Genomic DNA, 55,235 nt, shown 5'->3' with positions numbered 1-55,235 from the left:
CGGAATCGGCCCCATGTCGCCGCCGCCGCCCTGCACGTTGTTCTGGCCCCGGAACGGCGACAGCCCGGAGCGCGGCTTGCCGAGGTGGCCACAGAGCAGCGCCAGGTTGGCGATGGCGAGCGCGTTGCGCGTTCCGTGTGCGTGCTGGGTCAGCCCCATCGCCCAGCCGTAGACGCAGGTGTCCGCCTTCGCGATGGTCTCGGCCGCGTCCTTCAGTTCCGACGGCGGAACGTCCGTCGCCTCCTCGACGACCTCGGGCGTGTACCGCTCGACGGACTCCTTCAGTTCGTCGAAGTGCCTGGTGCGTTCGTCGACGAACTCCTCGTCGTGGAGGCCCTCCTCGATGATGTGGCGCATCATCCCGTTGAGCCAGGCGATGTCCGCGCCGGGCTTCGTCCGACTGTACTGGTCGGCGTGCTCCGCGATGGTCGTCTCCCGCGGGTCGAACACGAACAGGTCAGCGCCGTCGCGGACGTTCTGGACGATGCGGGTCGCCAGCACGGGGTGGCTCTCGGTCGTGTTCGACCCGGTGATGAGATAGCAGTCGGTCTCGCCGACGTCCTCGTTGATGCGGTTCGTCATCGCGCCGTAGCCCACGGTCTCCTTCAGCGCGGCGACGGTCGAGGAGTGACAGAGCCGCGTGCAGTTGTCCACGTGCGGCGTCCCCAGCACCTGCCGGGCGAACTTCTGGGCGAGGAAGTTCTCCTCGTTGGTCGCCTTGGAGGAGGACGTGACCGCCAGCGAATCCTCGCCGTGCTCGTCGCGGATTTCGGTCAGTCGGTCGGCGACGCGGTCCAGCGCCTCGTCCCACGACGCCTCGCGGAACTCTCCGTCCTCCCTGACGAGCGGCGTCGTCAGTCGCTCGTCTGAGTCGACGAAGTCGTAGCCGAACTTCCCTTTCACGCAGGTCGAGAAGTCGTTCGCGGGCGTCTCCTCGGGGTCGGCCGGCCGGACCCCCAGCACCTCCTCGCCCTTCCCGTACAGCTTGAACCGGCAGCCGACGCCGCAGTAGGTGCAGGTCGTGTCGGCCACCTTCAGGTCGCGCTTTCGACCCCTGCTGACGACCTCCGCTGCGTCGAACATCTGCCCGACGGTGAGCGACTCCTCGGCGAGCCCCTCCGCGGTGTGCTCGACGGTTTCGAGCGTCTTGCCGGTGGCCTCCTTCGACAGCTCCGACGCCCGACGCTTGGCCTTCTGCATGAACGCCGCGACGCCGGACTTCTCCTCCGCGTCGGCCCGGACCGAACCGCTCTCGCTTTTCATCTTCGGCACGTTGCGGTTCGGCGCCTCGGCCGTGTCGGCCGTCTCGACGGGCTCGCTCTCCCGTACCGTCCCGATGGAGTTCTTCTGGGTGAAGCCGGGGAGCGGGATGGTCGTCGCGTCCGTGAGCCCCTCCTCGACGAGCGACCCCGTCGGACAGACGGTGACGCAGTGGCCGCACGAGATGCAGGTCGACTCCTCCATCGTCTCGGCCTCGGGCTTCTGGAAGTCGATGTGGACGTCGTCGCCCTTCCCCGACATCCGGAGGACGCCCGCGTTCTGGACGTCGTTGCACGCCTCGACGCAGCGATTGCAGAGGATGCACTTGTTGCGGTCGATCTGGATGACCGACGTGTCGTCGAGGGGCGCGTACGCGTCGCGGTCGTCGAACACGCCGTACCGCGGCTCGTTCACGCCGTGCTCGATGGCGGTGTCCTGAAGCTCACAGCGGCCGTTCTGTCCGCAGGTCGTACACCGCAGGTTGTGGTTCGCGAGGACGAGGTCGAGGTTGACGTCCCGCGCCTCCTCCGCGTCGGTCGCGTCGGTCTTCACGTCGAGGCCGTCCTCGGCCGGGAAGCTGCAGGCCGGGACGACGCCGTACTCGTCGGTCTCGACCATGCAGGTCCGACACGTGCCGCGCGGTCCGACGTTCTCGGCCTGCTCGGTGTCGCGCTCGTAGTAACACAGCGCCGGGACGTCGGACTCGGTGTCCAGCGTCTCGATGGCGTCGATGAGCGTCGACCCCGGTGCGACGGCGACGGGTTCGTCGTCGACCGTCACCGTCGTCATGCCGTCGTCGTCGGCAGACCCGACGTCGGGGTCGTTGGCCGTTCCCGTGCGGAAGTCCTCGGTCAGCGGCGTGCTCGACCGGGGGTCGTCTACGTTCGGGACGCCGGGCGTCGCTTCTGTGGGACTGTGCTCGGTCGGTCCGGGGGAATCCTCCTTGCTCATTGCTGGGTCACCTCGCAGACGCCGCTGGGACAACGGCCGTCGGCGTGCGCCTCGAACTCGGTCTCGAACCGGTCGAGCGCCGTCCCGACGGTTCGAGCGGCCGACTGCCCGAAGTAGCAGAGGCTCGAACTCCCCATCGAGCGGGTCAGTTCGCGTATCATGTCGTCCTCGTACCTGCCGTCGTAGACGTCGCGCAGGAGGTCGAGGAGCTGTTTCGACCCCTCGCGGCAGGGGAAACAGCGGCCACAGTTCTCCTCGCTGGCGAACCGCACGCGCTTGCCGGTGGTCGCTACCGGACAGCGGCTATCGTCGAACAGTTCGACCACGCCCTCGGTGCCGAGGTCCGCGTTCGTCAGGGCGAGCGAACTCGCCCCGTGGTCGAGCGACCGGGTGAGGCCGCCGAACTGGCCGCCCACGCACGCCATCTTGACCCGCCCCTCCGCGTCGACGGCGTCGCGGACGTCGGCCAGCGAGCCGCCGGTCGGCAGTTCGACGGTCGCCGCCGTCTCGACGTCGCCGGTCACGGTGAACACCCGCGTTCCGGGGTCGGCGTCGCTGGCGTCGAACGCGTCCGGGTCGAGCAGCGCCCGCCGAATCTGGGCGAACGTCCTGGGCGTGTGCACGACCGTCGGTCGACCGTACAGTCCGTGCCGGGCGGGGCCGGGCGGGCGCAGGCGCGCTTCCAGCCGGTCGTTCCCCTCCAGCGCTTCGAGCGCCATGGTGTGCTCTCCGGCGATGTACTCGTCGGGCCCGGCGACGACCTGCGGGGCGTCCGTGTCGCCGTCGCCCGTCTCGTCGTCGAGCGCGTCGACGACGGCGCGGGCCGTACCGCGCGTTCGGCTCCGTGCAAGGTCGTCGGCCTCGTTCGTGTACACGACGACGTCGCCCGGGTCGGCGCCGACGATGGCGGCGACGGCCAGCGCTCCGTCGAGCACCGTCGCCGGCGCTCCGCCGAGCAGCGTGCGGTCGGTCTCGTTGCGGCGGTCGCTCTCGTTGGCGTTCACGACCACGACCGGGTCGCCCGGCGTCTCGCGCACGGTCTCTATGTCGTCGGCCACGGCGGTGTCCTGGCTCGCGTCGGCCCGGCCGCGCCCGCGGACCCCGACGTCGTCGAGTCGCCCGAGCGCCGCGTCCGGGTCGCCGCGCGCGAGCGCCGCGGCCTCCGCGGTGGCGTCGCCGCCCTCCGGGTCGGTCCACCCACAGCCGCCGAGAACGCGTCGGGTGCCGACCGCGAGCGGTCCGTCCGGCGGCGTCGGCAGCGTCTCGGCGTCGGGGTCGTGCTCGACGACCCACGCGGCGTCGTCCGCCCCGACGTCTCCCGATTCGGCACCCTCGACGAGCGCCCGCGTCCGCTCGGGCGACGGACGAGGGTGGTACGCCGTCCGTCCCTCGTCGGTAACGAGAACGAGCGGTTCGAGCGCGCGAGCGCCGGTCGAACCCACTTCGAGCACGGCCGCCGACGAGGCGGCGGACCGCGCGGCTTCGAAAATCCGTCGCCCCCGCTCCACGGCGGGCGTCTCTCCGTCAGCGGCCTCGTCGCTCGGAGATTCGCCGCGGCCGACCGTGACGCGGACGACGGGCGAATCGCTCGTGGAACCGTCCGTCCTGACCATTGACCTTCTAATTACTGAGAGCGCCGGAAAGCGTTGTGGCCTCTTCGAGCCTCGGTGACGTGTTCGAGGGACGGCGGGGCGCGTCCGTCGTGGGTGGTTCTCAGACCGGGTCCGTGCCGGGTTCGCGCTCGGGGTTCGGGCCGCCGTCGCGTTCTTCGTCCGAGCGCTGCTCCGCGCGTCGATACGACCGTGCCAGGGGTGCCCGTTCGCGCCACGCCCGGAACGCCGCTCCGCCGATTGCCACGACCAGGAGGGTCGCCACGGCGAGGGTTCTGACGCGGGTCGACCGCGTGCGTTCTTCGCTCACACGCGCCCTTGTCCTCGATAGCGGATATGGATTCGGGCCGGAACGTCCGCCCGTGCACTCTTGTCGGAACCGTCCGTAGGGGACGAACGTGACCCAGACTCGCGACCACGTACTCCGGGTCGACCTCTCGACCGGAACCGTCCGCCGCGAACGGGTACCGGAGCGGTGGCGGCGACGGTTTCTCGGGGGCAAGGGTCTCGGTGCCCGCTATCTGTACGAGGAACTCGACGCGGGAACCGACCCGCTGGGACCGAACAACGTGCTCGGGTTCGTGCTCGGTCCGCTCTCGGGGTATCTCCCCGGAGAGACACGGTACGCCGCGGTCACGAAATCGCCGCTGACCGGCGGCTTCCTCGACTCCTACGCCGGCGGGAGCTTCCCCGCCCGCCTCGCTGGCGCCCTCCCGAACTGTCTCGGACTGCTCGTCACGGGGCGCGCCGACGCGCCCGTCGCGATTCGAGTGCGTGACGGCGACGCCACGGTCGTCTCCGCCGCCGACCTCGCCGGCGGTGACGCCGAGGAGGTGGCGGCGGCGTTTCCCGACCACGCGGTCGCGTGCGTCGGTCCGGCGGGCGAAGCGACGGTCAGGTACGCGACCATCGCGTCCGACGGCGGCGACCACCACGCCGGTCGGGGCGGCGCGGGAGCCGTGATGGGTGCCAAGAACCTGAAGGCGGTCGCGGTGCGCGGCGCCCCGATAGAACCGACCGGGGACCTCGCGCGGCTCCGCGAGGAGTACGCCGAGACGTACCGTGAACACGACACCGGCCGGTGGCTGGCCGCAGGGGCGACCATCGAGAGCCTCGACTTCGCCGACGAGACCGGTCTGCTCGCGGCGCGGGGGTGGCAGACCACGGAGTTCGACGGGAGCGAGGCAATCGGCATCGAGGCCGCCAAGGAGGCGGCCGTCGAGCGAGAGTACGCCGACGGCGACCGTCCCGGCGGGTTCCGCGTCGAGACCGACGACGGGGAGACCGTTCCGCGCGGCGCGACCGCGATGACGCTGGGCGCCGGCCTCGGTATCGACGACTTCGACGACGTCGCGTCGCTGGGTGCCCGCTGCGACCGCCTCGGAATGGACGTCATCAGCGCCGGCAACGCCGTCGCCTGGGCGATTCGCGCCGCCGACGCCGGGCACGTCGACCTCGACGTGTCGTTCGGCGATGCCGACGCGGCGACGGCACTGCTGGAACGCATCGCCACCCGCGAGGATCCGGTCGCGGACGCGCTAGCCGACGGCGTCGCCGTCGCCGCCGACCGGTACGGCGGCGACGAGTTCCTGCCCACCGTGAAGTCGATGGCCGTGCCGTCCTACGACCCGCGGCGCGCCGGCAGCATGGCGCTGGCCTACGCGACCAGCGACCGCGGCGGCTGTCACCGCCGCGCGCGACCGTTCGAGGAGGAGGTCTTCGAGGGCGAGTGGTCGCTCGAAAAGCAGGTCGGGGCGGTCACGACCGCACAGGACGTCCGGTCGGTGCTCTGGAGCCTCCCGGCGGACGACTTCCTCGGCGAGACGTTCGACGACCTGGGCGCCGAGTGGCTGACCGCCCTCGGCCGGGAGTACGACCCCGACGACCTGTATCGACTCGGCGAGCGGGTCTGGACGCTCGTCCGACTGTTCAACGTCCGGGAGGGGTTCGACAGGACGGACGACGACCTTCCGGTCACCTTCCGAGAGCCGCTCCCCACCGGCGAGGGTGGCCGCATCGACCCCGACGACTTCGAGCGGGCGCTCGACCGGTACTACGCCGCCAGGGGGTGGGGACCGAACGGCCGCCCGCTCGCCGAGACGCTCGCCCGACTCGACCTGGACGACGTCGTCGACGACCGGACTCCCCTCGACGACCCCGGCACGTCACCGGTTCGGTGAGTCGCGGGCGCGACGAGCGGCTCGCCACGAACCGAGTCGGTTCACCGAAGCTGCATCTGCTCGGCGCGCTCGGCGGCGAGTTCGGTAATCTCCTCGACGGTGCTGTCGGAGCGGTCCGCGAGCACCCGGAGCATCATCCCCAACTGGACGGTGGCCGTCTCCCGTAGCTCCTCGTCCTCGACGTCGTTCCCGAAGTAGTACTCGTGCTGACCGTCCTCGCGAACGAGTCCGGCGTACACCGAGACGAGTTCGTCCCCGGTGACCGCTTCGGCAGCCCGTTCCTGAAGCTCCTCGAACTGGGGGTCTTCCATCGTCCCGGAGAACGGAACGGCGCTCCCTCAACCCTTCGATGGCCGCCGTCGGCGCGCAGTCTCGTCGCGCGAGGTCGTCGCGTTCCCCGCTCGCTGGTGCGGACCGCGACGCGGAAGTATTAGTTGCTGGACCTCGCACGGTCGACCGATGACGCGAATCCGGTCGATTGCGTTCCTCGTCGCCGTTCTCGTCGTCGCGCTCGTACTGGGACGGTACGTGCGGCGGGACGCGCCGGCCCTCGAACCGCCGTTCTGAGACGGCGACTCCTCGAGTCCCGTCGCCACGGACGGTCGATTCGCATCGGGGACGGGTCGACGGCCGCGATCGGCATCGACGAGGGGATTCTACGGAACCGGCGGCGGTCGCTCCTGCTCACCTCACCGCTCGCGCTTCGCTTCCCGCCCCAGTTCGCGTTCGACGGCGTCCACCTTCTCGCGGGCGCGTTCGTCGGTCGTCCGCTTGTCGTCTATCTTCAGGAAGGTGCTCACCCGGTCCGCGTCGACGGCCTTGTGGGCGGCGGCGACGGCGTCGAGCAGCGTGTCGACGTCGTCGGCTTCGACGACGGTCCCCATGGGGTTCGTCTCGTAGGAGACGTCGAACTCGTCGAGGGCGGCCACGGCCTCCGCGACCTCCTCGGCCATGCTGTCTTCGACGACCGGCGCGACGCTCAGCAGTGCGATGACTGTCATGGTCCGACCTCGTGTCTCCGACGGCCTAACTCTACGGGCTCCGAAACCCGAACGGTTTTTCCGTCGCGCTTCGACCTCCGGACATGGACGCGTTCGGAGAGGCCGCAGTGGCGGCCTGCGAGGCGGCGGGCGAGTATCTCGTCGCCGAGTTCGAGCGAGCCGAGACGACCGCCGACTACGGCCCCAGGGACGTGAAAGCCGAGGCGGACCGCGGGGCCGAACGCCGGGCGCTCGACGTTCTCACGACCGCGTATCCCGACCACGCGGTCTACGCCGAGGAGTCCGGCGAACGGGACGGCGACGCTCCGTACCGCTGGATAGTCGACCCGCTGGACGGGACGAACAACTTCTGTGCGGGCATCCCCTACTTCGGCACCGCGGTCGCGCTCCTCCACGAGGGCGACCCCGTGCTCGGCGTGGTCCACGACCCGCTTCACGACGACACCTACGTCGCGCGCCGCGGCGAGGGCGCGACCTACGACGGCGGCCCGGCCCGCGCCGACAGCGACGTGCCGCTCGACGGCGCGACGGTGGCGTTCGTCGTCGGCCTCGACGCGGTCGAGGACGCGGACCTGCGAGCCCGCAGCGAGGAGCTGAAGGGCGCGCTCGCCGGCCGGTGCAAGCGAGTGTGGGAGAGCTGGGCGCCCGCGCTCGACTGGGGACTGCTCGCCCGGGGCGACATCGAGGCGGTCGTCGCCTTCCACCCCGACGCCATCGAGCAACACGCCGGCTGGCTGCTGGCGGCGGAGAGCGGCGCGCACTGCCACCGCGAGGGCGACCTGTTCGTCGCCGCCGGGAGCGAGGCGTCGCTCGACGGCCTGTGTGACGCGCTGACGTGAGTACGTCGACACTGGTTCGGTCGGGGCGGGAGCGACCGCCGCGAGCGGCCGGTAGCGGGTCGGACGACGAGCGTCGCGCGGCGACCAACTATGCTAGGGACGGGGATTAAGCGCGAGTGTCGTCCTGTGATACCATATGTCATCCCAACAGGGGCGCGACGAAAACAGCCTCGCACGGGAGATGGGACTGTTCGGCGCGATGAGTACTGTCGTCGCGGGGACGCTCGGGGCCGGACTGTTCGTCACGCTCGGGACGGCCAGCAGCACGACCGGCCCGAGCGTCATCCTCGTGGTCGTGCTGTCGGGCATCCTCGCGATGAGCATCGCGGTGAACTACAGCTGGATGGCGACCATCTTCCCGGCCGCCGCGGGGTCGTACGCCTACGTCTCCCGGACGTTCGACAGTCGGCTGCCGGGCTTCCTCGTGACGTGGTCGAAGTGGCTCGGGTACATGGCCGCCGACGCGGTGCTCGCGCTCGGCTTCGGTAGCTATCTCCAGGTGTTCTATCCGGCCGTCGACCCGAAGATAGCCGGATTCGCGCTGTTGACCGTCCTCTTTCTCGTCAACATCGTCGGCACGAAGGAGTACAGCGTCAGCCAGAACGCCATCTTCGCCGTGCTGATGCTGGCCATCCTCGTGCTCGTCATCCCCGGGTCGTTCAGCGTCGACCCGGCGAACTACCAGCCGTTCTTCACGGGCGGGTTCGACGGGTTCGTCGCCGCCGCCGTCCCGCTGTTCTACGCGTACATCGGCATCGCCGTCGCGGGCCAGATGGGGGCGGAGGTGAAAAACCCCTCCCGGAACCTCCCGCTGGCGATGGTCGGCGGGACGTTCGTGCTCATCGTCCTCTACATCTGGACCGCCGCCGTCATCTACGGCGTCGTCGGCGACTACACCGTGCTGGCGAACTCCGACCGGCCGCTGGCGACCGCGGCGGAGGCGTTCCTCGGCGACAGCGCCACCGCCGTCGTCGCGTTCGGCGGACTGCTCGCCACCGCCTCCAGCGTCCACGCCGTGATGGCCGCCGGCATCAAGATGCCGTACTCGTGGTCCTGGGACGAGGTGTTCCCGAAGCAGTTCTCGGCCACCAACGACCGGTTCGGCACGCCGCACTGGTCGCTGCTGACGCTGTACGTCGTCGCCGCGGGACTGACGTTCTGGAGCACGGGACTGAGCCAGGCGCTGGCCATCGCCACGTTCAGCTACCTCATCGCCTACTGTGCGGTGTCGGTGACACTGCTGTACGTGCGCTGGAACCGCTCGGACCTCGTCGAACAGGCCGGCTTCGACTACGGCTGGCTCACCCCCGTGACGGGCGTCGTCGGCGGCCTCGGCGCCGCGGGACTCCTGACCGAGGCGTACAAGGGGTCGCTGAGCATCTACGTCCCGTGGCTCGCCGTCGGCGTCGTCGTCTTCTCCGTCTACTGGTATCTCGGCCAGCAGCGCGGGACCGACGTCGGTGCCATCCTCGACACGCTGCCGGGCGTCGCGAGCGACGAGCGCGAGGACCCGACCGTCCGGGGAGGTCCCTCGGATGACTGACGGGGCCGCGACGGACGAGGGATCCGCGGTCGGGGGCGGGGCAGGAGCGGTCGCGGACGCCGTCGACGCCGACGAGACTATCGACCTCCTGCAGGAGATGGTCCGCATCCCCTCGCCGTACTTCGAGGAGCACGACCTCGCGGAGTTCGTCTACGAGTGGCTCGACGCCCGCGACCTCGACCCGGAGTACCACCACGTCAGCGAGCCGGACATCACGGAGTACGAGGGCGACAACGTCGTCGCGCGACTGGAGGGGAGCGACCCCGACGCGGCGACCGTGCTCCTCAACGCCCACATGGACACCGTGAAACTCGTCGAGGACTGGGAGGAAGACCCCTGCTCGGGTCGCATCGAGGACGGCAAACTGTACGGCCAGGGGGCCTGCGACATGAAGGGCGGCCTCGCGGCGGTCATGGTCGCGTTCGACGCGCTGGCCGACGCCGACCTCGCGGGCGACGTGGTGCTGACCGCCGTGGTGGACGAGGAGGGGCCGTACGGCCTCGGCACCGACCGGCTCATCCGGGACGGCCGCGTCGAGGACTGCGACGCCGCCGTCGTCACCGAACCGGGACCCATCCTCGCCCAGGAGGACGTCGACAACCCCGCGCTTCTGCTCGGGGCCCGGGGCCGATTCCTCTACGACGTCGAGGTCCGCGGTCGCGCCGCGCACGGCTCACAGCCAAACGAGGGCGTCAACGCGGTCGTGGACGCCGGGCGCGTCGCGGAGGCGCTCTCGGAGATGGACGTCGGCTCGCATCCGAAACTCGGCGACGGCTCCGTCTGCCCACTCATGCTGGAGGGCGGTAGCCAGACGCTCTCGGTGCCCGAGCGCGCCCGCCTGATGGTCGACCGTCACGTCGTCCCCGGCGAGGACGAGGACCTGGTGCGCGAGCAGGCCGAGGCCGCGATAGCGTCCCTCGACGTCGAGAGCGAGGTCGAGGTCGGCTTCAGGGAGGCTCCCGACCCCGGTATCGTCTACGGACCCTACGTCACCGACCCGGACCACGCGCTCGTCGGCGCGCTCGCGGACGCGACGCGCTCGGTCGCGGGCGCCGACCCCGAGTACGGCTACTTCGCCAGCGTCGGCGACTTCAACTACCTCGGTCACCGCGCCGAGTTGCCGACCGTCATCGTCGGCCCGGACGGCGAGAACATCCACGGCGCGGGCGAGTTCGTCTACACCGACGAGGTGGTCGAGACCGCCCGCATCGTCGCCGAGGGGGCCCGGCGGTTCGTGGGCTGAGCGGGACCGACCCGTCTCGGCCTCACGCCTTTACTTCTCCGCGCGAGTACACGCGTCCATGAGCGACGAGACGGACCACTCAGACCACGACTGGCCGGTTCTCGAATCGCGGGTCGAGTACGAGACGGGCTGGTACACCGGCGGCTACGACCTCGTCGAACAGCCGGACGGCTCGACGAAGAAGTACTACTGGGCGGAACTGCCGCCCGCGGTCGTCGTCCTCGCGCACGCCGCCGACGAGGTGGTGTTCGTCGAGCAGTACCGCCCCACCGTCCGGGAGACCTGCCTGGAGTGCCCCGCCGGCATCGTCGAGGACGGGGAGTCCTACACGGAGGCGGCCCGGCGCGAACTCCGGGAGGAGACGGGGTTCGACGCGGACGGTCTCGCGCTGCTGGAGCGCTTCGACGTGGCGACCGGCGTGTTGCGCCACGAGCGCGGCATCGTCTACGCCGAGGGGCTGACGCCCGTCGAGCGCGACCTGGACGACAACGAGTTCCTCTCGGTCCGCACGCTACCGGTCGACGAGGCGCTTTCGGCCGCGCGCGAGCCCCCGACGAACGACGCCACCATCGAGGCGCTGTTGCTCGCCCGCGAGGAGGGGCTGCTGTGAACCGGGAGGAACCGCCCGGCGGCCGGACGTTCGCGCCGACACTGCCGGCGTCCGGGGAACGCGACCGCGAGAGGCCGGAACCGACTTGGGCCACGCGCGGACGGGAGTCGGCATGACCGACGACCAGCGGGAGGCGGAGTGGCCGGTCCACGACTCGACGGTCACCTGGGAGACCGAGTACTTCGACGCGGGCTACGACCGCGTCGAGCGACCGGGCGGCGAGCGCGCGAACTACTACTGGCTCTCGCCCGACGACTCCGTCTCCATCGTCGCGGTCCACGAGGGCGCGGTGGTGATGGTCGAACAGTACCGGCCGCGCCAGCGCGAGCGGTTCCGGTCCTGTCCGGTCGGTGCCGTCGACCCGGGCGAGTCCTTCGAGGAAGCGGGCCGGCGCGAACTCCGGGAGGAGACGGGCTACCGCGCTGCCGACGTCGAACTGCTCCAGCGCTACTACTCGGAGGGCTGGCTCCGCAAGGAGCGCGGCGTCGTCTTCGCCGATGGACTGACGCCGGGCGAGCAGGACACCGACGAGGGCGAGTTCGTCGACGTCGTCACGGTGCCGGTAGACGAGGCCATCGAGACGGCCCGCGGGGAACCGGCGAACGGGTGGACGCTCACGCCGCTGCTGCTCGCCCGCGAGGAGGACCTGCTCTAGCGCCTGCCCTTACAGACCGCCCGGAGCATCGGCGCGCGGCGACCGGCCGTCTCGTCGTCGCGCTCCTCCCGCTCCTCGTCGCCCGGGAACGCCATGTGGGTTGGTACCTTGCTACCCATATCGAGTACGGAGATACGGGCGCGAGCCACTAAAACGTTCTCCGGGCTCCGCCGACTCACCCGAGGCTGGCGAGGCGGTCGAGCGCGTAGACGGCCCGGAGCACGTCGCCGGCCTTGCCCCGGTCGAAGATGAGTTCGTCCGTCCGGATGACGTGGTCGAGCACGTCGCGGGAGGCGTGTTCCGGCGCGGCCGCGATGCCGGCGTCGTGCTCCGCCACCCACTCCATGACCCGGAGGTCGCTCTTGCTGTCGCCCATCACGAGCGCGAAGGGGTCGTCGACGCCCAGCACCTCCAGCGCGGCCTCCACGCCGACCACCTTGTTCAGTTCCAGACTACCGATCTCTGCGGCGTCGCCCTCGTAGTACGCCACGTCGACGCGCTCGAAGGTGGATCGGACGTCCTCGGGCACGTCCGCCGGGTCGCAGTCCGCGGTGTCGCCCCGGCTCTCCAGGACGCCCCGTATCTCGGGGTCCTCGGCGGCGTAGTGGGCGCGCGCCCAGTCGGGGCCGGCCGTCGCTTCCTCGCCGGCGACCGTCTCGCCGAGCAAGTTGAGCATGTGGACGAGCGCGTCGTCGATGACCGCCACCGCGTCCGGACTGCCGGTCTCGAAGTTCGGCTTCATGGTCACGTTGAACTCGTTGCCCTGGAGGTGGGTACACCGGCGCAACTCGTCCGGGGCGTCGGAGAGCACGCGCGACCGTATCTCGTCGAAGGTGTCGCGAATCTCCTCGTCCAGGTCCTCGTACAGCAGACGCTTCGTGTCCGCGCCGTGACCGGGCGTGAAGACGCCCGTCCCGGCCTCGTAGACGATGCTCACGTCGCCGGAGTGGACCAGCTCGTTGCCCAGTCCCTGGATGGCGAAGCCCTTGACGTTCTCCAGGGTCTGGCCGGTGCAGACGACGATGGGGACGCCGCGCTCGTGGAACTCCGTGAGCAGGTGCAGCGTCTCCCGTGGTATCTCGTTGTCCGTCCCGCCGGCGGAGCGCAGCGTCTCGTCCACGTCGAGCACCAGCGCGTTCACCGGGCGCTCGTGGGAGTTGTACAGGTCGAGCGCCGTGAACGCCTGGTCGCGGGTCGCGTGCGCGGCCACGTCGGCGTACGTCTCGCCCGCGTCGAAGGCGTCCCGGATGGCGTCTTTCCGTTCCTCCATGTCGTCGCTGGCCGACTGCCAGTGGTCGAGCGCGACCCGCGAGTCGACGGGCGGGAACAGGTCCACGAAGTCCTTGTAGGCTCGCAGCGTGTCCGTGTCGAACTCGTCGTAGAGGCGGAAGAGCGCGTCGTACCGTTCCATGGCGGTAGTGGGTCGCTCTCGGGGATAAAGCTCGGGGGCCGTCACAGTTTCCGCCCCCGCCATCACAATCGTCTTCTTCGCGGGTGGCGTGCTTCAAACCGAGATGTCGTCGTTGCTGGAGACGGACCGGCGAGTGCTCGCGCTGGCGCTGGCCCGGATGGCCGACGTGGTCGGCAACTCCTTCCTCATCGTCGTCCTCCCGGTGTCCATCGCCGAGGGAGCCGTCTCGGGGTCGGCGTTCGGCCTCACGCAGACGATGGTCACCGGCGTCGTCCTCTCGCTGTTCGGCTTCCTCAACAGCTTCACGCAGCCGTTCGCGTGCCGGCTCTCAGACCGGACGGGCAAGCGCAAGGCGTTCATCCTCTTCGGCCTCGCCGTTCTCGTCGTGACGAACGTCGCCTACGCGTTCGCGGGGACGTACCTCTCGCTCACCGTCGTTCGCGCCCTCCAGGGCGTCGGCGTCGCGTTCACCATCCCCTGCACCATCGCGCTGGTGAACGAACTCGCGACGACAGACACCAGGGCGGCAACATGGGCGTCTTCGACACGTTTCGCCTGCTCGGCTTCGGCACGGGGCCCATCGCCGCCGGGTCTGTGGTGGAACTCGGGCCGTACTCGCTCGGCGGCTTCGCCGTCAGCGGGTTCGAAGCCGCGTTCTACGTGGCGGCGGTCGGCGCGCTCGTCAGCTACCTGCTCGTACACCCTCCTCGTCAGCGACCCCGAGCGCACGGAGGCGAGCGCGGGCGAGGACCTCTCCGTCTCGCTGCGACGGTCGACGGACGGTCCGTCGCTCACCGCCCGGTTCAGACCGCGACTTCGAGAACCGGGGTGTCGCACGCCCGGCAGGTGAGCGTGACGACCTCGGCAGTTCGACAACACGACTCCACCGTCTCCTCCGCTAACGCGAGTTCGCCGTCGCAGTTCGGACATCGTTCCAGGAACACCCGCACCGCGTGGAGGAGTTGCCCCCGGTCACCGAGGTCCCACGCGTCCCACCGAGGGAGTCGCTCGCGGAGCAACGGGCCAGCAGCCACGTCGGCGACCAGCGCTGCCTCCGAGGGCCAGACGGCGACCGGCGTCCCGTCCCGAAGCACCGTGGCCGCGGGTTCGTCGATTCGAACGTCGAGTGCATCGGGGTCGACGTCCTCGGCTGTGCCGAGCAGCCGAGCGAGGGAGGGGTCGTACTCGCTTTCGCGGACGGCGGTAACGCGTTCGCGCCATTCGTTCCGGAACTCGTCGGTGAGTCGGAGATCCGTGCCGTCGGGTGTGAATTCGAGTACGTCCGCGTCGCGGAGTATCGGTTCGGAGTCGATCGCTGCCCCTTCGTCCGGCGCTCCGATGAGCGTGACGTCGGTCCGGTTCGGGGCCTTGTCGAACCACCGGAGGACGCGATCCGGGAAGAAGCGTTCGGTCAACTCCGGCGTCCCCGGCACGAGGTAGCCCCGCAGGTAGATGGCGGCGAGGCAGAGGCCGAGTGCAACCGGGGCCAGCAGCGGTGCGAAGAGTGCGACGACGGTGCTGATACCGAGTGCGATAGCCACGTTCACGACGGTACACGGCGTACAACGGTTCTCGCCGGTGTACTCGGGCCGGCGAAGGTCGGACAGGACGGATCGAGCGCCCGTTCTCATGGGAGCCTCCACGGTCAGTTCACGTTTTGTTATTGGCCGTGCTACCGGTGGTCAACGGACGGTAGTTCGAGAGCAATCGGCCGGAAAACGACCGGGCAGGCTCCGGGTTCCGTTTCAATCGCTCTTTCCCCGTCCTACGGCGTCCATCCAGAGGTTCCGTGTGGTCGATAGGAAGTCAAATCTTGTGGAACTCGAAGTTCGGATTCCACGGGTGCTTGTAGTTACGTCTGGCGCCGAGTAACCCTCGATACCGGGGCGGTAACTCGATTCGGTTTCGAATCACCGTCCGTAATCGACGCTACTCGAAGCCAACTAATCGCTTCCTCGCCAACGAAGGCGGGAAACGAACGTTCGACGCAGCTCACCGTCTCACGTACGGGACAAGAGGCGATTTACCGCTCTCGCTCCAGCGCGGCCCTCTGGTATCCTCAATTACTAATACTGCGTCAGTTAGTCCGGAATTAATAACAAAGTAGGGTGCCAGTGTTTGCTGCCCTGAGACGCGTTAGCTGAGAGCTAACCGTCTCGTCGAGAGAGGTGTGAAAGACATGACCGAAGACGAGACCACGATATCACGGCGTTCCGTCTTACAAGCCAGCGCCGCTGTCGCCGCGACTGGCGGCATAGCGGGAACGGCTGCCGCTGGCGGTAAAGGCGGCAAAGGCGGCAAAGGCGGTAAAGGTGGAAAAGGCCCGAAAAAGAAAGTGGCGCTCTGCCACTGCCCGCCGGGCAGAAAAGGGTACAACTGCAAGACGCTCTACTTGCCCAAGAAGGCGGCAAAGAAGCACAGGAAGAAGCATCCGTACGACCACTTCGGTAAGTGTTCGAAGAAGGAGAAGAAGAAAAAGAAGAAAAAGAAAAAGAAGAAGAAAAAGAAGGGTAAGAAGAAGAAAAAGAAGCATTACTAAGCGATCCTCTCGTTTTGCTTTTATGCGACGATGGTCGAGTCCAGCCGGCGATAGTTAGAGCGTCCGCGACGAGGCACGACGGAATCCCGAGAAGATGTCCGAACTGGACGAACGTGCATCGAACCGGAGAACCTTCTGTCCGAACTGGCGAGAGGGTCCTCGTCCGGGAACCTACGGACTCGGACGGGGGTGTCGCTGGTGAAGTCAGGTCCGTCTCTACCGACGGTTGCGGGGACGGGTCCGAACGAAGGGACTGTACTGCTAACTACCGTTACGTCCGGGGGCGACCGAACCGGTCGCTCGCCCACGGCACCGACGGCGTCAGTTCTCTCAGCCCGGTTCCCAGGACGTAGCCGACGGTCCCGAGGACGCCCCCGTAGAGGAGGGCCATCTCCAGGGGGAACGTGACCGCGTAGTGCGGCGCGACCGCCGACGCCCAGTGGTTGGTCGCCCAGCCGACCACCGGACCGCTGGCGAGGAGGATAGAGGGGACGAGTCCGGCGTCGACGGCCGCACCGAGCGCCGCCACGGCGACGATGGCCACGGCGGCGACCAGGAAGAGTTCGCTGACGCCACCCGCGTACGTCGGTAACGACCGTTCGATGCGAAGGTAGCTGTTGCGTGCGGCCACTTGCTGTGCGACGACCCCCGCGAGACCCACTGCGGCCACGGAGGCGCCGGCGGCGCGTTCGCCCCTCCCCACGAGGTTGGACCGCGCCGCCGACGCCACCCCCCGCAGACTCGATGCGTCGTCCTCCGCTTCCTGGAGGTCGTCCAGCACCTGCTCCGCGACGACGTCCGCGCCGTTCTCGTAGGCGGGCGCGTCCGGCGGCGACGAAACCGCGTCGAGAACGTCGAGCGGTTCGTCGGCCACGGCGAACCCGGCGGTGTCCGACCGGTCCAACATCTCGGCGACGGCCTCCTGTTCGCCCGTCGCCGGAACGACGACGCAGGGCGTCCCCGCGACCGCGGCGTCCATGACGGTCGAGTACCCCGAGCAGACTACGGCGTCCGCACCGCGGATGTAGGGGAGCAGCGACGGGACCGGCTCCCAGTCGTCGTCGCTCACGTCGAGAACGTCGTAGCCCCGGCGTTCGAGGAGGTCGGCGACGCGGTCTAGCTCCGAAAAGTAGCTCGGAACGAGCACGACGTCCGGGGCGTCGACCGCTTCCCCGTCGCCGCCGAGCGCGACCGGCGGGACGCGCGTCGCGTTCGCGGGGTCGATGTCGGAGGGGGACCAGACGGCCGGGTAGAAGAACTCCCGTGCCGTCGCGAGCTGGAACTTCGTGTGGAACGCGGCCCCGGTTCGTTCGAGGCGGTCCCGGTAGAGGCCGGGCGCGTCGTGTTTGACCACGTACAGCGGCGTGCCCGTGCGCTGGGCGGCCATCGCCGCGAACATGTCGTCGGTGACGAGGGCGTCCGGGTCGGTCTCGCGCAGCCACCCGACGTAGTCGGTCACCCGGTCGGCGCTCGCGGGGACGCTCTCCGAGACGACGCGGCCCAGCGACCCCTCCTGGTAGGTGTCGACGTAATCGACGACGGCGGGTTCGAACTCGTCGTAGCCGTTCAGCGCGACGAACTCCGTGCCCGCTCCACCGCCGGCCATCAGTACCTCGGCTCCGGACGCTTCGAGCGCGTTCGCGATGGCGACCATCCGCGTCGCGTGACCCGCGCCTTCCGGATAGTGAGCGACTGCGACTGTGGAGGGCATAGCGTTGGAATCTCCTTCGGATAGGCGTGCCCAGCGGAGCTAAATTAAATTTGTGCTACAGTTCTCGGGCGGATGCCGAGGAGACGGACTACTCGAACTCCGGTTCCCGGTCCTCGACGAACGCCGCCATCCCTTCGCGCTGGTCGTGCGTGCCGAACAGCGAACTCCAGAGCCGCCGCTCGTAGCGCAGTCCCGCCGTCTGGTCGCTCTCGTGGACCTGGTTCAGCGCCTCCTTCGCCGCCTCCAGCGCGAACGCGGGCTTCGCCGCGAGGTCGTCCGCCATCTCCGCGACGTAGTCGTCCAGCTGGTCGTGGGCGACGACGTCGCCGACCAGCCCCATCTCGTGGGCGTCCTGGGCGTCGACGCGCTCGCCGAAGAAGACCAGCCGGCGTGCGAGTTCGTCGCCGACCAGCCGCGAGAGGCGCTGGGTCCCGCCCCACCCGGGGACGATGCCGAGGTCGATTTCGGTCTGGCCGAGCACGGCGTCCTCGCTGGCGACCCGGAGGTCGCAGGCGAGCGCGAGTTCACAGCCCCCACCGAAGGCGTAGCCGTTGATGGCCGCGATGACGGGCGCGGGGAACGTCTCGATGGCGTCCGCCACCTCGTGGCCGAGTTCCGCGTACGCCTGGGCCTCCGCCGTCGAGAGGTCCTGCATGTAGCCGATGTCCGCACCGGCGACGAACGCGTCCTCGCCCGCGCCAGTCAGTACGAGCACGCGGGCGTCCGCCGCCTCGGCCTCCGCGAGCGCCTCCTTCAGCGACGTCAGCGTCTCGACGTTCATCGCGTTCAGTCGGTCCGGCCGGTCGACGGTGAGCGTGGCGACGCCGTCCTCGACGTCCAGTCGAATCGTGTCCGACTCTGGCATGGAGGGAGCGTCGTCCGGCGGCGAGGTAAGCGTTCTGGAGGTCGAGCGTCGACCGACGGACTCGCCGCTCACGGTTACTGCGAGAACGGAGAGAGAAGCGTAGACCGCGGGACGTCGGGGTGCCGCGTCAGCTGATGAACTTGTTGTCGCGCCAGTCGACGCCGCCGCCCGAGGAGTTCTCGTTGCTCGGGCCTTCGACGACCTCGATGGACGACGGGCGGTCCTCACCGTCGACGATGCGGGTCGCCTCCAGTTCGCCGTTGCGCTCGGCGATGGCGGTCAGCGTCCCCTTCTCGGCCTGTCGGGCGAGATTGCAGAGCACCTCGAACATGGGGTACTGGAGCGCGCTGTTCTGGAGCACCGTCTCGCGGTCGCCCTTGAACGCGGCCATCTCGACGAGTTCGCCCAGCGGCTCTTCCTCCTCCTCGACTTCGTCGCCCCACTGGGGCTTGTTGCGTCGCTCTTCTTCCTCTTCGGTGAACACTCGCGTCTCGTTCACGCTCGCCTTCAGCTGCGCCGTCGGCGTGTACTTGCTGATGCTCTCGTCGGTCGAGACGGCGCTGATGATGAGCGTGTTGTTCCGTCGCGTGATGTCGACGCTGTCTATCTCGCCGGGTAGCTTCGGGTCCTCCTCGAAGTAGTCGTAGACAGTTTCCAGCGGCAGTTCGAGCGTCGAGTGCAGTCGGTATACCTGACTCATTTGTTGTCGTGTGGTCCGTCTCCCATCGGCTGTTCACGGTACTGTACGCGTTCCGAACTTATAGGGTCTGTCCTTCCGGTCGCGCGCGCGGCGACCGGCCGTCCGACCCCCTCACGTTCGGAGCGTCTCGGCGAGGTCGCCGCGTTCGTCCATCTCCGCCAGCACGTCGCTCCCGCCGACGAACTCGCCGTTCACGAACGTCTGTGGAATCGTCTCCCAGCCGCTGTGGCGCTCCAGCGCCTCGCGGTACGCTTCGAGGTTGTCGAGCACGTCCACCGTCTCGAACTCCTCCTCGCGGTGCTTGCCGAGTAACTCGACCGCACGCCGCGAGTAGCCACACTGGGGCATCATCCGCGTCCCCTTCATGAAGAGGACCACGTCCTCGTCTTCGAGCAGCGTGTCGACGCGTTCGCGGACTTCCTCCGCGCTCAGTTGCTCGCCGGGCGTGAACGTCATACGGTTACGTTCGTCCCCCGTACGCAAAGAAGTTGCGACTCGTCAACCGCTGTCGACCGCGCTCGACGGCGCGTGAGACGGTGGTTCGGACGGCGGTGAGCCTCCTTCGAGACGGGCGACGCCGTCGACTACTCCTCGCTGCCGACGCCGATGACCTGGACGAGCGAGTAGACGGGGACGCCCTCGATGTCGTCGATGCCCTGCTTGTCCGCGAGCACGACGCAGGCGACCGGGTTACCGCCCTGCTCCTCGATGGCCTCGATGGTCTCGGTCATCGTCGTCCCGCTGGTGATGGTGTCGTCGACGACGTAGCAGTCGCGGTCGCGGATCTGGGCGAAGTTGCGCGAGAAGCTGCCGCCGTACTCGCCGTACTCCTCGATGTCGCCCTCCTCCCACTGGTGTTTCCGGGGGGCGTACGTCCCGAGGTCGGTGTCGAGCTCGCGCGCCACCGTCGTCGCCAGTGGCGCGCCGGCTTTCTCGATGCCGATGGTGAGGTCGACGTCCTCGCCGTGTTTCGACAGCAGGTCGGCCATCGCCGCGCCGACGTGCCCGAGGCGAGCGCTGTCCCGACCGACCGCGCTCCAGTCGACGTGGATGTCGTGCGGACCGCCCGACGGTTCGGGGGTCGTGGCCGCCGTCCCGCTGCGTTCGACCAGCCAGCTCGCCGTCTCGCGCGAGACGTTCAGTTCGTCGGCTATCTCTCCTTTCGAGAGGCCGCGCTCGGTCAGTTCCGCCGCACTTTCGATGAGGTCGTCTACGTTCTTCATTGAGTGTGGAATTTAACCGCCGTCTTTATTGTCGTTTCGTCGTCCTCGAACGCCTGTTCGAACTCCGACACGTCGTACGAGCCGGTGACGAGGTCGTCGAGTAGCCAGGCCGGCATGTCCGACAGCGTCTCCGTGGCGGCCTCGAAGTGGCGGCGTCCGGAGTTGACGCTGCCGACGAGCGCCTTGTTCGTCATCACGAGTTCCCGGTGGAGGTCGCCGCCGTCGACCTCGAACGTCCACGAATCGGGGACGCCCAGGAGCGCGGCGACGCCGTTCGGCGCGAGCGCTCCGACCGACTCGAAGGCGTGTTTCGCGTAGCCCGTCGCCTCGTAGACGAGGTCCATCGGTTCGTGGACGTCCGGAATCTCGGGGACCGGCGTCTGCCGCGAGTCGACGTACGTCGCGCCGAGGTCCTCGATGACGTCGATGGTCGGGTCGGGACGGTCGCGCCGCCCGAGACAGTAGATGCGCTCGAAGCGGTCGTCGAGCATGGCGAGGGTGAGCAGTCCGAGGCTGCCGTTGCCGAGCACGATGGCCGACTCGGGCCGCCAGTCGAACGCCGACCGCGAGGCCTCGGCGAGTTCCAGCGCCTTCTCGGAGATGCTCACCGGTTCGACGAGGAAGCCCCACTTCGCGAGCGAGTCGGGTATCGTGACGAGATACTCGGTCGGGCTGGTGAAGTACTCGCTCATGAACCCGTGCGCGCCGGAGATGCCGCGCTCGACGGTCTCGTCCGGCGGAGCCATGTCGGGCTGGCCGCGCTCGAACCACTCCGTCGGCCCGTCTGAGGGCGGTCGCCGGACCGTGGGAACGACGAGGTCGCCCTCGCGGAGGTCCGTGCCGTTCGGGTCGGCGACGACGCCGACGGCCTCGTGTCCGAGGACGAGGTGGTCGTCGTCCGGCGGCAGTTCGCCGTGGCGACCGGCGATGACCTCGTGGTCGGTGCCGTCGACGCCGACGCGAAGCGTCCGCACCAGTGCCTCCCCGGGGTCCGGGTCGGGCCGCGGTTTCTCTATCAGTTCGGGGGCCGTCTCGCCCCGTCGGAGTGCGACTGCTTCCATACGTCCCCCTCGTCTCCGCGAGGGCAAAAGATTTATTCTTTTTCGAGTAAATAGTTCGAATGCAGCGGATGGTCGCCTTCCGTCCGCAGCGTCGGCGCTCACGTCGACCCGAACGCCTGTCAGAACCGCCGTCTCGACCATCCGCTCCGCCTGTCCTCTCGTCTACCGCTACGCCCCGGACTCCATCGCTCTCCGTCCTATCGCTACTTCACCACGGCGTCTCGCCATCCATCGCCGCTCTCCTCCATCGCCCCGTCCGCACGCTCACCGGTCGACGGACGGACAGATTCACGTTCCGAGCGGTCGTACGTGACCTATGGTAACGCTGTTCACCGCGATGCGGGCGGCGCTGCTGGTCGCCGAACGCGACGACCGTGGGACGTGGACGGCCCGGCAGCGACTCGACGGCGACGGGGTCGAACCGGAGTGCGTCGCCGCCACGGGGTCGACGGTCTTCTGTGGCACCTTCGACGACGGACTGTATCGGTCGACGGACGGCGGCGAGTCGTTCGAGCGCGTCGGCGAGGAGACGGTCGGCGAACGGGTGACGTCGCTTTCGGTCGGCCCGGACGGGACGGTCTGGGCCGGCACGGAACCCAGTGCGGTCTACCGCTCCGGCGACGACGGGGAGACCTGGACGGAGAAGGAGGGGCTGACCGACCTGCCGTCGGCGTCGGAGTGGTCGTTCCCGCCGCGGCCCCACACCCACCACGTCCGGTGGATAGAGCCGACTCCCGACGACCCCGACCACCTCTACGTCGGCATCGAGGCCGGTGGCCTGGTCCAGACGCGCGACGGCGGCGAGACCTGGGAGGACCGCGTCCCGGGCGCGCGCCGGGACAACCACTCGCTGACGACCCACCCCGACGTCCCGGAGCGCGCGTGGGCGGCGGCAGGCGACGGGTACGCCGAGACCGACGACGGCGGCGCGACCTGGGACCACCCCCAGGACGGACTGGGCCACCGCTACTGCTGGAGCGTCGCCGTCGACCCCGGCGACCCCGACACCGTCCTCCTGTCGAGCGCCAGCGGACCTCGTTCGGCGCACAACGCCGACGCCGCCGAATCGTACGTCTACCGGAAACGGGACGAGGAGTGGGCGCGCCTCGACGGCCTGCCGACCGGCGAGGGGGTGCTCCGGGCCGTGCTCGCGGCGGGGTCGGACGCGGGCGAGGCGTACGCCGCGAACAATCGCGGTCTGTTCCGAACCGGCGACGCCGGGACGACGTGGTCGCGGCTGTCGGTCGACTGGCCCGCGGCGTTCGAGAGCCGGACGGTCCGCGGACTGGCCGTCGTCGACTGACGAGCGGAAAAGGAACCCTCGATGGGGTCGGTTAGCTTCCCGTCAGCGTCACGTCTTCGAGGTGGACGCCCACGTTCTCGACCACTATCGTCGTCCGGCCGAACTCGTACGTCTCGCCGTCGACGGTTATCGTCACGCCGTCTATCGTGGTCTTCGATTTCTCGACGGTGAACGCCTGGTCCTCGACGGTCGCGCTCGGAAGGCCCTCCCCCGAGATGGTCGTGTCCGAGACGGTGACCGTCGCGTCGTTGATGGTGATGTGCTGGCTACCGATTCTGGTCGTATCCCCGCCCCCGCCGGCCGTCGCCGTGGCGACGCCGCCGCCGAGCAGAAGCGCGCAGGCGAGTGCGGTCACGAGAAGTCGTCGCGTCGTTCGCATGGCGTCCCGGCGTTCGACCGGGGCCGGAAAAAGGACGGGTGTCGGTTCAGTGGCGTTCACGCCGAATCTGCGTCGGCTTACGCCGGACAGTCGGGGCCTGAACGCCGTCGACCGGCGACCGACCGGTCGTCGACCGGGTTAAGCCGGCCCTGACCGCGTCGACCGGCTCACTCGGCGGCGATGACGTCGTCGATGCGGACGATCATCGTCGCGGACTCGGTCGCGCTCTCGACGGCCTCGCGCTTGACGGCGGCCGGGTCGAGCACGCCCTTCTCGACGGGGTCGGCGATCTCGCCCGTCTCGCCGGTCGAGATGACGCCGGCGCGGCCCTCCTCGTCGTCGTTGGCGGCGCGCAGGTCCACCAGCGCGTCGATGGGGTCCATGCCGGTGTTCTCCGCGAGCGTGCGGGGCAGCACCTCGACGGCGTCGGCGAACGCCTCGACGGCGAGCTGCTTGCGGCCCTCGATGCCGGCGGCCTCGTCGCGGATGCGCGAGGCGAGGTTTATCTCGGTCGCGCCCGCGCCGGGGACGACGCCGCCCGTGTCGACGGCGGCGGTGACGACGTCCAGCGCGTCCTCGAGGGCGCGTTCGAGTTCGTCGATGACGTGTTCGGTGCCGCCGCGGACGAAGACGGTGACGGTCTGGGCCTCCGCGCCGCCCTCGACGAACACGCGGTCGTCGTCGTCGTACTTCTCCACGCGGACGCTGTCGGCGTGACCGAGTTCGTCGTCCTCTATCTCGTCCGGCTTGCTGGTGCGCTGGCCGCCGGTCGTCTGCGCGATGGTGGTCGTCGTCTCGTCGTCGACGTCCTCGAACGCGAGGATACCGTTCTCGGCGAGATACGCCGCGGTGCGGTCGTCGATGGAGGAGTGCGAGAAGACGACGTCGACGCCGGCCTCGTCGATGGCGTCGGCGAGTTCGCGGAGCTGACGGTCCTCGGCGTCCATCGCGGCCGTGAGCTGGTCGACGTCCTCGACCGTGTACTCCGCGTCGACCTCCGTCTCGCGGACGCCGAAGGTGCCGTCGGTCGCGAGGACCGTGGCGTCCTCGACCGAGCGCGGCATGTTCTTGTGTGCCGGCTCGGCGTCCTCGACGAGGCCCTCGACCAGTTCCGTCGCGCTGGAACTCGCGCCGACCTGCGTGTGGACGCGCACGGCGTCGCGGTCGACGCCGTCCTCGCGCTCTGCGCGGCGGATGGCGTCGACGACAACCTCGGCGAGGCGCTCGGTCGTCACGTCGCCGGTGCCCTTGCCCGTCATGCTGGACTCGGCGACCTGCTGGAGGAGGTCGTCGTCGACGTCGCCCTCCAGGGTGAGGTCGTCGACGACGTCCATGGCGATGCCGCGGGCCTGGGCGTACCCCTCGACGATGGTCGTCGGGTGTACGTCCTGTTCGAGGAGGTCCTCGGCCTTCGCGAGCAGTTCGCCGGCGAGCACGGCCGCGGTCGTCGTACCGTCGCCGACCTCTTCCTCCTGGGTCTCGGCGACCTCGACGATCATCTGAGCGGCGGGGTGCTCGATGTCCATCGTGTTCAGGATGGTCGCCCCGTCGTTCGTGATCGTCACGTCGCCGTCGTCGGTGACGAGCATCTTGTCCATCCCGCGGGGGCCGAGCGTCGTGCGTACCGATTCGCTGACGGCTTTCCCCGCCGATATGTTCGACGACTGGGCGTCCTCGCCCTGCGTTCGCTGGCTGTCCTCGCTGAGGATGAACATCGGTCGTCCACCTCGTCCCATGCGCCGCTGTCCCTGACCTGATCCTGACATCGTGTTAAACGATGTTTGATATTCTATATATATCTTTCCATCCAGCTGCTCCCTGTCACGCCGAGTCACACGTCTTCTAACCGATAACTACAAACGGGGATACGGTAGAAAGACGAGTCGATGCTGGAACTGGAGCACCGCTTTCGCGTCGTCGACGTTCACTCCCGACTCACGCTCGACGATGCGGTGACGGCGCGCGGGCGAGCCATCTCGCCCGAGAAACTGGAGCGCGAGATGCACCAGGCGGGCGTCGTCGCGGCCGTCGTCTTCGCCGGCCCGCGAGAGGGGAAGAGCTACCTGAAAGCGAACAACGCCGTCGCCCGGCGGAGCGTCGACCGACCGTTCGTCGCGTTCGCCCGCATCGACGGTCCGCGGGACCCGACCGGCAGCGCGACCGCCCGCCTCCGGAACCTCGGCGCGCGTCGCAAGGACCACCACACCTCGCCGGAGGACGTCGAACAGTACGCCTACGACGACCGCTTCCACGGGTTCAAACTCGACCCCGTCTCCGACGGCCTCCCGACCGACGACGTGCTCGACCGACTGGAGGACGTCGACCTCCCCGTGCTCGTCCGCGCGGGACGGGGCTTCCCGCCCGCGTCGGCCGCCGAGACGCTGCTCGACCGGTCGTTCCCCGTGGTCCTCTCGCACTTCGGCGGCTTCCCCCTCGACCGCGACCTGATGGACGACGCCATCGACCTGCTGGCCGACAACGACGACTGCTACCTCGACACGAGTTTCGTCCGCTACCGCGAACCGCTGGAACGGGCCGTCATGGAACATCCCGACCGCGTGCTGTTCGGCAGCGGCGCGCCCAGCGCCCACCCGAACGTCGCCGTCATGGAGGTCCTCACCCTGGACGTGCCCGAGGACGCGATGCGGAAGGTGTTCTCCAGGAACCCCTCCCGGGTCGTCGACGGCCTCGCTCCCGAGAACTAGGACTCCGTTTCGACGCTCGCGGCTGTTCGCGTACCGTCCGAATCTCAGCGCCAGTCGTATCGCTCGACGGCGCGGTCGGAGCGGGAGGAGAGTCCGGCGGGATTCCGCGACTCGCTCCGGTCGGCGAATCGCGCTCGCAACCCGTCTACGGCGCCGAGCACGATGCTCCCGACGACCTGCTTGCCACCCCCGAACCACAGCGACGGTTCGGCGTCGCCGGCGACCACCTCGCGGGCGACCGACCGGGCGTCCGCGAGCGCGTCCTGGAACGTCCGTCGGAACACCGTCAGCCGCGGGCCGTAGTTCTTCACCATCCGGTAGGCGAGCGCGCGGTACTTCGTCCCCCAGTCGCGCTCGACGCCCTCGCCGTCGTCGCCCGACTCGACGCAGACCGACGACGACCAGGTGACCGCGCGGCCCTGGCCGGCGAGTCGGTGCGCGCAGTCGCGCGCACCGCCGGTGTGGAGGTTCTCGTCGAAGCCGTCGACCGATTCCAGCGTCTCGCGCTCGAACGCGACGTTCTCGCCGGCGAAGTAGGTCACGTCGCGGCCGGCGATGGTCCGCGTCTCGACCGACTCGGTGGTCATCCCCGCCCGGACGGCCCGGTGGACGGGACCGGTCACTACCGTCGCGCCGTCGTCCATCGCCGCGGCGACGCCGTCGCGCCACGTCTCCTCGACGGTCACGTCCTGGCCGACCAGCGCGACGACGTCGCCCGTCGACTCGGCGATACCGGCGTTGCGCGCCACGTTGAGGTTCCGGTCCGACACCTCGACCAGCGCGCTCACGTCGTCGCGTTCCTGCAGCATCCCCGTGGTGCCGTCGGCCGACGGGCCGTTGACCACGACGACTTCGGCGTTCGGGACGCGCTCGGCGAGCGCGTCGAGGCACGCGCGGAGACGGTCCCGGCCGTTGAGCGTGGGGACCACCACGGAGAGATCCATACCGCCCTCTCATATTCCCGACCCGTAAAAGCGCTCCGGGACCGTACTACTGCTTCGGGGTCACTCGACCGCCGTGTTCCAGTAGGAAACCGAGGCGAGACTGTCGCCGACCGGGGTCTCGCCGAGGGTCGTGTCGATGTCGCGGAAGCGACTCGCCACGCTGTCCGGCATCTTCCGGTAGAAGCCGTACGGCAGCACCCAGTCGTGTTCGGCACCGACGAGCGTGAGTCCCGTCTCGTCGAGCAGTTTCTCCACGTCGTCGGGCGAGTAGAGCCGGGACCCCATCGGCAGCAGCCAGTTGTAGAGGCTCCGGGTGCTCGGCCCGGCGAACGTGTCGAAGAAGACCTGTTCCTTGGCGACCCGACGCATCTCGCTCAGGAACGTCGCGGGGGTGTCCGCGAGGTGGAAGAATCGCATGGCCAGGACGACGTCGAAGTGGTCGTCCGGAAACGGCAGTCGACCGGCGTCGCCACGCATGAACTCCAGGTGGTCGGCGACGCCCGCGTTGCGCGCCTTCCGCCGCCCCTGCTGGAGCATCGGCCCGGAGATGTCGAGGCCGACGATGTTCGCTCCCCGTTCCGCGAGCATGACCGTGAATCGGCCGGTGCCGCAGGCGATCTCGAGAACGTTCTTCTCGTCGACGGGCCCCAGCGCGTCGAGCACCGCTTGCTTCTCGCGCCGGTCGATGAGTCGTCCCCCGCGAGAGAATCGCTTCTCTTCGTACTCCTCGGCGACCTCCGTGGCCTGATACCACTCCTGCCCCTTCACGCTTCTCTCACACGGGAATACTCCGCCGGGGGGATAAAATGGTACTGAATGCGTCTCGCCGGGGGAGTGTAGCCGGAGCCCCGGGGCGGTCGCGGCGACACGCGACCGCCGATAAATCATATATCGCGATACAGAATCGCCCGTCGGTCGCGACGAGCGACCGACCCGACGTCCGGGCGGGACGGCGACGAGGTGCTCGTCTGGGAGCCCGACCCCGAGTAGTTCGGGGCCCGCTCGCGGCCGGCACGGCTTTCTCGTCCGGCGGTCAGTGTTCACACATGGGTGAGTTCTCCGTCCGAACGTCCGCGTTCACGCACGGCGAGGCGATACAGACGAAGTTCACCTGCGAGGGCGACGACGTCTCACCGTCGCTCACCGTCGGGGACGTTCCCGACGACGCCGAGTCGCTGGCGGTGGTCGTCGACGACCCGGACGCGCCGACCGCCACGTTCACGCACTGGTTGCTCTGGAACCTCCCGCCGGACACCGTCGAAATCCACGAGGACGTCCCCCAGACGGAGACGGTGGGGACGCTCGACGGGGCGGTACAGGGTACGAACGACTTCGGCGAGCTCGGCTACCGCGGCCCCTGCCCGCCGGAGGGCGACGGTGCCCACGAGTACCGGTTCACGGCCGTCGCGCTCGACGAGACCCTCGACCTCGACCCGGGCGCGAAGCGCCGGGACCTCGACGACGCGATGGGGGGTGCGGAGATAGCCAGCGCCCGGTTCACCGGTACGTTCGAGCGCTGACGCCCGGACGCCGCTTCGGACCGCCGGTCGCGGCGACCACCCTCCGCAATCGATTTACCCGGTCCGCGCCAATCCGGGCGCATGACGCTGGCGGACAGGGAGTGGCGGCTTATTCGCGAGGAGTCGTGGGACGGGCCGCTGAACATGGCGCTCGACGAGATAGCGGCCGAGACGGCGGCCGACGGCGGCCCGCGCACGCTCCGCGTGTACCGCTGGGAACCGAGCACGCTCTCGCTTGGCTACCGGCAGGACCCCGAGTCGGTGGACTGGGAGTTCTGCGAGCGCGAGGGCATCACCGTCACGCGCCGACCGACCGGCGGCGGCGGCATCTACCACGACCACTTCGGCGACATCTCCTACACCATCGTCGCGCCGGCAGAGGAGCTTCCGGGCGACCTGATGGACACCTACGAACTGCTCTGTGACCCCGTCTTCGACGCGTTCGAGCGGATGGGCGTCGACGCCCGGTTCACCGAGGAGGAACTGCCGGCCCTCCACCAGCCGGCGTGTTACCTGCGGAAGCTCCACCCCGCCCACGACGTGGTCGCCGGCGGGAAGAAGATCAGCGGCAACGCCCAGTACCGTCGGAAGGACGCCGTCATCCAGCACGGCTCGCTGAAGTTCGCGCTCGACGCCGACCGCCACCTCGGCGTCTTCGCCGACCCCCCGACCGCGCCCGAGGAGTTCCGCGAGCGCGTCACCACGATTCGGGAGGAGTCCGGCGTCGACCGCGAGGAGGCCGTCGATGCCGTCGAGAGCGCCCTGCTCGACTGGGCCGACGCCGACGAGGGGGCCTGGACCGACGGCGAACTGGAGCGGGCCCGCGAACACGCCGACGCGAAGTTCGAGAGCGAGACCTGGAACCGACGCCGCGAGGACCCCACCGCCTGAAGCCATGCACGGCGACTCGGTCGACCTCGTCAGGATTCGCGCCGCCGCGTTCATCCCGGACGCGTGGATATCGCGGTCGCAGTCGGACGACGGCGGACCGACGGTCGAGTACCGGGGCGACGACCGGGAGTTCACCCCGCACGCGGTCGACGCCGGCCGCTCGCGGGTCGAACAGGCGGCGGTCGTCGACTTCGAACGCGAGGACCTGCTCGCGACCGCCGACACCGGTCGGTCGGTGGAGCGCGTCACGCGACCCGACGGGAGCGAGGAGACGCGGACGGGGAGGGCCGACGCCGACGGCGTCTTCTGCACCGACCCCGCGTGGCGCGAGGACGGCGTCGCCTTCGAGATGCACGCCAGCGCGAGCAACCCGCTGGTCGCCCATCCCGACCCCGTCGACTACGCGGTCTCGGTGACGGTCGGTCGCGACGGAACGGTCGAGGTGACGGGCCGCCACGACGGCTTCCCCTGCTTCGAGTGGTACGCGCAGGTCGACTTCGGCGAGTTCCGGACGGTGTACCGCCACGACCACCGCGAGGCCGGTGAGACGAACGCGGCCCTCGCGGGACCGATGGACTACGAGTTCGAGCGCACGCTCCGCCCGGAGTGAGCGCCGGCGCGTTCGACGCCGCCGGCGCTGGCGTCGCGTCTCGTCCTCGGCTTCGAGCGTCGGGTCGAGCGAGCGGTCGCCGACCGCCGACCCGGCGAACCGACCGCGGCTCTCGTGTAATCCCGATTATCGGATAGCTCGACCGCCGACCGCGTGCGGTTCGAAGTACCTTTGAGTGCCGAATTAGTAGACGGCTCACATGAGAGTTGGAGCACACGTTTCCATCGCGGGCGGCGTCGACAACGCCGTCGAACGGCAGCGCGAGGTCGGCGGCAACTGCGGCCAGATATTCACGCACTCCCCGCAGGTGTGGCAGGACCCCGGTATCGGCGACGAGGAGGCGGCGGCGTTCCGCGACGGCACCGCCGCGAAGCTCGACGGTCCGTGGGTCATCCACTCGTCGTACCTCGTCAACCTCTGTACGCCCAAAGACGACCTCCGCGAGAAGTCCATCGACAGCATGCAGAAGGAGGTCGACGCCGCGGACCAGCTCGGCATCGAGTACGTCAACGTCCACCTCGGAGCGCACACCGGTGCGGGCGTCGACGGCGGCCTGGACAACGCCGCGAGCGCGCTCGACGAACTCGACGTCCCCGAGGGCGTGACCGTCCTCGTCGAGAGCGACGCCGGCAGCGGGACGAAACTCGGCGGCGACTTCGAACACCTCGCGGAAGTGCTCGACCGCTCGGACCAGGACCTCGACGTCTGTCTCGACACCGCCCACGCGTTCGCCGCCGGCTACGACCTCTCCAGCGAGGAGGCGGTGGCGGAGACCGTCGCCGAGTTCGACGACGTCGTCGGGCTGGAACATCTGAAGTGTGTCCACCTCAACGACTCCAAACACGAGTGCGGCACGAACAAGGACGAACACGCTCACGTCGGCGAGGGTCTCATCGGCGAGGAGGGGATGCGGGCGTTCCTCAACCATCCCGACCTCGAAGACGTTCCGCTCGTGCTCGAGACGCCCAACGAAGACGGCAAGGGCTTCGCGTGGAACATCGAGCGCGTGAAGGAACTGCGCGACGGCGACGCGGACGACTGCTGAGCGACCGCCGTCAGCGTCCGAGAGGAACCGCGTCCCCGTCGACGGCCTCCCCCACGCCGTCGGCGGTGACGAACCGCCCCGTTTTTGCCGCGCCTCCCCGAAGGGCGACCGAGGCATCAATCGTGCGACGGTTCTCCGCCGACTACCTGCGCCGCACCCGCGAGGGGCTCTGGGAGTCCCGCGAGGCGCTCGCGGACCTGGACCTCCCCGACCGCGAGCGAGTGCTCGACGTGGGGTGCGGCACGGGCGAGTTGACGCGCGTCCTCGCGGAGGAGATGGCAGCGAACGGGGACGGTACGCGTGAAGTGGTCGGCGTCGACGCGGACCCGGACCTGCTCGCCGTGGCGCGAGAGCACCGCGGCCCCCACCAGTCGTTCCTCGCGGGCGACGCCCACCGCCTGCCGTTCCCGGACGACAGCTTCGACCTCGTGGTCTGTCAGGCCCTGCTCGTCAACCTGCCCGACCCCGAGCGCGCCGTCCGGGAGTTCGCCCGCGTCGCGAGCGACGGCGTGGCCGCGGTCGAACCGGACAACGCCGCGGTGTCGGTCGACTCGACCGTCGAACGCGAGGGCGACCTCGCCCGGCGCGCCCGCGCCGCGTTCGTCGCGGGTGCCGACACGGACGTCGCGCTCGGTGGCGAGGGCACCCGCGAGGCGTTCCGCGACGCCGGCCTCCGCGACGTGACGACGCGCGAGCACTACCACGAGAAGACCGTCGAACCGCCGTACGAGGAACGCGACCTGGCGGCCGCGAAGCGGAAAGCCAGCGGTGCGGCCCTCGCCGAGCGCCGCGAGACGCTCGTCGGCCCGCTCGACGCCGAGGAGTACGAGGACCTGCGAACGGCGTGGCGCGAGATGGGTCGCGACGTGGTCGAGCAGATGGGCGACCGCACCTACCGGCGCGCCGAGGTGGTTCCCTTCTACGTGACAGTCGGGCGAGTCGACGGAGAACCGTCCGGCTGACGGCGAGCGGGAGACGTTCCGGGGGGAAGACCCTTCCCGGAGAACGCCGTATTCGTTCCGGAGATGGCGTCGAACGGGGGGACGGAACCTGTAGCGATGGTCGGACGGACCGACGCGGACGAGTGGCGCGATCGCTTCGCGGCCGGGGTGGTCGTCGCGGGCGTCGGGTTGCTCGTCGTTGGTCTGCCGGCCCTGCTCGGGGTGGTCACGCTCTGGCTCGCCGTCGCGCTCGTGGTGGTCGCGGTCGTGCTCGCCCAGCACGCCGTGGCGGTGACCGACCGCGACGCGACGCTCCGGGACCTCCTGCTCGCGACGGTCTACGCCGCCGCCGGACTCGGCCTGCTGGTCGTCCCCGTCGGGTCGACGACCGTCCCGCTGCTACTGTCGGCCGTACTCGTCGCGTTCGGCGTCCACCGCCTCGTCACCGCCGCGCGGGCGTCCGACCGCGGTGACCGCCGGTACCTGGCGGCGACGGGTGCGATACAGCTGTTCGTCGCGGGGTTGCTGGCGGCGCAGTGGCCGGGCGGTACGCGGATTCTCTGGTCCTTCTTCGGTCTCGGTCTCGTCGTCGGCGGGTCGTCGCTGGCGCTCGCCGCGGTCCGGGACCGGGACGGTCGCTGGCGCTCGTTGTCGGGGGAGTAGCCGAGCACGCGGCGAACGGACGGCCGGACGAGCACGACGGCGGCGGACGGGTCCATCGCGGGGATGCGTAACGTTCGGATATTCCGACCAGTCGGGACGTTTCCATTCGCGGACGAACAGTGTCACACTGGGTGGACGCTGGCAGTCGCCCGGCGGTAGAGGGGTCGGACGACGCCGGTCACTCACGTCCGGGAAACTACCAGCTTCGAGTCACGACGAGGGTTTAACAGCCTCATAATAAAATCAATCCGTTGCTTCCGTGGTCGCATGTCGAGTCCTCTCGACGGAACGAGACGCAAATTCCTGACACTGACCGCCGCCGCCCTCGGCACCGGAAGCCTCTCCGGAAACGCTCTCGCCGCCCCCGGCGAATCCGGTCCGGCCGACCCCGTCCGACGGTCGGCCGACGCCGCCGACGCGTCCCCCACTCCGGCCGCCCCCGCGGACTGGGCGAGCTACCAGTACGACGCCGGCAACACCGGGGCGACTGCCGCCCCCGGGCCGGGCGACGACGCGTGGGTCGACTGGAGCGAGCAGGTGAGCGACCGCCGCCTGTTCGCACCCGCGGTCGCCGACGGCATCGCCTACGTCGCCGACGTCGACGAGACGCTGACGGCGTTCGACCTCGACGACCGCGAGACGCGCTGGACCGTCGACCTCGACGGCGTCGAGTACGCGCCCGCGGTCGCCGACGGCGTCGTCTACGCCTGCGGTTCGACCCTGCGAGCGCTCGACGCCGCCACCGGCGAGGAGCGCTGGCGGGCCGAACTGGACGCCGTCGATTCGTCGTCGCCGACGGTCGCCGACGGTACGGTCTACGTTACGACGAGCGACGCGAACGGACAGGCCGTCTGCCGAGCGTTCGACGCCACCACCGGCGAGGAGTCCTGGCGGCTCCGTCTCCCGAGCGGCAAGGACGCTCCCGCCCCGAACAGCGAGAACGTCCCGCCGGCCGTCGCCGACGGCGTCGCGTACTTCGTCGACCAGGAGACGGTGTACGCCGTCGACGCCGGGACCGGCGACCCCGCGTGGCAGGTCAGCCTCGACGGCATCGTCGACCACGCGCCGACCGTCGCCGACGGGACGGTGTACGTCTGCGACGGGCGGGTGTCCGCGCTCGACGCCGACGACGGCTCGGTCGAGTGGACGGCGGAACCCGCACCGCCCGAGGAGGTTCGGCTCTCCCAGTCGCCGGCCGTCGCCGGGGGGACCGTCGTCGTCGCCGACGGCCGCGAGAGCCGTGCCTGGGCGCTCGACGCCGACGACGGCGCGGTCCGCTGGGAGTACGCGGCCGGCCAGTCGCTGAGTTCACCCGCGGTCGCCGACGACACCGTCTACTTCGCGGGTGACGAGCGCGCCGTCGCGGTCGACCTCACCGGCGAGGAACGCTGGTCGGTGCCGACCCGCGACCTCGGGAACGCCTGGCTCGCGCCCGCGGTCGCCGACGGCACCGTCTACCTCGGGGATAGCGAGGGGTTCCTGTACGCACTCGCCGAGTCCGACGACCTGCGGTGGCGCTCCGACTCCGTCGGGGCGCTCGCCACCGGGAACGGTCGCGTCTACGTCGGTGGCGACGACCTCACCGCGCTCGCGGGCGGCAGCGGCGGCGCTCACTGGACGGCCCGGACGGGCGACCTCGCGGCACCGCCGGTGGCCGCCGCCGGGAACGTCTACGTCGCCACAGGCGTCGAACTCATCGCGTTCGCCGCCGACGGTCGCGCGCAGTGGCAGACCCAGCTCCAGTCGCAAGCGGTCGCCGGCCCCGTCGTCGCCGACGGCACGCTCTACATCGCGACGGGCGAGGAGCACGTCGTCGTCCGGGCGTTCGACGCCGACGCCGGAACCCACCAGTGGACCTACGCCGGCGACTGCGAAACCATCAGTTCGGTCGCGGACATCGCGGTCGGCAACGGCCAGGTCTACGCAATCTGTGACGGACAGGTCGTCGCGCTCGACGCCGACGCCGGCGAGGAACGCTGGACGGCGGGCGACGGCGTCCGGGCGCTCGCCGTCGGTAGCTCCGTCTACGCTGGCACCGAGGCGAACGAAGTCGTCGCTCACGCACCCGACGGTTCCGAGCGCTGGCGGACGTCACTCGACCGCGGTGAGGCCGTCGAACACCTCGCGGCGAGCGCCGTTTCCGGCAGGCACACCGCCGGGAAGGGTACCCGCGGTGGTTCCAACGCCGAAAAGCGTCCGGGCGACGTGTACGCGGTGACGACCGACGATGTCGACGACGGGAGCAGCCGGGAGTGGCTGGTCGCGCTCGACCGCGACGGCGTCCGGTGGTCGTTCCACCCCGCGTTCACGCCCTTCGGTGCGCTGACCGCGCCCGTCGTCGGGAACGGGACGGTCGTCGTCGGTGCGTCCGACCACAGGGTGTACGCCCTGGACACCCGCGACGGGAGCGAGCGCCGGCGGTTCGAGACTGGTGGACCGGTCGAGCACGTCACCGTCGGCAATAGAATCTACGCCGCGAGCGACGCGGCGTACGCGTTCCGGTGGCTGACGGCCGAGTAGGAGCGCAAGCCAGGGCACGAACCGCGGTTCGGTCCGAGACCCACCGCTTCCCGGTTGCCGCCCCGTTCTGCTACGTCCAGCCGACGGAGCTGGGTCGCCAACCCGACTCGGTACTGGCCGGTTTCGCCGGCGAAACGTGGTGAGGACGTCGATCCTGACGTGATGGCCACAACGCCCTTACGTAACTTCGACAAACCGTCCGCTATGTCGGTCGTGTCTCACGTTCCTCTCGTCCAGGCCGAGGGACCGATCCCCACATCGGTGTCGGAACTGCTGAACCAGTACGGCGGCATCGTCGGCCAGGTGATAGCTTTCGTCCTCGGGTTCGTCGTCGTCTACCTGCTCGGACGGGCGATTCTCGTCCCGTTCGTCCGCCGCGTGCTCGACCGGCGGGGCTTCGATCCGACGGTCGCCAGCCTCGGCGAGAACGTCGCGGGCGTCGTCGTCGCCCTGCTCGCCATCGCCGTCGCGTTCACCGTCGCCGGATTCGGGAGCGTCATCGCCGCGTTCTCCGTGTTCGCCGGCGCCGTCGCGCTGGCGGTCGGATTCGCCATGCAGGACCTGCTCGCCAACTTCGTCGCCGGCGTGTTCATCCTCAAGGACCGGCCGTTCGAGATCGGCGACTGGATCGAGTGGCCCGACGGCGAGGGTCGAGTCGAGGAGATCGACCTCCGGGTGACCCGCGTCAGAACCTTCGACAACGAACAGATCACCGTCCCGAACGGCGACCTCGCGAACAACGCAGTCACGAATCCGGTCGCGTACGACAAACTCCGGAACAAGTTCGTCTTCGGCATCGGCTACGAGGACGACATCGACCACGCCAAAGAGATAATCCTCGACGAGGCCTCGAAGGTCGAGGGCATTCTGGACGACCCCGGAACCAGCGTTCGGGTGACCGAACTCGCCGACTCCTACGTCGGCCTCCAGACGCGGTTCTGGATCGAGAACCCGAACCGGAGTGACTTCGTCGGCATCACGTCCGAACTCGTCCAGTCGGTCAAGGAGCGCTGCGACGCCGAAGGCATCGATATGCCGTACCCCTACCGCCAGCTCACGGGCGGCGTCGACATCGAAGGCGACTTCGAAACCCACCAACCGGAAGCGTCTGCCGACGACTGACGACCCGTCGACAGCGGTCGCTACTTGGCCCCCTTTCGACATCCAGCGCGTTTATCCGCTCCGAAGCCTAACCGGACGACCAGAGACCATGGAGCGAAGCGCGGCCATCGAGCGCGTCGAGGACATCGTCGAGACCGTCGAGAACGACACGATGCCGGTTCCGGTCCGCGAACTCTGGGTGTACGGCGACGTGGCGCTCGGTCTCGACCCCGTCGACCGCCTCGACGTGTACGTCACGAAGGACATCCTGCTCCGCGGTGACGCCGACCGCGAGGAGGAGTTCCGCAAGTCTCACGGCGTGAAAGGCGTCGGCAAGACGGTCCGCGCCGAGTGGGCCGACGAACATCCCGATCTGCTCCGGGCGAACGACAGTGGACACGCCGCGCCGGAGAAGTGTCTCGCCGCTCACCTCCTCTCGGAGGACGAACCGGTCCACCTCGAGGTTTGCAACTCCAGCTTCGAGGACAACGTCACCCAGCGATTGAAGGGAGCGATAGCGCGGGACGCCTACGAGCAGATTCTCGACCCGCGTGGCGTCTGCCTCTGGGTCGAGGGCCAGCGCAGCGAGGAGGCCATGCGGAAGCTCCGCGAGAGCGAACTCCCCTTCCCGACGCTGCCCGACGCGCTGGAGATGCTCGGAATGGACGAGGACCGGACCGACGAAGCGGCCGACGCAGTCGAATCCTACCGCAAGCGCCAGGAGGGGACGACGGTGCGGGGCGACGTCGTGTAGTCCGGGCCTCCGCGGGAAACGAACAGGCGGTGCGTTCCGGTTCCGCGCGAGGGTGCGCCACACGACCGCTCCGACCACTCGCGCGGCGGTTCTCAGGTCACGCCGGCTCTGGTCGCGGCCTCCTATTTAAAATCTCGTCCGCTCGTAGTGACGTTTGTCTCGCTCCTCGATTCTGGCAGAGGAACGAATCTCCGGGACGTGCGACCGCCGACACGACGCTCTGCCTGTAATGTGCTCGCGAACTGCGCTGTACGCCGAAACGCCGATTCCGTCGAAGAGGAACGGGAACCGACGGATCGGCGTCCGACCGGACGACCGTTCGCGCCGATCTGTCGATTTGCTATAGCGCTCTATCGTTTACACCGACCCGAAACGGTGAAACGCCCGGCGACGCAACCGAGAAACGATGGACTGCGACAAGTGCGGTCGGGAGGCGGTCATGCACGCGGCCTACTCGGGGCTGCATCTCTGCGAGGAGCATTTCTGTCGGTCCGTCGACAAGCGCGTCCGGCGGCGCGTCCGGGAGGACGACCTCCTGTCCTCGTCTGCGACGCCCGAGAACCCCGAGACGTGGCTGGTCGGCCTCTCCGGCGGCAAGGACAGCGTCGTGCTCACGAAGATTCTCCACGAGACGTTCCGGGAGGACCCCCGGGTCGAGATCCTGGCGCTGACGATCCACGAGGGTATCGAGGGCTACCGCGACGAGAGCCTGGAGGCCTGCGAGGAACTCGCGGCCGACCTCGACCTCCGTCACGAGGTGGTCACCTACGAGGAGGAGTTCGACCTCCGGATGGACGACGTCGTCGACAAGGACCCCGAGAACATGGCCGCCTGCGCGTACTGCGGCGTGTTCCGCCGCGACCTGCTGTCGAAGTACGCCGAAGAACTGGACGCGGACAAGCTCCTCACCGGGCACAATCTCGACGACGAGGCCGAGACGGCGCTGATGAACTTCCTGGAGGGCGACGTTGCCCAGGTCGCCAAGCATTTCGACGCGAGCCTGGCTCCCTTCGACGAACGCAGCGACCAGGACGACTTCGTCCCGCGCGCGAAGCCGCTGCGGGACGTTCCGGAGAAGGAAGTCGCCCTCTACGCGCAACTCGAAGACCTCCCGGCGCACATCACCGAGTGTCCCCACTCGAGCGAGGCCTACCGCGCCGAAATCCAGGACCTCATGCTCTCGCTGGAGGAGAACCACCCCGGTACGCGCCACTCGATAATGGCCGGCTACGAGGAACTCGCCGCGCTCGCGGCCGAGGAGTTCGGTGCCGGCGAGGGAGACCGGGAACTCGGGGAGTGCGAGCGCTGTGGCGCGTCGACGACGCGCGAGTTGTGTCGGAAGTGCTCCCTCGTCGAGGCCGTCCACGCCGTTTGAACGGCGGCGGGCGACGGCGTTCACGGACCCGCGTTCGGTCGAACGTAGTCCGTCGTCGCGAAGCGCCGCGAGACGAGAGCTGAAGATGTGGTGGCTGGGAGAGAAGCGTGTCGAAGGCAGCGACGAACGACTATCGGATGACGTCGAGGCCGTTGTTCTGCTCTTCGACCTCGTCGCGGCCGCCGTCGCTCTGCGTGCCGAACGACGAGGCGTTGTCGGCGGGTACGTTCTGGCTGGCGTCGAACGACTGGTCGTCGATGTCGTGCATCTGCTGGCGCGACTTGTCTGCCTGCTTCTGGGTCGACGGACCGAGCACCTGGGCGCTCTGGACGCCGGTCATGATGGCCATCACGCGCACCTTGTTCTTGTAGTTCTCCTGGATGCGTGCGCCCCAGATGACGTTCGCGCTGGCCTCCAGTCGCTCCGTGATGTTGGCCGCGATGCCCTCGGCCTCCTTGAGCGTGAGGTCCGGGCCGCCCGTGATGTGGACGAGACCGCCGGACGCACCGCGGTAGTCCACGTCGAGCAGCGGGTGGTTCATCGCGTCGCGGACGACCTCCTCGGTCTTGTTCTTGTCCTGGGTCTCGCCGACGAGCATCACCGCGACGCCACCCTGGTTCATGATGGACGTCATGTCGGCGTAGTCCAGGTTGATGAGGCTGGGCTGGGTGATGGTCTCGGAGATGCCTTTCACCGTCTCGGCGATGATCTGGTCCATCACCGAGAACGCCTTGCCGATGGGCAGGTTCGGGACGTAGTCGAGTAGCCGGTTGTTGTCGAGCACGATGATGGAGTCGGCCTCGTTGCGAAGCTTCTCCAGGCCCTCTTCGGCCTTCACCGTGCGCGCACGCTCGACGTTGAACGGCGTCGAGACCATCCCGACGACGATAGCGCCCTGCTCTTTGGCGATCTTCGAGACGACCGGCGCAGCGCCGGTGCCCGTGCCGCCGCCCATGCCTGCGGTCACGAAGACGAGGTCGGCGTCACCGAGCACTTCCTTGATGGTCCCCTGGGCCATCTCGGTCGCGCGCTCGCCCATCTCGGGGTCGCCGCCGGCCCCGAGTCCCTGCGTGAGCGACTTGCCGACGAGTATCTTCGTGTCGGCTTCGATCATCTTCAGGTGTTGCTTGTCGGTGTTGATGGCGACCGTGTCGGCCCCGTCGACGCCGATGTTGTACAGGCGGTTGATGGTGTTGTTGCCTGCGCCGCCGCAGCCGACGATGACGATGCGCGGGTCGCCGAAGTCGTCGGCGGCCGTCGCATCCATGTCGCGCTGCTCTGCTTCGGCGTTGTCGAGGGCGTCCTGAACGATATCCTGCATCGTTTACACCTTCGCCCAAGTGCGCTTGCGGTTCGTGGTCTCCGTGCTCGTATCGTCCTGCTCTTTGAGCATGTCTCGCACGGCTGCCCGTATCGCCTCGCTGCGATTCGGGAACTCTCCTGTTTCGACCATCTGTTCGACTTCCTCGATCTGCTGTTTCGGAATGCGAAGTGTCACGCGCTCCATAGCTGTATTCCCCTTGTCGGTAAGACGATGCGCGGCATCGCGCTTCGCTCGTCTTACGCCGCGTTACCGTTCGAGGCAGCCGTTTTTCCTGGCCTGTCTGCACGGCGTAAGACGACCGTCTTACGTAGCATTACCCACATAGCCATTACTTATATAATTAACGGCGAGCGTAAAACGAGATGTTTTACGGCGTGTCGAGAACGTCGGCGGAGGGCGTTCTGCGCCCGCAGCCCGGGCAGAACGCCCAGTCGGACCGCAGCTCGTCGCCGCAGTCACAGAAGATGCGATGGACGGCTTTCTCGCCGCAGTTCGGACAGTAGACGTGGCCGGCGTCGAGCGACTCGCCGCACTGCGTGCAACTCTCGGATTCCTGAGACGTGTCGGCGGTCGTCTGACGGTCTTCTCTCGAGCGCTCGGCACGTTCCTCGTCGGTCGCACCCGAACGGTCCGCCGTTCGCTCGTGCGCGCTGGTCTCGCCCGTGCCTTCGACGGTCACGTTGACGTTGATGTCGCGCGCGCTCTCGGGTTCGCGCGGTGCTCGCCGCGAGAGCCGCTCGTCGAGGAGTTCGTCCACGCGCTCGGCGACGACGGCGTCGATGCTGCCGTCGTCGCGGCCGCCGGCCTCCTCTCGGTTCCCGGCGGCGTCCAGATACTGACGGAGCGCCTCCCGCATCGCCTCGCTCTTGGAAGCGTCGAGCGCCTCGAGACGCTCGACAAGGTCGTCGTCGGCGCGGAAGGTTATCTTGCTCATGTCGGCCACCTGAATTGGTTGGGTGCCGATACAACTGGACGCAGGCTATTTGAATCTTTTCGTCTCTCTTCCTCGGCCCGCCGAATAATAATTCTTAAGTCCGGCAGGGCGCTTAGCTGTAGATACGTGCCCGCCCTTAGCTCAGACTGGTAGAGCAGTCGACTGTAGATCGACTTGTCCCCCGTTCAAATCGGGGAGGGCGGATTCGTTCTACAACTCCGACCTGTACCGCGAACAGGACGCGTTCCTCGGCCGTTTACGCGTCCGTCTCTGTCGTCGCCGACCACTCCGTCTGCTTCGTCGTGAACCGCCACGCCGGCCGAACTCGTCGGCTCGTTGCGGCGAGCAGTCGTTCACGGTTCGCGAGACGCCCCGGTCTCGTTGATGTATGATTAATTAACATTATATCTGTAAACGGCTGCCTCAGCGTCTGTAAACGCTCCCTGGCCAGTGGAACAAACATAACGTAATCGATGGGAGACGATGTAATACGGACGTTCTCACACCCGGAGCCAGAGTGCCAGCAGCGGTCACCACCGAGCGGCGTGGTCCAAGCGGCTTGTCGACGTGCGAGCGTTCAGACCGGGAACCGGTGGGTGTGCTCGGTGCGCACCGCCTCGGGCGGGACCGTCTCGCCGTCCACCTCGACCGGCCGCCCGTTCGACAGTTTCCCGAACGCCGGCCCTTCGGGAATACCCAGACTGCGAGCCTTCTCGGGGTCGAACGCCGTCTCGCGGGCGACGACGGCGTCGGCGGTGCGCTCGACCTCGTCGTACCGCTCCGCGACGAGGTCGGCGAGGGCGTCGACGATGCGGTCGTAGTCAGTGGCGTCCCCGACCGCCGCGCGTCCGGCGGCGCGCGTGCCGCCCTCCTCGGTCTCGTAGGCCAGCGCGTGGCGCGCGACCGCGTCCCGGGCGCGCTCGAGGTCCACGCCGGACGCGTCGGCGAGCAGTTCGGTCGGCAGGGAGACGACCTCGAACTCCGACGCCTCGTCCGCGAGGTCGCCGAACCGGAGGCCGTCGTCGACCGTCGAGACGGCGTCTTCCAGGGTTCGGGCGAGCGCGAGTGGGACGCCCGCGGTCTCCCGGGTCCACGTCTCGCTGACGACGCGGTAGCCGAGGTCCTCGATCACGCGCTCGACGTCGGGGTGGTCGCCCTCGACGAGGGCGTAGTCGGCCCGGCTCTGCTCGAACGCCTGCCGGAGCGTGTCGCGTCGCTTCTCGGGGTCGCCGAGCGCTTCCAGACACCAGTCGGCCGCGACGTGTCCCACGGCCCAGTCCGTCTCGCGGACGATGCGCTCGAACCGCGGGACGTAGTGGCCGCCGCCGAAGCCGACGAGCTGGCGCTCGCGGTGGGCGGCGACCCCGCGCAGGTCGAGGACGGCCCGGGCGACCGCGCGCGCCCCGTCCGGGTCGTCCCACTGCTCGTCGCCGCTGCCGAGTTCGACGAACATCGACGGGACGCCGACCCTGCTCGGGCCGTGGTGCGTACACTCCATGCCGACCTCGTAGGCGTCGGGCGCGTGCTCGTCGAACGCCGCGAGCAGGTGCGCGTGGGCGTTCGGGCAGGTCCGTGCGAGGTCGCCTTCGGTGCCGCCGTACTCGGCGTGCCCGAAGTTGCCCGTGAAGTGCGCCGTCAGGAGCGGGCCGGTGTCGCCGGAGTGGCGCGAGGCGAAGACGAGCAGGTCGGGGTCCGTGAACGCCGCCGCGGCGTCCTCGACGTCGAGGTGGAGCGCGTCGAACTCCCTGAGTTCGAACCCCTCGGTCCGGTAGTAGCGCCCGCCCCCTTCGGCGTCGGGCCGGGTATCGTCTTCCTGCTCGGTCCAGTCCGCGAGATCCAGGAGGTGCTCGCCGATGTGCTCGGAGGCGCGGTCGGCGCGGCTGACGACGACGGCTATCACGGTCCGAACTGGGTCGCCGGTTCGAAAAAGGGCGTCGAATCGGGGGCACCGGTCGACCGCGGTACACATTTCAACGCGGGGCACCAACGTCTGGGTATGCGCGACGCCGAGACGACGCGCGAGCGAATCGCCGCCTTCCTGCGAGACGAAGCCGCCTCGCCCAGCGCGCTCGCCGCCGAGTTCGACATCACCGCCGGTGCGGCGCTCCGGCACGTCCGCCACGTCGCCCGCTCCGTCGACGGCGACGAACAACTGCTGGTCGCGCCGCCGGAGTGTCGCGACTGCGGGTTCGACGCCTTCGACGACCCGGCGAACCGCCCCTCGCGCTGCCCCGAGTGCAAGAGCGAGGCAGTCGACGAACCGGAGTTCAAGGTAGCGCCGGCGTGACGTCCCGTCGACGGAGACGGGGTGGTCACTCGAAGCCGAGCGAGCGGTTCGAGGAGAGGTCGTACTCGACGTTCGACCCCTGCTGGACGAACTCGTACCGGTCGTCCACGAGGTACACCGCGCCGTCCTCGACGGTCACCTCGACCTCGTCGAGCACCGCACCCTCGCAGGGGCCGTGGGTGCAACGGCCGGTGTCGGCCTCGAACAGCGCGCCGTGTTTCCCGCAGACGAGTTCGCCGTTGCGCATCGATGCGCCGTCACCCTTGTCGAGGCGGACGTCCGTCCAGTGCTGGCAGTAGTTCTTCCACGCCCGGACTTCCCCGTCGTCTCGCACGAGGAGGGCCTCCTCCTCGTCGAAACCCTCCCGAACCGTGAAAAGCAGGGTCGTGTCGGTCGGCACCTCGTCGACGGCTGCGATTCGACTGTCCTCGTCCATCGCCGCGGGCTAGCCACGGGAGCGGTTTGAGCCTTTGCAAAGCCGCGCGACCCGCCGGTCGAACCCCGCAGGGAGCGTTCGGGGCGTCACCGGCAACCCTCGGCGCTCGTCCACCAGCAACCTTTAGCGCTCGCGCTTCCAACTCGCGGTCGAACGTGCGACTACGTCGCTGATTTCGGATGATACTCGTCATCGACAACTACGACTCGTTCGCCTACAACCTCGTCCAGTACGTCGGCGAGTTCGCCGACGAGGTGGTCGTCCGGCGCAACGACGCCGTCTCGGTGCCGGAGATTCGGGACCTCGACCCGGACGGCGTCGTCGTCTCGCCGGGTCCCGGAACGCCCGCGGACGCCGGCGTCTCGGTCCCGGTCTTCGCCGAGACGACGTATCCCGCTCTCGGGGTCTGTCTCGGTCACCAGGCGCTCTGTGCGGCCCACGGCGCGGCCGTCCGACACGCCCCCGAGGTGGTCCACGGCAAGCCCTCGGCGGTCTCCCACGACGGCCGGGGCGTCTTCGCCGGCCTCCCCGAGGAGTTCGCGGTCGGGCGGTACCACTCGCTGTCGGTCGAGCGCGACGACCTCCCGGCGGAACTGGTCGAGACGGCCCGCACCGCCGACGAGCGCCGCGTCCTCATGGGCGTGCGCCACGCGGAGAAGCCGCAGGTCGGCGTGCAGTTCCACCCCGAGAGCATCCTCACCGACGCGGGCAAGCGACTCGTACGGAACTTCTGCGAACTGGCCGGCGACGCCGGAGGACCATGTACTTCCACGTGAACGGCGACCTCGTCCCGGCGGCGGAGGCGACCGTCTCCGTCCGCGACCGCGGGTTCATGTACGGCGACGCGGCGTTCGAGACGCTGCGCGCGTACGGCGGCGACCCCTTCGAGTGGGACGCCCACGCCGACCGACTCCGGTCGACCTGCGACGCGCTCGCGCTCGACCACGGCGTCCCCGAGGCCGACCTGCGCGCTCGCGTCGACGAGACGCTGGCCGCGAACGACATGGAGGACGCCTACGTCAAACTCTCCATCTCCCGGGGCGTCCAGCCCGGGAAGCTCTCGCCGGACCCCGTCGAGGACCCGACCGTCGTCGTGTACGTCTCCGACCTCCCTCGAGGCGGGGTCGCGGGCGAGTCGGTGTGGGACGCCCCCGCTACCGCCGAGGTGGTCGAGACCCGGCGCGTCCCGGACGCGGCGCTCCCCGCGAGCGCGAAGACGCACAACTACCTGAACGGCATCCTCGCTCGCCTGGACGCCGACGCCGACGAGGCCGTGACGCTCGACGCCGAGGGCGCGATCGCGGAGGGCGCGACGAGCAACCTCTTTTTCGTCCGCGACGGCGTGCTGAAGACGCCGAGCCTCGACGGCCCCGTCCTGCCGGGCATCACGCGCCGGGTCGTCCTCGAACTCGCCGCCGACGCCGGGATTCCGACCGAGACGGGCAGCTACTCCCCGGACGCGGTCCGCGACGCCGACGAGGCGTTCCTGACGAACTCCACCTGGGAGCTGCGGCCGCTCGCGCGCCTCGACGGTGCGGAACTCGGCGCGGGACCGGTGACCGACCGCCTCGCGGGAGCGTTCGACGAACGCGTCGAACGCCGTCACTACTGAGGCGTCGTGTCTCGGAGGCGAACAGAATCACTCGACGGAGAACCCGCGGTCGCCCTCGGCGTCCAGCGCGACGTCGACGCTCTCGACGAGCGCGCGGGCCTTGTCCAGGGTCTCCTCGTGCTCGCGTTCGGGTACCGAGTCGTGGACGACGCCGGCCCCGACCCGGAGGTGGTACTCGTCGCCGTGGCGCACCAGCGTCCGGATGACGATGTTCAGGGTCGCGCGGTCGTCGAAGCCGAGCACGCCGACGCTACCGGTGTAGGGGCCGCGCCGGGTGGCTTCGAGTTCGTCGATGATGCCCATCGTCCGGGGTTTCGGAGCGCCCGTGACGGTGCCGCCGGGAAAGACGGCGGCGATGGCCTCGGGGACGGACACGTCCGGCCTGCGCCGGGCCCGCACCTCCGAGACGAGGTGCATCACCTCGGAGTAGCGGTCGACGCGCCGGTAGTCCGAGACGGTGACGCTCCCGTACTCCGCGACTTTCCCGAGGTCGTTGCGTTCGAGGTCGACGAGCATCGCGTGCTCGGCGCGCTCTTTCTCGTCGCCGCGCAGGTCCCGCTCCAGTTCGGCGTCCGCCTCGGTGGTCTCACCGCGCGGGCGCGTGCCCGCGATGGGTTCGGTGACCAGTCGGTCGCCGTCGACGTCGAGCAGGAGTTCGGGGCTGGCGCCGACGAGGTCGACGCCCGGGAACTCGAGCAGTGCGGAGTACGGTGCGGGGTTGACCGTGCGCAGCGCGTCGAACGCCGCGACCGGGTGGACGCTCGCTGGCGCTTCGAGGCGCTGGGAGACGTTCGCCTGGAACGTCTCGCCGTCGCGGACGTACTCCCGGACCGCCCGGACGCGGTCGGCGAACGCCGCCTTCCCGCAGCCGCTCTCGAACGCGCCGCGTTCGTCCGTCGGCGGGGCGCCGACGTCGCGGTCGCCGTCGACCGCCGCGCGGGCGAGCGCCAGCGCCCGTTCGCGACCGCGCTCGTACGCGGCGTCGGGGTCGGCGAACTCGTCGAGTCGCGGGCAGGCGGTCACCCGGAGGGTGGTGTTGCCCTCCGTCTCGTGGTCGTCCGCCTCCCACGCGGCGACGCAGTCGTAGAGGCCGAACTGCAGTCGCGGGAGGCCGCGGTCGTCGTCGGCGGCGTCGGGCAGCGACTCGAGTTCTCGCGCGAGGTCGTAGGAGAGCCAGCCGACGAGTCCGCAGGGGTAGGGAACGTCGCAGTCGCCCCGCGCGAGCGTCTGTTCGTCGAGCAGGCCGGCGAGCGCCGCGAGGCTCGGCCCCGGCGTGGCCCGTTCCGCGTCGTCCTCGGCGTCCGGGGCGGACGCGAGCGACTCCGCGCCCGGACGGGCCTGCAACCGCTGGACCGGTTCGACGCCGAAGTACCCCCATCCCGGTTGGCCGCCGGTCGTGGCGAGATAGACGCCGCCGCGACCGTCTCGCGCACGCCGGTAGGCGCGGAACGGGTCGTCTACGTCGACCCGGACCTCGACGGGGACGCGCGCGTCCGGCGGCGCGGTCCCGGCCGTCTCCCCGAACGCCGTCCGCGACGTGTGAACCGAGGGGTCAGAGCGACTTCGCACGCTCTATCCAGCCTTCGATGCGCTTGGGCGAGAGGTCGGTCTCATCGGCGATCTCCTCGGGGTCGGCGGCGGCGAGGTCGACCGTGTTCTCGACGCCCGTTCTGCGCAGGCGCTCGGCGTAGGCGGGACCGATGCCCTTCACGTCCTCCAGCGGTCGCTCCTCGACGTCCGGTTCCTCGGCCTCCCGTTCCTCCTGTTCTTCGGTCGGGGTCGGCTCCGGTTCGGTCGCTTCCGTCTGTTCTGGCTGTGCCGCGTCCGTCGTCGGACCGGTCGCCTCCGCGGGTTCTGCCGCGGACTCCGGTTTCTCTGCCTCGGATTCGGCTTCCTCGATGTGTTCGGTCGCTTCTCCCTCGACGGCGACGTCCTCGGTCGAGACGCCGGTGACGGCCGACTCGTCGTCGGATTCCGTCTCGTCGGTCTCCATCCCCTCGCGTTCCGGTTCGCCGGCGCTCTCCGGCTCCTCGGTCGTCTTGACCGCCCGCTCGGTCGCCGCGTCGGGTTGTTCGCTCGCCTCGCCCGGCTCTCGCTCTATCGTGACGCCGGACTCGTGCGAACTCATCTGCGACCGGTCCTCCTCCTCCAGTCCGAGCAACGATTTCAGCCTGGTGATAAGCCCCATTATGAAACAGTACATAGCCCCTCCACTTAAAGCCGTCTTCGCAGGACGGCGTTCATGCGCTCGACGGGGGCCGACCGTCCCGTCCACAGTTCGAACGCGGCGACTCCCTGATAGAGGAGCATCCACGCACCGTCGATGGTCGTCGCCCCGCACTCGGCCGCCTCGCGCAGCAGGCGCGTCTCGACGGGGCGGTAGACGGCGTCCAACACCGCGAGATCGCCGTGGAGCGCGCCCTTCGGGACGGGCGAGCGGTCCTCCTCCATCCCGACGCTGGTCGCGTTGACGAGCGCGTCGGCGTCGGCCAGCAGGTCGGCCAGCGCGTCGAGGCCGTCCGCGGTCGCGCCCGGCACGTCGTCCGCGAGCGACTGGGCGCGCGAGACGGTGCGGTTGGCGATTCGGACCGTCGCGCCCGCGTCGGACAGCGCGAACGCGGCGGCGCGTGCGGCCCCGCCGGCCCCGACGACGACCGCCGTCCGACCGTCGAGCGCGACGTCGTGGCGTTCGAACGACCGCCGGACGCCCTCGGCGTCGGTGTTGTGGCCGGTCGGGGTGGCGTCGTCCCGGAAGTCGATAGTGTTGACCGCGCCGATTCTGGCGGCGAGGTCGTCCGGTTCGACGTGAGCCAGTGCGTCCTCCTTGAACGGAATCGTGACGTTCAGTCCCCGGACGCCGAGCGTCCGTGCGGCTTCGATTGCCGCGCCCGCGTCGTCCGGTTCGAAGGTGACGTAGCGAGCGTCGACGTCGAGTTCGTCGTAGGCCGCCTCGTGCATCGGCGGTGACAGCGAGTGGCCGACAGGGTTACCCATCAGTCCGTACACGTCCATACGAATGCGTAGCGTCCGGGGTTCGATAACGGCTGTGGAAGTCGTTCGATGGGCGACTGCACGCGGTCTACCGGACCGACGTACCGCGTTTCGTTACACCTAACAGGTAACGCAAGAACTACTTAGGGGGGACGGCTACTGCCGGTAGAATCTCAATGTCACAACTCCGCCATCCATTGGTTGCGGTCGCGGTAGCGACGTTACTCACGCTACCGTGGGTCGGCACCTACCTCACCGGTTCTGCGCACTCGATGAGCCCGCTCGCGACGGTGGCTATCTCCGGAGTCGCCGTCCTGGGCGCGTCGTTCATGCTCGCGTGGGGGGCCGAGACCGCCGAGGAGGACGTCCCCCGGGCGTTCGCGCTGGCGGTGCTCGCCGTGCTCGCGGTCGCCCCCGAGTACGCGGTCGACGCCCTGTACGCGTGGACCGCCGGGGCGAACGCCGGCACCGCTCGCGGTGCCGAAGCCGCGAACCTCGCGGTCGCGAACATGACCGGCGCGAACCGCATCCTCATCGGTCTCGGCTGGTCCGGCATCGCCCTGTTCACCGTCTATCGCTCGCGCAGCGACGTCGACCCGGCGGTCGAGAAGGCCTCCGGATTTCTGAAGGGCAAGGTCAAGCTCGACCGGGACATCGCGACCGAGATCGCGTTCCTGCTCGCCGCCACCACCTACGCCTTCTTCGTTCCGCTCGGCGACGGCATCGGTGTCGCGGACACGCTCATCCTCGTCGGACTGTACGCCACCTACATCGCCATCATCATCCGGGGCGAGGCCGGGGAGACGGAGGAGCACGTCGGCGTCCCCGCCTACTTCCAGTCGTGGTCCCGCGGTCCCCGCATCTCCGTCGTCCTCCTGCTGTTCGTCTACTCCGGTACGATGATCTACACCGCCGTCCACCCGTTCGCGCACGGGCTGGAGACGCTCGGCAAGAACTTCGGCATTCCGGCGTTCTTCATGATCCAGTGGATAGCGCCGCTGGCCAGCGAGAGCCCGGAACTCATCGTCGTCGCCTACCTCGTGAACAAGGCGCGTTCGACGGCCGGGTTCAACGCACTCATCTCCTCGAAGCTCAACCAGTGGACGCTGCTCATCGGGACGCTCGCGGTCGTCTACAGCATCGCCCTGGGGCAGGTCGGGACCCTCCCCTTCGACGAGAAGCAGGCCGCGGAGATATGGATCACCGCCGCCCAGAGCTTCTTCGCCATCGCCATCCTGACGAACTTCAGCATCAGCGTCCGCGAAGCGGTGGCCCTGCTCGTCCTGTTCGTCACGCAGGTCGGCGCCGAGTTCGTCGTGATACAGACCCTCGCGGAACCGCAGGCGGCCGAACTGAGCCTCCTCATCCTCTACGCGTACACGGTGGTCTACATGGCGCTCGCCCTCTGGCTGTTCGTCAGCCGGCGCGAGGAACTCCGGAACCTCCTCGGTCGGACGGTCGACACCGCACGCGACGCCATCGGGGGCAGCGCGAGCCAGCCCGCAGACTGACCGCGCCCCCTATTCGACCGCGCTGGTCCGTGGTAACGCAAACCGTTTTGGGACTGGGATTCGTCGCCTCAATTGAGATGCTAGAGCGTAGCACGACCGTCCGCGCTCTCCACGACCATGCCTGAGACGGCCGTCGTCCTCCTCGTCGAGGACCAGACGGCGTACGCGTCCGACTTCGCGGACGCCTGCGAGGACGTGACGGTCCGCGGCGTCGACACCGCCGCCGAGGCCAGAGACCGCATCGAGGACGAGCCAGTCGACTGCGTCGTCGCCAACTACGAGTTGCCGGACGACGACGGGGTCTCGCTGCTGGAATCGGTGCGCGAGACGCATCCGGACCTCCCGTTCGTCCTGCTGACGGCCGCGGGCAGCGAGCGCGTCGCCAGCGAGGCCGTCGCCGCGAACGTGACCGACTACCTTCCGGCGTCGACCGTCGACGACCTGGACGCGCTCCGCGACCGAATCGTGGCGGCGGTCGAGAGCCAGTCCCCCGAGGACGACCGCATCCAGGCGCTCACGACCGCCTTTCCGGACGTCGCCTTCCTGCTCGACGAGGACGGCTACTACCGCGAACTGCTCGTCGGACCGAACACCGCCGCGCTCACGGTCGACGACCCGGCGGAACTCGCCGGTACGAACCTCCACGACCAGTTTCCCGACGGGATGGCCGACCGTTTTCTCGACCACATCCACGCGACGCTCGCCTCCGGCGGCGTCGAGACGATGGAGTACCCCGTCGAACTCGACGACGGCGAGCACTGGTTCGAGGCGCGGACGACCCCGCTCGGGCGGGCCGTCGAGGGCAAGGAGATGGTCGTCTGGGTCGCTCGCGACGTGACCGACCGCCGGGAGCGCGAACGCCGTCTCGAACGCCAGCACGACGAACTCGAGACGCTGAACCAGATAAACAAGGTCATCCAGGATGTCGTCCACGGACTCGTCCAGGCGGCGACCCGCGAGGAGATAGAGCAGATGGTGTGCGACCGGCTGGTCGCCTCGGGACTCTACGAACTCGCGTGGACGGACGAAAACGAGATGAGCCGCCAGGGGCTCTCCCCGCGAGCGCGGGCCGGCGACATCGACGGGTATCTCGACACGCTGGTCGACCTCGGCGACGCAATCGGAGGTGACCCGGCGACCCGGTCGATGGAGACGGGCGAGATACAGGTCGTCCAGAACGTCGCCGAGTCCACGCTGCTGACTGGTGCGATTCGGGAGGAGGCGCTCGGCCGCGACATCGAGTCGGGCATCTCTATCCCGCTGTCGTACGGCAACACCGTCTACGGCTCGCTGTCGCTCGTCTCGACTCGGGCCGGCGTGTTCAGCGAGCGCGCACAGTCGGCGTTCGAGATACTCGGCGAGACCATCGGGTTCGCCATCAACGCCGCGAAGAACCGCAAACTCCTGCTGTCGGACACGGCGGTCGAACTGGAACTCCGGGTCACCGACTCCGGCGGGGTGCTCCTCGATATCGCCGAGCGACTGAACTGCACCTGCCACCTCCAGGGGCTGGTGCCCGCCCCGGAAGGGCACCTGCTGCACTACGTCCGCGTGGCGGACGCGTCGTCGCGGCGGGCGACCGAAGCGTTGACGGACGCCGACCCGGTCGAGGAGTGTCGGCTCATCTCCGACGAGGACGACGGAGACTGCGTGCTCGAAGCCGTGATGTCGGCCTCGACGGTGAAGCGACTGGTGGAAGCCGGCGCGGTGGTCCAGTCGGCCACGGCGACGAGCGGCGAGGTTCGCCTCGTCGCGGAGGTACCGCAGGAGGCCGACGTGCGCGCCATCGTCGACACGTTCCAGTCGGCGTACGCCGAGTCGGAACTCGTCGGCAAACGCACCGTCGACCGCCCCATCCAGACGGCCCAGGAGTTCCGGCAGTCGCTGACCGACCCCCTCACCGACCGACAGGAGATGGTGCTCCGGACGGCCTACTTCGCGGGGTACTACGACTGGCCCCGGGGCAGCACGGCCGAGGAGATAGCCGAGTCGCTCGACATCGCCTCCGCGACGCTACACTACCACCTCCGGAAGGCCCAGGACGAACTGCTGGGAGCCGTCTTCGACTGACTCTGGGTTCGACGGCGACGACGCTCCCGCGTCAGTGTGTCGCCGCGAGCGACAGCGCCGCGAGCAGCGCCACCACCGCCACGATGCCGTAGCCGACGCCGACGAGCTGATCGGTCGCCCCGTGCGCGCCGGGGAGGGCGGTCCAGACGAGATAGTAGTAGGTTCCGGCGGCGACCGCGGCGAACCCCCACGTAGAGAGCGCGAACGCCTGCGGAATCGCGACGCCGAGTCCGGCGAGCGTCGGCGGGAAGACGGCGAAGCTGACGAGCAGTCCGAGTCCCGCGACGACGAAGAACGGAACGGGGTCGACCGCGCTCCCGTGGCGGTTCCGGAGCATGGTGGGAGTACGACCGGGGGTCAGTTGACGGTGCTGGCCGAGAGCGTCTCTCCCCCGGCCGACGGTTCATCCACCGTCGTCGTCGGTCGACGTCGCACGTCCTCCGCCGTCGGTCTCGTCGAGTACCCGCTTCGGCGGTACTCCCTCGCCGCACTTCCGGTACGTGTCCTCCCAGACCACGTTTCCGGGCGTGACGGTTCTCGTGCGCTGGGCGTCGGTCCCGACCCACCGGTCGACCGGTATCAGCGCGTCCTCGCACGGCGTCTCGCGGGCGGTCGCCGTGACGATGGCCGGGAACGCCGAGCAGGACGTCTCGACCGTACGGCTGTCGCCGCCGGGCGCGACGAGGTCGCCGACGTCGGCCTCACAGAGTTCGGTCCCGTCCGCGGCGAACGCGAGCACCCGCACGTCGTGGAAGGAGGTGTCCCAGTTGTGCTCGTTCTCGACTATCACCTCTAGCCTCCAGCCGTCGGCCGTCTTCCGCACGGTCGGGGAGAGGCTCATCACCCTGGTGCGGCCTCCCTCGGTCGGTTCGCCGGAGCCCGAGGGGTCCGCGCACCCGGCCAGAGTGGCCACGCCGCCTGCGAGAGCGGCCGTCGAAGCGCGCAGGAGGCGACGCCGATTCATCTCACTCGGTTTTCGAGGGGACGTGCTTGAAGTCCACGGTCGACAGCTCTTCAATGCTGAACAGCAACACCGGGAACTTCGCCGACGTGGCGGTGTATCGAGTGGAGTCGTCCGCCGTCCCAGATTTCATCACGCTCCACTCGCGGTCGTGCCCGCCGAGCACGACGGTCTCCGGCGTCGGGTCCAGCCCTCCGGCGACGTCGGGGTCGTCACGGTTCCCACTGTAAACCTCGTACGCCTTCGGCGCGGCGACGTCCCCGAAGGTGAACGGCGGGTTCGTGTCGTCGCGCCAACCGACGCTCAGCGAGTGGCCGAGTTCGTGCATGCCGACGGACTGGAGGTCCTGGAACTGGTTCGGCGAGAACGTGTCCCGGCCGATCATGACCCCGAAGTCGGTGTACTCGACGATGTCGACGTTGTGTGCGCGCGGTGACCCGGTGTGCCACGCCATGCCGGTCGCCCGGAAGTTCTTCCGGACGTAGTCCGTGTTGTCGTCGACGAGCGTCTTCGGCTGGTCGTTGCCGAGTTCCGTCCCCCAGAGCATGTGGAGACGGCTGTCGTCGTCGTGATACTCGCTCTCTATCTTGATCAGCTCGTTCCGGTTGAACGAGTCGGGGGTGACGTAGAGCTTCTCGGTGTCCGGCATCGTCGCGGCGGCACACCGCACCCAGTACGTGTCCGTCGTCTTCTGGTGAGCGCCCCGGCAGACGTCCCGGAGGTCGTCGCGCTGTATCTCCTCGTCGTACGACTGGAACTCGACGTCGATGCCGTACAGCTTGTAGTTGTACGAGATGGCCGTCTTCAGGTCGACGCCGTTCGCGTTCCGGATGGCGGACGGGTCGCCGTTACCGGGCCAGTTGGTGTTGTTGACGTAGTCGGCCTCGACCGGGAGCGTCGGATCCGGCGCGACGGACCGGTCGTCGGGGTCGCCCGACAGGCCGTTCTGGTTCCAGTGGAGTTCGCCGACGTGGACGTTCGAGTGGTACTTCTGGTCCTGGTCGGGGGTGGGGTCGTTGCTGGTGGGTGGCGACTGGATGTACGCACCGGGGTCCCGGTCGTCGACCTCGTGGACGCCGGTCTGCTCCTGGACGATTTCGTCGCCCTCGATACCGGTGCCGGACAGGCGGTTGTCCATGTAGAGGACGACGTTGCTGGAGTTACCGACGCCGTGGACGCCGATCCAGCCGTCCCAGTAGCCGTCGCCGTCGGAGTCGGCGGAATCCGGCTCCGTCGGGAACTCGTAGTCGCAGCCGTTCCAACCGCAGTCCTCGTCGTTGCGCTCGTCGTACGAGAGCGACCACACCGAGTCCCGGCTCGCGTGCGTCAGCCACCTGGCCTCCTGACCGTCGGTCAGGCCGTCGTCGTCCGTGTCGGGGTCCCAGGCTCCGAGGTCGCGGTCGACCTCCTCACCGTTCGACAGCCACGTGTCGGTCCGCCGTTCGTCGTCGATGGCGCGGAACACGAAGCTACCGTCGTCCGCACGGACGAAGTCGAAGTCGTCCGTCGAGTCGTTCAGTTGCAGTTCGTCGAGGTCCGAGACGCTGCGGCCCTCGAGCAGGCCGAGCCGCCTGATGTCGTCCGCCAGGTAACGCTGGCCTCTGGTCGTCGACGCGTACTCGTCGTAGAGCTCCTGGGTGATTTCCTGCTCGTGGGTCTCGGTGATAGCGTACGTGACGTCCTCGCGCGGGTCCGTCTTCAGGTTCGTCTTCTCGGCGTAGTCGTCCACGCCGTCGTAGTCGGTGTCCACCTGCTGCGGGTCCGAGGAGACGGTCATCTCGCCGTTCCCGTCGCCGTTGGCTGCGTACCGGTACGGCTCGCCCGACCTGTTGACGACGTCGACGTCCCAGCCGTCGGCCTCGGTGCCGTCCTCCAGGCCGTCGTCGTCGGTGTCCGGGTCGTTCGGGTGACTGTTGGGCTCGTAGTACACCGTGAAGTTCTTGCCGATCCGGTCGACCTTCTGCTCGCCGACCTCCTCGCTGTCGCTTCGGCCGTCGCCGTCGGTGTCGGCGACGCTGACGTCGGTGTTCACGCAGCCGTACCGGTTCGTCTCCAGGCAGTGACGTTCGACGCGGTCGGTGAGGCCGTCGCCGTCGCGGTCCTTCCGGATTTCGAACGAGCTGAGCCGTATCTTCGCGGTCCCCTCGGCCCGGAGCCGGAGCGTCACCGTCTCACCGGCCTCGATGTCCCGGACCGTGTCCGTGACGATGGCGCTGTCTCGTCCCGTCGAGGCGTGTTCGTACAGCGTCGAGCGGTGGACCGGGTCCCGGAAGTTGCGCCCGTCTTTCGGCGGGCCGATGCGCTCAAAGACGACCTTCGAACCCGAGGTTTCGACGACCGAGGAGACGTCCGCCTTGACGTCGAGCGTGTCGACGTCGTGGTCGAACTGCATGGAGACCACCGGCAGTGACGACGGCGGACAGCCGTTGTCCTGATGGCCCGGCGTCGCCGTACAGAGGTCGGCCTCGTCGGGCGTGCCGTCACCGTCGGTGTCCTCGATTATCTCCCAGCCGTGTATCTGTGCGCCACCGCTGCCCTTGACCTGGAGCTGGAGTTCGATGCTCTCGCCGGCGTACTCCGTGAGGTCCTCGTGGACCTTCCGGCGGTCGACGTCCTGGTTCTCGCCGACGCTGGAGATGACGTCCACGTTGCCGTCGTCGACCACGACGACGCGCGCGGAGGAGTTCTCCTTCGCGTACAGGGAGACGACGCCCTGGAAGTCGATGTCCCCGGCGTCGCTCAGGTGCGGGGACGCGAACGTCAGCGTCGCCCACTCGTCGTCCGCGTCCGTCGACTGCGCCCCGAGACGGCCCGACTTCGACGGGCTGAACTTGACCGGGCCGTTCCGGTACGTCGTACCGTCGATGGTGACGCCGTCGTTCGCGTCCCTGTCGGTCTCGCCCCCGCCGTTGACGGGTTCGAGCGACCGGACGCCGAACGTGCTGGCCCCGCTCGT

General features: G+C 69.0%; 53 protein-coding genes, 1 tRNA gene and 1 pseudogene (2 of these 55 cut by a window edge). 26 read left to right on the top strand and 29 right to left on the bottom strand.

Going from position 1 to position 55,235, the window contains the following annotated elements:
• The 3 genes from ACTF4R_RS09815 to ACTF4R_RS09805 all read right to left on the bottom strand — a co-directional run.
• On the bottom strand, window positions 1-2,211 hold the 5' portion of the coding sequence (locus ACTF4R_RS09815) for a molybdopterin-dependent oxidoreductase (protein ID WP_440007669.1). The gene continues 1,227 nt to the left of window position 1, outside the view; 2,211 of the gene's 3,438 nt are visible here — the first part of the coding sequence; the start codon lies at window positions 2,209-2,211; its stop codon lies off the left edge, out of view.
• A complete protein-coding gene (locus ACTF4R_RS09810) occupies window positions 2,208-3,824 on the bottom strand; it encodes an NADH-ubiquinone oxidoreductase-F iron-sulfur binding region domain-containing protein (RefSeq protein WP_440007668.1) in 1,617 nt (538 codons plus the stop codon). The genes ACTF4R_RS09815 and ACTF4R_RS09810 overlap by 4 nt, the downstream gene beginning before the upstream one ends.
• A gap of 100 nt (window positions 3,825-3,924) precedes the next feature.
• Entirely contained in the window at window positions 3,925-4,131 is a 207-nt protein-coding gene (locus ACTF4R_RS09805; RefSeq protein ID WP_440007667.1) for a hypothetical protein, read from the bottom strand.
• An 88-nt stretch (window positions 4,132-4,219) separates the two neighbouring features.
• Here ACTF4R_RS09805 and ACTF4R_RS09800 point away from each other — a divergent pair, with 88 nt between their 5' ends.
• Window positions 4,220-6,001, top strand: a complete 1,782-nt coding sequence (locus ACTF4R_RS09800; protein WP_440007666.1) for an aldehyde ferredoxin oxidoreductase family protein — start codon at window positions 4,220-4,222, stop codon at window positions 5,999-6,001.
• A 41-nt stretch (window positions 6,002-6,042) separates the two neighbouring features.
• On the opposite strand, the gene ACTF4R_RS09795 is transcribed toward ACTF4R_RS09800, so the two are convergent.
• Window positions 6,043-6,312: a DUF8113 family protein gene (locus ACTF4R_RS09795; RefSeq protein WP_440007665.1), complete on the bottom strand. Its 270-nt coding sequence runs from the start codon at window positions 6,310-6,312 to the stop codon at window positions 6,043-6,045.
• Between the two features lie 378 nt (window positions 6,313-6,690).
• Entirely contained in the window at window positions 6,691-7,002 is a 312-nt protein-coding gene (locus ACTF4R_RS09790) for an MTH1187 family thiamine-binding protein (protein WP_440007664.1), read from the bottom strand.
• 83 nt (window positions 7,003-7,085) lie between these two features.
• Here ACTF4R_RS09790 and ACTF4R_RS09785 point away from each other — a divergent pair, with 83 nt between their 5' ends.
• The 5 genes from ACTF4R_RS09785 to ACTF4R_RS09765 all read left to right on the top strand — a co-directional run bounded on the left by ACTF4R_RS09785 (window position 7,086) and on the right by ACTF4R_RS09765 (window position 11,892).
• Complete coding sequence (locus ACTF4R_RS09785; protein ID WP_433624935.1) at window positions 7,086-7,841, top strand: inositol monophosphatase family protein; 756 nt, start codon at window positions 7,086-7,088, stop codon at window positions 7,839-7,841.
• Window positions 7,842-7,977: 136 nt separating this feature from the next.
• The gene (locus ACTF4R_RS09780) at window positions 7,978-9,384 is read left to right on the top strand and encodes an APC family permease (RefSeq protein ID WP_440007663.1); all 1,407 of its coding nucleotides are present in this window, start codon (window positions 7,978-7,980) and stop codon (window positions 9,382-9,384) included.
• Window positions 9,377-10,627 carry a M20 family metallopeptidase gene (locus tag ACTF4R_RS09775; protein WP_440007662.1) on the top strand — a complete coding sequence of 417 codons (1,251 nt, stop codon included), beginning with the start codon at window positions 9,377-9,379 and terminating at the stop codon, window positions 10,625-10,627. The genes ACTF4R_RS09780 and ACTF4R_RS09775 overlap by 8 nt, the downstream gene beginning before the upstream one ends.
• 58 nt (window positions 10,628-10,685) lie before the next feature.
• Entirely contained in the window at window positions 10,686-11,237 is a 552-nt protein-coding gene (locus ACTF4R_RS09770) for an NUDIX hydrolase (RefSeq protein ID WP_440007661.1), read from the top strand.
• A gap of 112 nt (window positions 11,238-11,349) precedes the next feature.
• A complete protein-coding gene (locus tag ACTF4R_RS09765) occupies window positions 11,350-11,892 on the top strand; it encodes an NUDIX hydrolase (protein WP_440007660.1) in 543 nt (180 codons plus the stop codon).
• Here ACTF4R_RS09765 and ACTF4R_RS09760 read toward each other — a convergent pair.
• A complete protein-coding gene (locus tag ACTF4R_RS09760) occupies window positions 11,889-12,011 on the bottom strand; it encodes a hypothetical protein (protein WP_440007659.1) in 123 nt (40 codons plus the stop codon). The genes ACTF4R_RS09765 and ACTF4R_RS09760 overlap by 4 nt on opposite strands.
• 56 nt (window positions 12,012-12,067) lie before the next feature.
• On the bottom strand, window positions 12,068-13,303 hold the full coding sequence (locus ACTF4R_RS09755) for an HAD family hydrolase (protein ID WP_440007658.1): 1,236 nt from the start codon (window positions 13,301-13,303) through the stop codon (window positions 12,068-12,070).
• Between the two features lie 103 nt (window positions 13,304-13,406).
• On the opposite strand from ACTF4R_RS09755, the pseudogene ACTF4R_RS09750 reads away from it, so the two are divergent.
• Window positions 13,407-14,072: pseudogene (locus ACTF4R_RS09750) on the top strand (MFS transporter); the annotation flags it as partial.
• A 34-nt stretch (window positions 14,073-14,106) separates the two neighbouring features.
• Here the strand turns inward: ACTF4R_RS09750 and ACTF4R_RS09745 are convergent.
• A complete protein-coding gene (locus tag ACTF4R_RS09745) occupies window positions 14,107-14,934 on the bottom strand; it encodes a DUF8054 domain-containing protein (protein WP_440007657.1) in 828 nt (275 codons plus the stop codon).
• Between the two features lie 548 nt (window positions 14,935-15,482).
• Here ACTF4R_RS09745 and ACTF4R_RS09740 point away from each other — a divergent pair.
• Window positions 15,483-15,842 carry a hypothetical protein gene (locus ACTF4R_RS09740; protein WP_440007656.1) on the top strand — a complete coding sequence of 120 codons (360 nt, stop codon included), beginning with the start codon at window positions 15,483-15,485 and terminating at the stop codon, window positions 15,840-15,842.
• Window positions 15,843-16,113: 271 nt separating this feature from the next.
• On the opposite strand, the gene ACTF4R_RS09735 is transcribed toward ACTF4R_RS09740, so the two are convergent.
• From ACTF4R_RS09735 to ACTF4R_RS09710, 6 genes are all read right to left on the bottom strand, one after another.
• A complete protein-coding gene (locus ACTF4R_RS09735) occupies window positions 16,114-17,553 on the bottom strand; it encodes a glycosyltransferase (protein ID WP_440007655.1) in 1,440 nt (479 codons plus the stop codon).
• Between the two features lie 88 nt (window positions 17,554-17,641).
• Window positions 17,642-18,418, bottom strand: coding sequence for an enoyl-CoA hydratase/isomerase family protein (locus tag ACTF4R_RS09730; protein WP_440007654.1), 777 nt, complete (start codon window positions 18,416-18,418; stop codon window positions 17,642-17,644).
• A 127-nt stretch (window positions 18,419-18,545) separates the two neighbouring features.
• The gene (locus ACTF4R_RS09725; RefSeq protein ID WP_113277087.1) at window positions 18,546-19,118 is read right to left on the bottom strand and encodes a DUF7110 family protein; all 573 of its coding nucleotides are present in this window, start codon (window positions 19,116-19,118) and stop codon (window positions 18,546-18,548) included.
• Window positions 19,119-19,229: 111 nt separating this feature from the next.
• Window positions 19,230-19,574, bottom strand: coding sequence for a glutaredoxin family protein (locus ACTF4R_RS09720; protein ID WP_113277088.1), 345 nt, complete (start codon window positions 19,572-19,574; stop codon window positions 19,230-19,232).
• Between the two features lie 128 nt (window positions 19,575-19,702).
• A complete protein-coding gene (gene gfcR / locus ACTF4R_RS09715; protein ID WP_433624911.1) occupies window positions 19,703-20,341 on the bottom strand; it encodes a transcriptional regulator GfcR in 639 nt (212 codons plus the stop codon).
• Window positions 20,338-21,402 (bottom strand): glucose 1-dehydrogenase, encoded by a 1,065-nt coding sequence (locus ACTF4R_RS09710; protein ID WP_440007653.1) that lies wholly within the window; start codon window positions 21,400-21,402, stop codon window positions 20,338-20,340. Before ACTF4R_RS09710 ends, gfcR begins: the two co-directional genes overlap by 4 nt.
• A 316-nt stretch (window positions 21,403-21,718) precedes the next feature.
• Here ACTF4R_RS09710 and ACTF4R_RS09705 point away from each other — a divergent pair, with 316 nt between their 5' ends.
• The gene (locus tag ACTF4R_RS09705) at window positions 21,719-22,705 is read left to right on the top strand and encodes a WD40/YVTN/BNR-like repeat-containing protein (protein ID WP_440007652.1); all 987 of its coding nucleotides are present in this window, start codon (window positions 21,719-21,721) and stop codon (window positions 22,703-22,705) included.
• Between the two features lie 31 nt (window positions 22,706-22,736).
• On the opposite strand, the gene ACTF4R_RS09700 is transcribed toward ACTF4R_RS09705, so the two are convergent.
• Complete coding sequence (locus tag ACTF4R_RS09700; protein WP_440007651.1) at window positions 22,737-23,084, bottom strand: right-handed parallel beta-helix repeat-containing protein; 348 nt, start codon at window positions 23,082-23,084, stop codon at window positions 22,737-22,739.
• A gap of 167 nt (window positions 23,085-23,251) precedes the next feature.
• A complete protein-coding gene (gene thsA, locus ACTF4R_RS09695) occupies window positions 23,252-24,850 on the bottom strand; it encodes a thermosome subunit alpha (protein WP_440007650.1) in 1,599 nt (532 codons plus the stop codon).
• 120 nt (window positions 24,851-24,970) lie between these two features.
• On the opposite strand from thsA, the gene ACTF4R_RS09690 reads away from it, so the two are divergent.
• Entirely contained in the window at window positions 24,971-25,789 is an 819-nt protein-coding gene (locus ACTF4R_RS09690) for an amidohydrolase family protein (RefSeq protein ID WP_440007649.1), read from the top strand.
• A 44-nt stretch (window positions 25,790-25,833) separates the two neighbouring features.
• On the opposite strand, the gene ACTF4R_RS09685 is transcribed toward ACTF4R_RS09690, so the two are convergent.
• Window positions 25,834-26,733 (bottom strand): glycosyltransferase family 2 protein, encoded by a 900-nt coding sequence (locus ACTF4R_RS09685; RefSeq protein ID WP_440007648.1) that lies wholly within the window; start codon window positions 26,731-26,733, stop codon window positions 25,834-25,836.
• A 60-nt stretch (window positions 26,734-26,793) separates the two neighbouring features.
• Window positions 26,794-27,501: a class I SAM-dependent methyltransferase gene (locus ACTF4R_RS09680; RefSeq protein ID WP_440007647.1), complete on the bottom strand. Its 708-nt coding sequence runs from the start codon at window positions 27,499-27,501 to the stop codon at window positions 26,794-26,796.
• 278 nt (window positions 27,502-27,779) lie between these two features.
• Between ACTF4R_RS09680 and ACTF4R_RS09675 the strand changes: the two genes are divergently transcribed.
• The 10 genes from ACTF4R_RS09675 to ncsA all read left to right on the top strand — a co-directional run bounded on the left by ACTF4R_RS09675 (window position 27,780) and on the right by ncsA (window position 38,153).
• Window positions 27,780-28,253, top strand: a complete 474-nt coding sequence (locus ACTF4R_RS09675) for a YbhB/YbcL family Raf kinase inhibitor-like protein (RefSeq protein ID WP_440007646.1) — start codon at window positions 27,780-27,782, stop codon at window positions 28,251-28,253.
• An 81-nt stretch (window positions 28,254-28,334) separates the two neighbouring features.
• Entirely contained in the window at window positions 28,335-29,144 is an 810-nt protein-coding gene (locus ACTF4R_RS09670; protein ID WP_440007645.1) for a lipoate--protein ligase family protein, read from the top strand.
• Window positions 29,145-29,148: 4 nt separating this feature from the next.
• Entirely contained in the window at window positions 29,149-29,754 is a 606-nt protein-coding gene (locus ACTF4R_RS09665; protein WP_440007644.1) for a DUF3238 domain-containing protein, read from the top strand.
• Window positions 29,755-29,953: 199 nt separating this feature from the next.
• Window positions 29,954-30,799, top strand: coding sequence for a deoxyribonuclease IV (locus ACTF4R_RS09660; protein WP_440007643.1), 846 nt, complete (start codon window positions 29,954-29,956; stop codon window positions 30,797-30,799).
• A gap of 122 nt (window positions 30,800-30,921) precedes the next feature.
• Entirely contained in the window at window positions 30,922-31,761 is an 840-nt protein-coding gene (locus ACTF4R_RS09655; RefSeq protein WP_440007642.1) for a class I SAM-dependent methyltransferase, read from the top strand.
• A gap of 96 nt (window positions 31,762-31,857) precedes the next feature.
• Window positions 31,858-32,403: a hypothetical protein gene (locus ACTF4R_RS09650; RefSeq protein WP_440007641.1), complete on the top strand. Its 546-nt coding sequence runs from the start codon at window positions 31,858-31,860 to the stop codon at window positions 32,401-32,403.
• Window positions 32,404-32,670: 267 nt separating this feature from the next.
• Entirely contained in the window at window positions 32,671-34,923 is a 2,253-nt protein-coding gene (locus ACTF4R_RS09645; protein ID WP_440007640.1) for an outer membrane protein assembly factor BamB family protein, read from the top strand.
• Between the two features lie 204 nt (window positions 34,924-35,127).
• Window positions 35,128-36,045: a mechanosensitive ion channel family protein gene (locus tag ACTF4R_RS09640; protein ID WP_440007639.1), complete on the top strand. Its 918-nt coding sequence runs from the start codon at window positions 35,128-35,130 to the stop codon at window positions 36,043-36,045.
• 88 nt (window positions 36,046-36,133) lie between these two features.
• A complete protein-coding gene (locus ACTF4R_RS09635; RefSeq protein WP_113277106.1) occupies window positions 36,134-36,778 on the top strand; it encodes a DUF7095 family protein in 645 nt (214 codons plus the stop codon).
• 406 nt (window positions 36,779-37,184) lie between these two features.
• Window positions 37,185-38,153 carry a tRNA 2-thiolation protein NcsA gene (ncsA, locus tag ACTF4R_RS09630; protein ID WP_440007638.1) on the top strand — a complete coding sequence of 323 codons (969 nt, stop codon included), beginning with the start codon at window positions 37,185-37,187 and terminating at the stop codon, window positions 38,151-38,153.
• Between the two features lie 130 nt (window positions 38,154-38,283).
• Here the strand turns inward: ncsA and ftsZ are convergent, their stop codons facing one another.
• From ftsZ to ACTF4R_RS09615, 3 genes are all read right to left on the bottom strand, one after another.
• A complete protein-coding gene (ftsZ, locus tag ACTF4R_RS09625; protein ID WP_113277108.1) occupies window positions 38,284-39,474 on the bottom strand; it encodes a cell division protein FtsZ in 1,191 nt (396 codons plus the stop codon).
• Between the two features lie 3 nt (window positions 39,475-39,477).
• A complete protein-coding gene (locus ACTF4R_RS09620) occupies window positions 39,478-39,660 on the bottom strand; it encodes a ribbon-helix-helix domain-containing protein (RefSeq protein ID WP_113277109.1) in 183 nt (60 codons plus the stop codon).
• A gap of 184 nt (window positions 39,661-39,844) precedes the next feature.
• Window positions 39,845-40,411, bottom strand: coding sequence for a double zinc ribbon domain-containing protein (locus ACTF4R_RS09615; RefSeq protein WP_440007637.1), 567 nt, complete (start codon window positions 40,409-40,411; stop codon window positions 39,845-39,847).
• A 130-nt stretch (window positions 40,412-40,541) separates the two neighbouring features.
• Between ACTF4R_RS09615 and ACTF4R_RS09610 the strand changes: the two genes are divergently transcribed.
• A tRNA-Tyr gene (locus ACTF4R_RS09610) sits at window positions 40,542-40,615 on the top strand.
• Between the two features lie 373 nt (window positions 40,616-40,988).
• Here ACTF4R_RS09610 and ACTF4R_RS09605 read toward each other — a convergent pair.
• Window positions 40,989-42,311, bottom strand: a complete 1,323-nt coding sequence (locus ACTF4R_RS09605; RefSeq protein ID WP_440007636.1) for a D-aminoacyl-tRNA deacylase — start codon at window positions 42,309-42,311, stop codon at window positions 40,989-40,991.
• Between the two features lie 96 nt (window positions 42,312-42,407).
• Between ACTF4R_RS09605 and ACTF4R_RS09600 the strand changes: the two genes are divergently transcribed.
• Entirely contained in the window at window positions 42,408-42,698 is a 291-nt protein-coding gene (locus tag ACTF4R_RS09600; RefSeq protein WP_113277192.1) for a transcriptional regulator, read from the top strand.
• Window positions 42,699-42,723: 25 nt separating this feature from the next.
• On the opposite strand, the gene ACTF4R_RS09595 is transcribed toward ACTF4R_RS09600, so the two are convergent.
• Window positions 42,724-43,134: a Rieske (2Fe-2S) protein gene (locus ACTF4R_RS09595; protein ID WP_440007635.1), complete on the bottom strand. Its 411-nt coding sequence runs from the start codon at window positions 43,132-43,134 to the stop codon at window positions 42,724-42,726.
• A gap of 179 nt (window positions 43,135-43,313) precedes the next feature.
• Here ACTF4R_RS09595 and ACTF4R_RS09590 point away from each other — a divergent pair, with 179 nt between their 5' ends.
• Entirely contained in the window at window positions 43,314-43,910 is a 597-nt protein-coding gene (locus ACTF4R_RS09590; RefSeq protein ID WP_440007634.1) for an anthranilate synthase component II, read from the top strand.
• Window positions 43,895-44,746, top strand: coding sequence for an aminotransferase class IV (locus tag ACTF4R_RS09585; RefSeq protein WP_440007633.1), 852 nt, complete (start codon window positions 43,895-43,897; stop codon window positions 44,744-44,746). Before ACTF4R_RS09590 ends, ACTF4R_RS09585 begins: the two co-directional genes overlap by 16 nt.
• A 27-nt stretch (window positions 44,747-44,773) precedes the next feature.
• On the opposite strand, the gene ACTF4R_RS09580 is transcribed toward ACTF4R_RS09585, so the two are convergent.
• The 3 genes from ACTF4R_RS09580 to ACTF4R_RS09570 are packed head-to-tail and all read right to left on the bottom strand — an operon-like array spanning window position 44,774 to window position 47,758.
• On the bottom strand, window positions 44,774-46,315 hold the full coding sequence (locus ACTF4R_RS09580; protein WP_440007632.1) for an anthranilate synthase component I family protein: 1,542 nt from the start codon (window positions 46,313-46,315) through the stop codon (window positions 44,774-44,776).
• Window positions 46,299-46,949, bottom strand: a complete 651-nt coding sequence (locus ACTF4R_RS09575; protein WP_440007631.1) for a helix-hairpin-helix domain-containing protein — start codon at window positions 46,947-46,949, stop codon at window positions 46,299-46,301. The genes ACTF4R_RS09580 and ACTF4R_RS09575 overlap by 17 nt, the downstream gene beginning before the upstream one ends.
• A gap of 11 nt (window positions 46,950-46,960) precedes the next feature.
• Complete coding sequence (locus ACTF4R_RS09570; protein WP_440007630.1) at window positions 46,961-47,758, bottom strand: shikimate dehydrogenase; 798 nt, start codon at window positions 47,756-47,758, stop codon at window positions 46,961-46,963.
• A 155-nt stretch (window positions 47,759-47,913) separates the two neighbouring features.
• On the opposite strand from ACTF4R_RS09570, the gene ACTF4R_RS09565 reads away from it, so the two are divergent.
• Window positions 47,914-49,248, top strand: coding sequence for a sodium:calcium antiporter (locus ACTF4R_RS09565; RefSeq protein WP_440007629.1), 1,335 nt, complete (start codon window positions 47,914-47,916; stop codon window positions 49,246-49,248).
• 117 nt (window positions 49,249-49,365) lie between these two features.
• Window positions 49,366-51,318, top strand: coding sequence for a bacterio-opsin activator domain-containing protein (locus ACTF4R_RS09560; RefSeq protein ID WP_440007628.1), 1,953 nt, complete (start codon window positions 49,366-49,368; stop codon window positions 51,316-51,318).
• A 31-nt stretch (window positions 51,319-51,349) separates the two neighbouring features.
• Here ACTF4R_RS09560 and ACTF4R_RS09555 read toward each other — a convergent pair whose 3' ends face one another.
• The 3 genes from ACTF4R_RS09555 to ACTF4R_RS09545 all read right to left on the bottom strand — a co-directional run.
• A complete protein-coding gene (locus ACTF4R_RS09555) occupies window positions 51,350-51,655 on the bottom strand; it encodes a hypothetical protein (RefSeq protein WP_433624843.1) in 306 nt (101 codons plus the stop codon).
• Between the two features lie 66 nt (window positions 51,656-51,721).
• Window positions 51,722-52,159, bottom strand: a complete 438-nt coding sequence (locus ACTF4R_RS09550; RefSeq protein ID WP_440007627.1) for a hypothetical protein — start codon at window positions 52,157-52,159, stop codon at window positions 51,722-51,724.
• A gap of 124 nt (window positions 52,160-52,283) precedes the next feature.
• Window positions 52,284-55,235 carry the 3' portion of a hypothetical protein gene (locus ACTF4R_RS09545; RefSeq protein WP_440007626.1) on the bottom strand. 2,334 nt of this gene lie beyond the right edge of the window, so 2,952 of the gene's 5,286 nt are visible here — the last part of the coding sequence; the start codon falls outside the window, past its right edge; the stop codon is at window positions 52,284-52,286.

The sequence above is a fragment of the Halomicrococcus pelagicus genome (assembly GCF_051917725.1).
Taxonomy (GTDB): Archaea; Halobacteriota; Halobacteria; order Halobacteriales; family Haladaptataceae; genus Halomicrococcus.
This window is presented reverse-complemented; position numbering and strand designations above follow the sequence as displayed.

Bases quoted from the DNA above. Each gene is read 5' to 3' on its own strand.
- ACTF4R_RS09740 (WP_440007656.1), top strand. From the start codon at position 15,483: ATGACCGAAGACGAGACCACGATATCACGGCGTTCCGTCTTACAAGCC.
- ACTF4R_RS09595 (WP_440007635.1), bottom strand. From the start codon at position 43,134: ATGGACGAGGACAGTCGAATCGCAGCCGTCGACGAGGTGCCGACCGAC.
- ACTF4R_RS09640 (WP_440007639.1), top strand. From the start codon at position 35,128: ATGTCGGTCGTGTCTCACGTTCCTCTCGTCCAGGCCGAGGGACCGATC.
- ACTF4R_RS09585 (WP_440007633.1), top strand. From the start codon at position 43,895: ATGTACTTCCACGTGAACGGCGACCTCGTCCCGGCGGCGGAGGCGACC.
- ACTF4R_RS09660 (WP_440007643.1), top strand. From the start codon at position 29,954: ATGAGAGTTGGAGCACACGTTTCCATCGCGGGCGGCGTCGACAACGCC.
- ACTF4R_RS09600 (WP_113277192.1), top strand. From the start codon at position 42,408: ATGCGCGACGCCGAGACGACGCGCGAGCGAATCGCCGCCTTCCTGCGA.
- ACTF4R_RS09710 (WP_440007653.1), bottom strand. From the start codon at position 21,402: ATGGAAGCAGTCGCACTCCGACGGGGCGAGACGGCCCCCGAACTGATA.
- ACTF4R_RS09675 (WP_440007646.1), top strand. From the start codon at position 27,780: ATGGGTGAGTTCTCCGTCCGAACGTCCGCGTTCACGCACGGCGAGGCG.
- ACTF4R_RS09650 (WP_440007641.1), top strand. From the start codon at position 31,858: ATGGTCGGACGGACCGACGCGGACGAGTGGCGCGATCGCTTCGCGGCC.
- ACTF4R_RS09770 (WP_440007661.1), top strand. From the start codon at position 10,686: ATGAGCGACGAGACGGACCACTCAGACCACGACTGGCCGGTTCTCGAA.
- ACTF4R_RS09785 (WP_433624935.1), top strand. From the start codon at position 7,086: ATGGACGCGTTCGGAGAGGCCGCAGTGGCGGCCTGCGAGGCGGCGGGC.
- ACTF4R_RS09705 (WP_440007652.1), top strand. From the start codon at position 21,719: ATGGTAACGCTGTTCACCGCGATGCGGGCGGCGCTGCTGGTCGCCGAA.
- ACTF4R_RS09720 (WP_113277088.1), bottom strand. From the start codon at position 19,574: ATGACGTTCACGCCCGGCGAGCAACTGAGCGCGGAGGAAGTCCGCGAA.
- gfcR (WP_433624911.1), bottom strand. From the start codon at position 20,341: ATGAAGAACGTAGACGACCTCATCGAAAGTGCGGCGGAACTGACCGAG.
- ACTF4R_RS09620 (WP_113277109.1), bottom strand. From the start codon at position 39,660: ATGGAGCGCGTGACACTTCGCATTCCGAAACAGCAGATCGAGGAAGTC.
- ACTF4R_RS09575 (WP_440007631.1), bottom strand. From the start codon at position 46,949: ATGTACTGTTTCATAATGGGGCTTATCACCAGGCTGAAATCGTTGCTC.
- ACTF4R_RS09690 (WP_440007649.1), top strand. From the start codon at position 24,971: ATGCTGGAACTGGAGCACCGCTTTCGCGTCGTCGACGTTCACTCCCGA.
- ACTF4R_RS09795 (WP_440007665.1), bottom strand. From the start codon at position 6,312: ATGGAAGACCCCCAGTTCGAGGAGCTTCAGGAACGGGCTGCCGAAGCG.
- ACTF4R_RS09555 (WP_433624843.1), bottom strand. From the start codon at position 51,655: ATGCTCCGGAACCGCCACGGGAGCGCGGTCGACCCCGTTCCGTTCTTC.
- ACTF4R_RS09780 (WP_440007663.1), top strand. From the start codon at position 7,978: ATGTCATCCCAACAGGGGCGCGACGAAAACAGCCTCGCACGGGAGATG.
- ACTF4R_RS09735 (WP_440007655.1), bottom strand. From the start codon at position 17,553: ATGCCCTCCACAGTCGCAGTCGCTCACTATCCGGAAGGCGCGGGTCAC.
- ACTF4R_RS09685 (WP_440007648.1), bottom strand. From the start codon at position 26,733: ATGGATCTCTCCGTGGTGGTCCCCACGCTCAACGGCCGGGACCGTCTC.
- ACTF4R_RS09775 (WP_440007662.1), top strand. From the start codon at position 9,377: ATGACTGACGGGGCCGCGACGGACGAGGGATCCGCGGTCGGGGGCGGG.
- ACTF4R_RS09670 (WP_440007645.1), top strand. From the start codon at position 28,335: ATGACGCTGGCGGACAGGGAGTGGCGGCTTATTCGCGAGGAGTCGTGG.
- ncsA (WP_440007638.1), top strand. From the start codon at position 37,185: ATGGACTGCGACAAGTGCGGTCGGGAGGCGGTCATGCACGCGGCCTAC.
- ACTF4R_RS09635 (WP_113277106.1), top strand. From the start codon at position 36,134: ATGGAGCGAAGCGCGGCCATCGAGCGCGTCGAGGACATCGTCGAGACC.
- ftsZ (WP_113277108.1), bottom strand. From the start codon at position 39,474: ATGCAGGATATCGTTCAGGACGCCCTCGACAACGCCGAAGCAGAGCAG.
- ACTF4R_RS09560 (WP_440007628.1), top strand. From the start codon at position 49,366: ATGCCTGAGACGGCCGTCGTCCTCCTCGTCGAGGACCAGACGGCGTAC.
- ACTF4R_RS09590 (WP_440007634.1), top strand. From the start codon at position 43,314: ATGATACTCGTCATCGACAACTACGACTCGTTCGCCTACAACCTCGTC.
- thsA (WP_440007650.1), bottom strand. From the start codon at position 24,850: ATGTCAGGATCAGGTCAGGGACAGCGGCGCATGGGACGAGGTGGACGA.
- ACTF4R_RS09550 (WP_440007627.1), bottom strand. From the start codon at position 52,159: ATGAGCCTCTCCCCGACCGTGCGGAAGACGGCCGACGGCTGGAGGCTA.
- ACTF4R_RS09570 (WP_440007630.1), bottom strand. From the start codon at position 47,758: ATGGACGTGTACGGACTGATGGGTAACCCTGTCGGCCACTCGCTGTCA.
- ACTF4R_RS09810 (WP_440007668.1), bottom strand. From the start codon at position 3,824: ATGGTCAGGACGGACGGTTCCACGAGCGATTCGCCCGTCGTCCGCGTC.
- ACTF4R_RS09730 (WP_440007654.1), bottom strand. From the start codon at position 18,418: ATGCCAGAGTCGGACACGATTCGACTGGACGTCGAGGACGGCGTCGCC.
- ACTF4R_RS09745 (WP_440007657.1), bottom strand. From the start codon at position 14,934: ATGAGAACGGGCGCTCGATCCGTCCTGTCCGACCTTCGCCGGCCCGAG.
- ACTF4R_RS09615 (WP_440007637.1), bottom strand. From the start codon at position 40,411: ATGAGCAAGATAACCTTCCGCGCCGACGACGACCTTGTCGAGCGTCTC.
- ACTF4R_RS09755 (WP_440007658.1), bottom strand. From the start codon at position 13,303: ATGGAACGGTACGACGCGCTCTTCCGCCTCTACGACGAGTTCGACACG.
- ACTF4R_RS09790 (WP_440007664.1), bottom strand. From the start codon at position 7,002: ATGACAGTCATCGCACTGCTGAGCGTCGCGCCGGTCGTCGAAGACAGC.
- ACTF4R_RS09765 (WP_440007660.1), top strand. From the start codon at position 11,350: ATGACCGACGACCAGCGGGAGGCGGAGTGGCCGGTCCACGACTCGACG.
- ACTF4R_RS09760 (WP_440007659.1), bottom strand. From the start codon at position 12,011: ATGGGTAGCAAGGTACCAACCCACATGGCGTTCCCGGGCGACGAGGAG.
- ACTF4R_RS09700 (WP_440007651.1), bottom strand. From the start codon at position 23,084: ATGCGAACGACGCGACGACTTCTCGTGACCGCACTCGCCTGCGCGCTT.
- ACTF4R_RS09645 (WP_440007640.1), top strand. From the start codon at position 32,671: ATGTCGAGTCCTCTCGACGGAACGAGACGCAAATTCCTGACACTGACC.
- ACTF4R_RS09725 (WP_113277087.1), bottom strand. From the start codon at position 19,118: ATGAGTCAGGTATACCGACTGCACTCGACGCTCGAACTGCCGCTGGAA.
- ACTF4R_RS09565 (WP_440007629.1), top strand. From the start codon at position 47,914: ATGTCACAACTCCGCCATCCATTGGTTGCGGTCGCGGTAGCGACGTTA.
- ACTF4R_RS09665 (WP_440007644.1), top strand. From the start codon at position 29,149: ATGCACGGCGACTCGGTCGACCTCGTCAGGATTCGCGCCGCCGCGTTC.